This is a genomic window from Acetobacter garciniae (genome assembly GCF_017377735.1).
Lineage (GTDB): Bacteria > Pseudomonadota > Alphaproteobacteria > Acetobacterales > Acetobacteraceae > Acetobacter > Acetobacter garciniae.
In genome coordinates this window covers 56,562-112,550 of sequence record NZ_JAFVMH010000008.1, presented here as the reverse complement: position 1 = coordinate 112,550, position 55,989 = coordinate 56,562, and the positions used below count along the sequence as shown (strand labels likewise).

The window sequence follows — 55,989 nt, the reverse complement described above, 5'->3', positions numbered from 1 at the left end:
GGCGTCATTGGCAGCACATAGGCCAGTGTCACACCAGCCGACAGCACGACCAGACACGCGGTAATGATGAAGGGCATCATGGTTTTGATGACTCCTCCGATCAGAGAAGATGTGACGGTAGTGGCGGCCGCGGCCCCGGCCGCGCCCCACTGGCCTGTCATCACGCTTGCAATTGTCCCCAGCGCCGATGCGACCGGACTGGTCGCCATACTGCCCAGCGCGATTGTCATGAGCGCCAGATGGATCAGGAAATGCCCGAGCCCGATCATGTTGCTCAGGGGATCGGTCCACCCAGATCCAGCACTGGGCATCACGAAATACTGCATGATCTGGTCCAGCAGGCTTTCGTTGATCTGCAGGTAACTCATGACCGCGCCCCACGCGCCATGCGCATCGGTCGGGGTGCGGGCATCATTGTAAAGTCTGGGAGAATTCGTATCGGGCCAGGGCTGGTCGGCCGTCTGGAGAACCTGGTCCTCCCGGGTCATGTAATCGGACACCTCCTTGAGCAAGGGGGCCAGATCCTGTGAGAGAAATGTGCCTGTCCCCTGCCAGGATGGCGGGGTGACAGTTGGCGTGACGGATGTCATCGCCATCACCTCGCCATTGAGACGGCCGATCTCGAGATAATAGGCTCCCAGGCCACTCCAACCGAGATTGGACAGCAAGGTCATCCCGCCCCCACTCCGGCCTGTGTCGCCGGCTGTGGCACGCACCTTGGAGACGACGGATGACGCCACCGAAGAAAACTGTCCGTTGAGGAAGGCAGCCTGCGCCACGAATAGGGCATCAAACGCCTTGATAGCCGTCACGTCACGTGTCGCCCAGAGCGTCTGGACCGTGTTTTGCAGCCCCGAACGCACATTCGTGATCAAATCACGAACCGCCTGCTCCTGCATGGTCGCTTCGGCACTGAAATCGATCGTCGGGTATTCGGTCGACGTTGCCGCGCGTACTGGTGTTGTCAGAGTGATCCGCCCGCAGGTGGGCTCCACGGTCTGGTTCCCCGAAGCCATATTGTAATAGACAGACATGGTGCCGTTGCCATCGTTCATGATGGTCGGTTCTGGCACGAGGCTGGGATTATTTGACGCCAGATTGATAAGCATCCGACAGGCCTCACTCTCCATGACGCCCAGAACAATCTGCCGGGAGCCTGGGATCGTTGGTGTGGCCAGAGGAAGAGCCTGAGGGCCTACGGCGTTCAGGACAACAGCTTCAAGATTACGCGCCATGCCGATCGAGGCCTTCGCACCCGTCACGATCATATTCATGCCGAGCCCGAAGCCACCATCCACCGGCAGCATCATGATAATGGCGCTAATGACGCGGATGGGTACCCAGCCACTGAAACTTGCTGAGAAAACCTTGCCCGTTTCGGCTGTCTTGTGGATCTGGATCAGCGTTGAATACATCATCCATGACGCGGCAATGAGCCCGACATAAGCTGTGAACCATGCCACCATGGTTCCTGTTGCCGTCTGGGCGACGCCATTCATCGGGAACAGACTGTCCAGAACGGTTGCTGTCCAGTCGTCCCCTGGAGAAAGATCGGTCCACGACACGGTAGTTGGCGCATCTGCCGCCCTTGCCGCTGCCGGAAGCAGCACCGCCAGGATTCCCGCAGTCACGCTCCGGATCAGACCTGTTTTACGAATGGCGTCGCGCATGGCTCAGGGCCCCCGTGACGGTTCGGTTTCGCGCTTTTGCTCCTTCTGGCGGTCAAGACCCAAAAAAGAGCGCATTTTCTCCATCAGCTTTTCGACAATGCCACCGATGCTCTGGATCAGGGTCTTGCCCGGCTCCATACCGGGAACACCTTCCATTTCCAGCGCGAGCTTCCCGGCTTTGTCCTGCGTCTGCACGACTGCCTGGTTCTGGGTTGCACCCCGCTGTTCAGCTTCCCCCTGGAGCGAGGTGAGGTTCCGGCGCATGTCTGACATAGACGCCGTCAGTGCTTCATAGGCGAACTGGACACCGGGATCGTTCATCCGAAGTCGTGTGAATTCCTGCCAGAGACCGAAATTCTTGCTGCCCTCGGTCATGCCTTTGAGCAACTGCGGCACCTTAACGCCTTCCTGGGCGGCCGTGGCTTCGAGTTTCTGAAAGAACGGACCAGCCGCACGCTTGAGTGCGTGGAAGTTCTCACTTGCCTGCGCGGCATTGCGATCGATGTCCGCCGTCAGCTTGTCGATGCGCCTGCGATCGGATTCAGCCTGATTGTTTGCACTCCACGACGCGAAACCGTTTGCCATCTTGGAGATCACATGCCCGGCGATACTGCCGGACTGTTTGGGAGCAGACTGAGCCGGTGTAGCCTGCTGTGCTGACTGACTGGCTTGCGCCGCCAGGTTCTTCTCGCGCTGTTCCTTTTCCTTGCTTGCCCATCCGTTTTCCGTCGCTTGAGAAGCGCCTTCTCCCTGGTCACGCGCCTTCACCTTTTCAGCGGCTGGAGACGGAGAGTTCTGACCCGTCTGGTTAGCTTCAGGCGGCGTATTTTCGGCGGTGTTGTTTATCTGGGCAGCTTCATTGCGGAGCTGCTCCTCATACTCCTTTGTTAGGTGACGAGGTCCGGCCGCCTCTTCGCTGGCTACCGTCTGTTCTGCGGCCTGTTGCTCGACGGGAGCCGCATCCTGCGCCGTCACAGCCTGCTCAGGCACAGCGTCAACGGCTTGAACCGGTGCGACTTCTGCGACCGGCGCGGCAGCGGGCTGTGTCGCTGATATTTCTTCTTGAGCCGGGTCTGCCGCTGAAGCGGGCGCCACGTCAGCAACTGGTGCTACCGGGGTAGCCGCAGGCGTCGCCTGCACAGGAACAGGCTGCGCTATGGCCCCGTTGTCCAGGGAGAGTGTGCCCTGGTTGGGATCCGCTGCCACGCCGGGGGCCGCAGCCGCCAGCACCATCCCCGCATCAGTCGCGCGCGCGGCGAGGTTCTCCACCGCCGTGCGGACCAGCAGGAAAGATTGCTGCTCAGGCGGCATTGTGGACATTTCCACGGCCGAACGTCGGATATCGTTCAGGAGCGCCCGATCCTGAATAGCCTCGGTCTGCCCAAGCATGGCTTCGAGTGTGGGATTCTGGAGGCCAGGATACTGACTGGCAAACGCCTGCAGGCCACCGGCCAGAAGCGGGGAGACAACAGGAGCCTGCCCCGTTCCGCTGAATTTCTGCCAGTCCTGGATGAGCCAGGCGACCTGCGTGCAATATTGCGCGTCGTTTTCAAGAGAGGGGTCTTTTTCAAGACGCTGGCGCAACTCCTCAAGCTCGCGCGTGAGACCACGCTGTTCTTCCGGCACGGCTTTCTGCTGCCGATCGAGTTCGGTCAGCAAAGCTGAAATAGGGGACGACGCAGTGGATGCGCCGGTCAAACTTCCCGACATTGCGAATAATCCTTCGGTTCAGTTGGGGCTGGGCACAGGAAGTGCCCCGGTGCGGCCAAGCGTGTGCTCGGCCTCGATCGCGAGGCGTTTTGCAGTCGCCAGCGCGGTCATCTGTTGAAGCTTGTATTGCTGCCAGAGCAGCCAGTTGCGCTGCGCATCCAGCATGGCGATCTGGATCAGCACGGACTTGTCCGACGACATAGCCTGCAGGTCGGCCTGCCAGTCGGTTCCCGAATATTTCCGGTTGATCTCAAGCTCGGTGGCTTCGAACGAGCTGCCGGTATTCGTGACCGTGATGCCCTCACGTTGCGCTTCGGCCTTCTGGGCTGTCGTCAGCGTCGTCGTGCCGGCGCGCATGCTGAGGACCTCGTGACCGATCATATGGGCCAGCGAAATCGCCGCGTTGTAGGACCGGCGCCCAGGCATCGCCTGTTGACCTTCCGAGGACGTTATAGCGCTCCCGCGCTGCGCTGCTGGTGCGACCGGCTGGATCAGGGTTGTTTCGAAGTCATTGGCACGGTCAATCGCATTCTGATCGGTATAGACTGGTGGAGCAAAAAGGCTGGTCGCGTCCTGGTCAGCGCCCTTCATGGTGTCATCAGCCAGTGAACACAGCCCGGCATCGGCTTCTGCGTCGTCGCAGTATTTGGAGAGGTGATGGGTGTTATTGGCCTGAGCCCCCTGACCGATACCGGCCCAGGACGGCGTGCCCTTGTCGGCGCGCGTCCGTTTATCCTTGGCGACATCGAGAGCGAGTGCGACATCCGCAGCCTGGCGGGCTGCAACCACCTGTGCCTGGCCGTCCTCGAGATTCAGGCAGTCCTGACGGTTGACGGAATGCAGATCCGCGATCTGGGCGTTCCGCACATCCCGGGCGAGCCGGGCTTGCACCATATTACTGGCGTCGGCGATCTGCTCCTGCGCACCGACCTGGGCCTTGAGATTGTTGCTGATCTGCTGTGCGGCAGTCGTCAGCTTGTCGTCGATCAGGCCCAGAGTGCTGTTGAGAACGGTCTTCGTGGTGGTGATCACCGAGTTCATCGCACTCTGCAGCGTGGTGATAGCCGCGACAATCGGGGCGACATCAATGCCAAACGCCTGCGCCGGTCGCGGTGCGACAAAACTCCCGGCAAGAAAGGATGTCGCCAATAGCAGCCCGATAGCTGTCTTTCGGAATGATCGGTCCATCAGAGGCTTCCTCCGGAAAGGCCGAAGGCAGACGCTGCGTTACCCAGCGAATACCCGTCGGGAAGCTGCATCTGCCCATTGATGTCCCAGCTTCCCTGCCCACTGGTATTCATGCCGCTGTTGATGAGCGTGTCGCCGCCGCCCCCGAAATTCAGGTTCGGGCACACATTCCCAAGACCAAGCCCGAGATTGAAATTATTGTCAGGCCCGGTCACGGTCAGGCCGCACTGGGCTGCGCCTTCGAGGCTGTTCCAGACAACGTTGACCTCGGAGCAGACCTTGCCCATCAGGTTCTTGGCTATGGAGGCGACATCCAGCCCGTTGGTAAGCAAATCGATCCCGACGCCATTAAAAAAGCCGTCCAGACAGGTGAACTTGGTAACGGACTCAGGCTGCTTGATGATCTGGTCGTCCGACTTCATCTGCGCCGCAGCCCCGGTGGCGGCTGCCTGAACAAGAGCCTCGCATCCCTGTGTCGCGGCGTTTGCAGGTAGCGCGACAAAAACTGCGGATGTCGCCCCCGCCATGAGCACGCAGAGAAGCCATGACTTCATGCGCCCTGCTCCTGCTGTTCGGGAGACTGAGGCAGTGCCGTATCTTTAGCCGCAGAGCCGTCGATCGCTGCAAAAACCTCCCGCGCGTATTCAGGTGTCAGCCAATGCCCGCGATCTATGGAGCGTGCTGGCGGTGTGGTGTCCTGTGTCACGTGTGATCCTCCGCGATCTGCTACAGAGGATTATTGTGGCAGCGTCGTTTGTGACTGCGGGCCTTTCGCCCTTTTCAGGGCAACACGCGTTGCAACGCACTTCGTTCCGTCGCACTCACCTCTCTCTTGAGAACCAAAGCAACAGCGACGCATAGAAAATACGTGTGCATACCTAGCAGAACCATCAGTGTACTGACGAGATGGCGCAACATGAAGCGGAAGAACTCTGTCTCACGCATGAATCCCATCACTGTTATGCAAAAACCAAATGGGACGGCATCGTAACGATTTAAATTTTAACCATTATTACTTATGCGCCACGTACTGGCCTGCTATGCGCCCAGCAGAAGTGAGGCACAAACTGGTAATATAACTGGAAACTTGGAAAGCTGCTGATTGTCCCGAGATCTTTCGTAGCACTGAAAAACTTAATGCAAATTGTGTCGGCAATATGTTAGCCCTGAAAAGGTATTCAAGCCGCGCATTGCAGGAGCCCACATGTTCGATAGCACATTGGCAGGTCTCAGCTCATTTCATCACATTGGCACTGACGCAGTCGTCAGGCCGTGGTTTTCATTTTACAGGCCATTCACGTTTGCAAAGACCCCGCAAAGCCGCTGGTCGCTGGATGAAATCAATTACCTGAGCGCGTCTTATCCGACCAATACAGACGCGCCATTCATATCGAAACTGATCGGGCGTCCGCTCGCGGCGGTGCGCCGTAAGGCGCAGCGCCTCGGGCTGCGCAGGCCGCTTCGCGGCCGGGCGGCTGACGCCGCCTTTGCAATGACCCCCCCCCCCCGCACGTTTCGGTAAAGATCGCAAGCCAGTACAATAATTTTTTTAATAGTTCTTTCGCATTTACGTTCTCGAAAAACGGGCACGTCAAATGGAATAACGCGACCATCGAAGTTCTTGCCGAACTCTGGAAGCGCCTTTACAGCCCGACCTGCATCGCCAGATTTTTTGGCGTCAACAAATCCACTCTTTCCGAAGCTGCCCGTCGCGCCGGTCTTCCCGACCGCTCCGGTCTGAGCCTCATTCGAGAGTCCACCTACGACAATCCGTTCCATGCCCCCGTCAACGACATGGTCGCGGCCCAGATGGTCCGCAAACACTGCCTGATTACAAGGCGGCTGTTCTTTGTCAGGGCGCGCGAGGCACGCACGGTCCATTTCAGCTTTCTTGGCAGGCTTAGCCATTTAAAACGTAGTGCAGGCGTGAGCGATCACGGTCTTGCGGAATCCTCTTCCTTTTTCGGCAACCTGCGCTTTTCCTGACAATGCGCAATACGTATGCGGCTGTTACACGCCGCCTCAATGACCCTGCGTTCGCACGCCAGGTCATCCGCTATGCCTTTGCCACTCTCGCAGGCACCGTCTATCTGTGCTGCGCCCTCACAACAGGCCTGGTCTACGAACTGACACACAGACCACGACCTCAGCACATCTATCATGATTCCATGGGAAAGCCGCGCGAACTGATCGTGACGGATACACCGTATTTTACGGACTCCCAGGTTATGAACTGGGTGACGGACAAGGTCACGAACCTCTACACCCTCAATTATCTCGACTATGGAAAGCATCTCGACGGCTGCGCAGGCGATTTTACGGCTGATGCGTGGAATAGCTGGGCTACGGCCTTCCAGGGCCGAGGCAATCTCGATTTCATCAAATCGAAAATGGTCCTGCTCACCGCTGCCCTGAAGTCAGCGGCGAGTGTAGACGCCCAGGGCACCAACCGTCGTGGCGACTACGAATGGCACGTGTCTTTCCCGATGTACCTCAAATGGACAAACGCGGGCGGCGCGAAAACCGATGTTCTGGAAGTCCGCGTAACCATCCGACGTACGAACGACCCCCTGCACCCTGCGGGCCTCGTGATCGCGCAACTCAATGCCCATAAGATCGCTGGAGGCGAAAACTGAATGCGCAGACTGCGTATCCACGTTTTTGCGACCGTGATCCTGTGTCTGGCCTGCCACGGATACGCCATGGCGCAGCGTCAGGCCGACAACGAACACGATCATCTTGACCCGGTCTATGCCGGTTCGCTCCCGCCACCCCCGGAAGCCCGGCAAAGCCTCTATGATCGCTATGATGAGGGACAGAAGGGGCTGGATGCAGAGGACGATCCCCATCGTCTCGCAAGCCCGACGTCACGCTCGGTAAGCCTCTCTTTTGCGCCAGGTGCGGTGATCCCGATCGTGCGCCTGGCTCAGGACTATCCCGCTTCCATAACCTTTCTCGATGCGACCGGGCAGCCCTGGCCCATTTCATGGGATATCACCACGAACAAGAACGGATCCTGCGACGAAAAAGGTCAGGGGAAAAACGCCTCGGTGCGGGCCGTCGGCATCAATGCCTGTGTGCCTGAGCCGGGGTCGAACGTCCTTCAGCTCACACCCACCTCGCGCTACCCGCATGGCGGCCTGCTTGTCAGCCTCAAGGACGCTCCCAAACCCCTGAGTTTCATCATTTTTTCCGGCACAGGCAGCTATGACGCCGATCTGACGGTCAGGATCAACAAGCGCGGACCGAACGCCAGGGACATGCCCAACGCCGGGCCGGACGCGCCGGAAACCGCTGAGCCGGTCCTGAGCAGTATTCTCGACGGGGTGCCGCCTGCAGACGCCGTGCCTCTCGTGGTTTCCGGGGTGAGTGCAGACAAACTCCGCGCATGGAAGCTGGGACAAACCCTTTATCTGCGCACAAGCCTGCAGCTCATCTCCCCTGCACCCCAGGGCCAGGTCCGGGAATTCGATGTCACGGCCTACGCGGCCCCTGCCACAACGCGCGCTCTCGTGTCCGCCGGAGATCGGATGATCCCTATTTCCCTTCAGGAGGATGCGCCGTGAACGCTGAAACCCAAAGCCCTGAACGCCAATCCGGCGTGATTGAACGGCTGGGAGAGACCCGCTGGCTGACTGTCGCATTCATCATAATGGTCTGCTTGTTTGTTGGCGGTTGCTACTGGCTTCTTCACGATCGGCACGATGCACCGGTCTCAGAACCACTGATCACGCCCCAGATGAAAGCGCCCGCGGGTGGTGCGAAACATTCCAAGGCAATGGATGCCCTGGCAGCAACCGACGACCAGAAATCCTCGGCTGCCGCCTCAAAACAGGGACTGTCGTACACATCGCCACTTGGCGGGCAGGATATGCCGGAACCGACCGGCGCTCCAGAACTTGGCGACACGCCAAAGGACAGCACAGGCTCACCCCAACCGGCATCCCCCAGGCCGCCAGCGCCGCCAAAGCCATCAACGCCGCCTCAGTCTCCAGCCGCACCACCGGCCGCAGACAAGGACGCCGTAGCGTTCACCGCGGACCCTGCGCCCGCTCCACGGCCACCCAAACCTCGCCCCCATCTGTCCGAACGCGCAGAGATGGAAATGATCGAGGCATGGTCGGGTCACAGGCCTTCGCTCGAACGTGTCGCAACAGAGGAGGCGAGTGGCCTTGATCTGGACGGCCGAGGGGCAGGACACCTTGTCGCATCTGCCACGCAGGAGGGAGATGCCCGTGCTGCGTCGTCCGGGCAAAAAAGTAGTGCGACAACAGCCGCCGCCACCGCAGCAGCCCGTGGTCGCCTGCTCCTGGCAGCAGGGAGAGGGGTTTACGGTCACTCGGTCCTGACGACAAACAGCGATCTGGGCAATCAGGTTCTGATCGAGATCGATAGCGGCCCACTCCGCAAGGCCCGCATCAGCGGCACCTTCCAGATGAAAAGCGACAGGCTGATCGTCAAGTTTAACAAGCTGATGATTGGCGACAGAGATCCCATCGCCGTATCCGCCTATGCCGTCTCTCCCCAGACCGCCGAGACCGGTGTCGCCTCGGATGTCAGAGAGCATCTCGCCACCCGTATCATCCTGCCAGCGGCCGCGGCCTTCGTGCAGGGCCTGGGCAACGCAATGATGAGTGCGAACACCACCAGCTATACGGGTGGATACGGCATGACGGCCTTCACCCATCTCAACCTCGCCCAGCAGATGGGAGCCGCCGCTGGCTCCATGGGCCAGGAGGTCGGGCAACTTCTGCAAAAGCAGACCCCCCAGCAAGCCACCGTTTACCTGCGTCAGAACGACGAGGTCGGCGTGCTGTTCGATGAGCCTGTCTACGGCTCGTAACCGCAGTCACAAACCGGCCCGCCCATACTGGCCAAAGACCCAACAGGAGCACCCATGAGCGCCACGATGACAAATGATACTCCCCCACCCAGCGGATCCGTGACGATGCTCCGCTCGCCGAGCAGGCAGACCGCGACGCAGCCTCCGGCCGACGCTCCTGTCCAGGCGGCATCGGCTGGCCCCGCAGTGCCCCCAGGCATGACATCTCCTCCTTCGGCTCAGAACCGCACAGAGCCTGCCCCACGGCGGCTTCTGAGCAGGCGCAACCTGTTCCGCGCAGGTGCAGGTGCAACCGTGATTCTGGTCGGTGTCGCAGCCTACCAGAATGGGGTTGCCACCCACCTCATTGGGCTCATTCATGCTCCGGTCTCACCCACGGCCACGTCCTCGGGCTCCAACTCATCGGGCGTGACGCCACCGCAGCTCGACGCACCAGGCGGGACATCGAATACGCCCGTCACTGCAGCGGCTACAACGTCGGCGCAACCGCCAGCGGCACCCCTAATGCCTCCCGCTGCACCAGCACAGGAGACGCCTGCCCCGCCTGTAGACGCAGCTTCGCTGTCCGGTCAGCATGCAACAGCCGTGTCGGCCACTGCCAATGTCTCGGACAGTGATGCCAGCGACAGGCTTTTCGTGGAGATGAGCCATAAGCTGGAAGCCCTGACCGCCTCCGTCAATGATCTGCAAAAGCGCCTGGACGCATCACAGCAGGCCATCAATGACCGGCTGGCCACCGGGCTCGGTAAAATTGACGGTCGCCTGGACGAACTTCGCCATCGCACGGACGTGCTCGATGCCGACAGGGCTGCCCGAACGCCCGTGCAGACGGCGGCGGCACCCCCCAAAGCCACGCCCGCCACGCCCCCGTCCACCGCCAAAGACACCGGGGTCGACAAGCCGCACGCCCTCACCAAAGCGACAAGCCAGGAAGCACCGCCGCCCCCGCGCCCGCACTACACGGTCCAGGCGGGAGCACCCGACATCGCCATTCTCACGGACGCTCAGGGGCGGCCGACACGGGTGCTTCCCGGGTCGTCTCTCGAAGGCTGGGGGACAGTGCTGTCCGTCGTCCAGACCGGCAGTGGCTGGGCGGTCAAGACCGAACACGGCACAATTCGCTGAGGTAGCTGACGCCAATGCTGCAAGGCCTCATTGATTTCGCACAATCGCTCGGCGCAGCCCTCGCCACGCTGCTACCGACCCTGTGCTACGTGAGCGGCAGCTTCATGCTGCTCGGCAGCGTCTGGGGCTACTACAGTCGTTCCAAGGGTGAGAACGGTCCTGCAAACTCACCCTTCGTCTGCGCGGCCCTGTTTTTTGCCGGCGCGACTTTCCTGTCGTTTCCAACTTTCCTGAACGTAGGCAACCAGACGCTCGGTTTTTCTGGAACAGCAGGCCTTTCGTCGTCCGCGACCGCCGTGAAGTTTTCGGCCAGTGACCTGACCGCAGCCGTATCCCAGGGTCCAATCGCGACACTGACAGCCATCCTCAACATCTTTCAATACTACTTCATGTGCTACGGCGCCTTCTGGATCTACGTCTCGATCATGCGCCAGATCGGCAGCATGAAGGGACGCAACAACACCTCCACCAGCGTGAATCTCTGCATGATCGTTGGAGGTTTCCTCGTCATGAACGCGGACACGGTTGCTCCCGCCCTGGTGAAGCAACTGCATCTCCTCTCGTCGTGACAGCCCCCGCAAAAGCCCGAACTGGAGCAATATCCATGAAATCCAATGCCAAAACCGTCCTGGCCGTCTCTGCTGTCGCAGTGGCGAGCTTTGCCCTGCCTCTGATTCCTGTAAGCGCACATGCTCAGGCAATCGACACCATTACCCAGCAGGCCACGTCGCACGTCAATAACGCCTGGGGCTATCTGCTCAACAGCGTGTGCTGGATCGTTGGCGGTGGCCTTCTTCTGAGTTCGATCTGGGGGCTGTATCAGAAGCATCGCAACAACTCCGGCATGAATGCCAGCATGGGCAAAATCGTGGCCGGCGCACTCTGCGGTGCGATCCTCGTAGGCTTTCCGTTCTACGTCAAAACAGCGAGCTTCACGATCTGGGACGCAACGTCCACGGTCACGGGCGAGCAGAAAATGATGACGTTCGACAAGTAATGCTCGACCTGATCAGCCATTGCCGTGCGCTGCGGGGCACTCTGAAGCCCACGGCAGAGGCCACGGTCGCAACGGAGTGTGCCTGCTGCGGGCTGCCCGGGGCATCAATTCGGGTCGGCGACGACCTCCTGTGCATGATCTGTGTTCCGGCCTTCGCTCTGGATACGCCAGATATCGACACAATGGCGGGCGTCATCTGGATGCCCCAGATGGATCAGGGCGTCCTCTCCCGCCTCGTCTGCGCGGCCCATGCCGCGCTCAGGCCACAGAATACGGCCGAGGTTCAGGAAAGAGCGCGGAATGCGCTTGATAGCCTGGCGGACCTGCGGTCCGCCAGCAGGCGACGGGTCGGGACCTATCAGCCTTCGGTCCTTCGCGAAACCGCCCTGACCGTGCCTGCGCATTCCCTCATCAAACGCCGCGATCGTCTCTCGGGGCTGCGTATCCTCGTCCTGGACGCATGGTTCCAGACCGAGGCCCGCGACTTTGCCGCACTGCTTACATTGCGAGGCAACGCATGAAACTTTTCCGCGCACGCCGCAACCAGAACACGGCACACCCGGCGAAGGCCGCCTCAAAAGTCACAAGCAACCATTTCCGCCCGCTGGATGTCCTGCTGCGTGCCTGCGCCTGGATTTCAGAAATGTCCTCGCGCGACCTCGCCTCCTATTGCGACCTCGCAACCTGCGACGAGACAGGCCTGATTACCTTCGGGAACGACTATGTCACCATCGTACAGGTCCATGGGCTCCGTCGCATGGCCGGGATCAGCAGTGTCCAGGCCAGTGCTGCCCGCCTGCGCCAGGCCCTGAGCGGCCTGTTCGACGAACCCGGTCACGCGATGCAGTTCTGCTACGCGACAGATCCGGACGCATCGCGCTTCATTCGCAAGAATCTTGGCGAGAGACGCACGATCGCCCGCGCGCTGCACGCCGATTTCGAGGATATCCTGAGCGAACGTGAGCGCGTGCTGACCCCCTTCATGCGACACGAACGGGTCTGGCTGGCCCTGTGGAGCCGACCGGGCAGAATGTCCAAGCCGGAGGCTGCTGCGAGCAAGTCACGGCGCGAAAGACTGCTCGCAAGCCTCCCCGACCTGGGTGACGGCCAGAACCCCCTTCTGGGCTCGGCCGAACTGGCAACCATCCACGGGGCCTTCGTGGCCCATGTCGTGCAGGCTTTCCGGAGCGAAGACGTGATTGTCGAGCCCCTGTCGCCAGACGCCGGGCTGCGCGCGATCCGTGAAGAAATCTACCCCGAGACGCTCGGATCGGGGTGGACACCCGTGACACCCAAGGATGCACCACCTTCCACCATCCCCGATGACGACATGCCTGATGACGTCAGCGACGCCCTGTGGCCACCACTGCGCGAACAGCTCTTCACACAGGACGCCATCACCCCGGATTTCACGACGGTCAGGCTGGGTTGTGCCGACTGGTCCCCCGTTGACCTGACCCGCGTGTCTGAAAATGTCCGGCCGTTCATTGAACTGTCATCGTCTTTGGCTGCCTACCGGATGCCCTGGCGGATGTGCGCCACGATTGAAGGTGTGCCCTCGCACTACATGAGCTGGAAAAAGGAAGTCGCGACCCTTCTGCGTTTTGGAACCAATCTCGCGGTCCACGACGCATTCGAGGAACTCGCCGCCCGCAGGGCGAAGCGCGAGGCCATCGTCAAGCTCAGGGTATCCTTTGCGACATCCGCTCCGGCCGAGGATCGCGAGAAGCTGCGCGCCCGGGCTTCGCGCCTCGAACAGGGCATCAATGGCTGGGGCCGGGCAAAGGCCTCGCGCATGTGCGGCGACCCGCTGTCAGGGACCCTATCCTCGGTCCCCGGCCTTGCCCTCGCGTCGACTGCCCCGCCCACGGCCGCTCCCCTGGATGAGGCGCTGGTCATGACCCCATGGGCGCGTCCAGCCACACCCTGGGCGGATGGCGCGGCCCTGCTGCGCGCCAATGACGGCACGATCGTGCCCTATGATCCTGCCGGCAGCGGCCGTGTCGCCACACTTGACCTGTTTGTCGCCCCGTCCCGACGCGGCAAATCCATGCTCGCCAACGCCCTGCTTCTGGCGACCGTCCTGAGTTCGGCATCCATGACCGATCTCGGTCCGAGGCTGCCTCTCATCGGCAAGCTCGACATCGGCGACGCGGCCAGCGGGTTCATCGACATGGTCCGCAACGGTCTGCGCCCCGAAGACCGCCACCAGGCCCTTTACCTGCCTTTCCAGTTCATCGCCGAGCACGCCTACAACATCTTCGACACAGAAGCCTGCTGCCGCACCCCACTGAGCTATCACCTCGCCTTCCTGCGAAATTTTCTTGGCCAGATCTGCCAGCCTTCCGCCAACGACGCATTCGAGGGCATGGACCAGATCATCGACGCCGCCATCAGCGGTGTCTACGCCCTCTTCAGCGACAAAGGGCCGACGGTCCGGCCAAAAATGTATCGTGCGACAGACAATCTCTCTGTCGATGCCGCACTCGCGGCGTACGGGATTGACGCGGACGATCAGACCACCTGGTGGGAGGTCGCGGACGCTTTTGCGGCCCGGGGCGACATGCGCCTTGCACGTATGGCGACACAACATGCCGTGCCCATCCTGGAGGATGTACTCGACGCCATTCTCGAAGGCTTCGTCGCAGACAACTTCCGCTCACACACCCCCACAACCGGTGGCGAAACCGGGCTTGAAATCTTCCGTCGCTATATCACGGCTTTCATCGGCCGCTTTCCGACCCTGAACGCGCCAACACGGCTTGATCTGGGGGACGCACGTATTGTCGCACTCGACATCAACCGTGTCGCGCCCGAAGGGAAAGGGGCCAACGAAGACCAGACAAGCCTCATGTACCTGCTGGGCTTTCATATTGTCGCACGCAACTTCTTCCTCGATCCGGAAGAAGCAGAAAAAGTGCCCGAACATGTCCGGGCCATTCACCGCGAGCGCTTCAGGGAATTCCGGGAGTCCTTCAAGCGCCTCGAATGCGACGAATTCCAGCGCACGATCCGCGCCCCTTTCATCCGCCAGATGTTCGAAGAAGCCGCCCGTCGCGCCGCCAAGCTCGGCGTAAGGCTGGGCCTGACCAGCCAGAAAATCACCGACTTCGGCGAATATCTCACGCAGCACTCCACGGCCCGGTTCATTCTGGGTGCGGCGAACCCGGAAGAAGCGGACGAACTCGCGGAAATCTGCGGCCTCAGCCCGGCCGCGCACGAAATTGTCCGTGCCGCTCTCAACGGGCCAAGACCCGACGGTACCGGCGCTCCCCTCATCCTGCAGATCAAGGTCGGCGACGAGCTGTTCGAGATGTTCGTCCTCAACATGCTGGGTCCGGTGGAACTGTGGGCATTGTCCACCCATCCTGATGATGCCGCCCTGCGCCGGCGCCTCTATGACGCCCTCGGATCCACTGAAGGGCGCAGGCGACTGTCGCTCGTCTTCCCCAAGGGAAGTGCGGCCCCCGAGATCGAGCGTCGCAAGGATGCACGCATCCGCCAGGGCCTGGACGCGCAGATCGCCCTGGGTGGCGTCATTACCGAAATCGCGAACGAGATCCGCGACGCGACAGGTCTGGGTGCCGTCGTGCGCGCCGCAGCCTGACGTGCGCGCGGTCACAATTGCTCAGGTCATGATGATCATATGAAACGCGCCCTCCTTCTTTGCATCACCTCGACCATGCTCACGGCCTGTGCGTCTGGCGACGATACCGGCCCGGTGCTGGTCGCGACACCCGGCATGCCGTCCCCCGAGCTTGCCCTGCAGCAGAGCATCGACCGGGTTCATGCCTTCATGGCGAGCATGCGCGAGCGGCTCGACACGCCGGTCGTCGCAAGCCGCCCTCTGGAGACCACCCGGCCGACGGATATCACAGGCCCCCGCACTCCCGCGCAACCCGCACCGCTCCCGGCAGCCACGAATGCGACACCGGTCGTCAGGCGACATGAAGCAGCCCCGCTCTTCGGCAAGGGTGGGGGCGTCTGGTTCGCGTTCGGAGATGGCACACCGACGATCGACTGCGCCCCGGGCGACATCTGCATCATGCGTCTCGCTCCTGGTGAGACGGCAGAGACCTCGGCTCTCACACTGAGCGACACCACGAACTGGCACGCCGACCTGGTGCGGGGCACCAGAGGCATCCATGCCGGATGGGCTGTCGCCTTCGCCCCCGGGAAGGACGCCCACGACGCGTGGGTGAGCCTTGCGACCAACGCCCGCACGTACCGCGTTGCACTGTCGGCGAGATCTCCAAGCATGCGACTTGTCGCCTTCACCCACAGCGCGGGTGAACCTGACGCACAGCCCAATCTGACACCACACAACGGACAGAGCGGCTTTGCGACATCCGCACCGGACTTCCGGTTTGTCCTTTCGGGCGACAGTCCGGCCTGGAAGCCGCTGCGGGTCTACCGCGACGCCAACCGCACCTTCATCCAGTTCCCCAAAACTCAGGTCGCGGCCTCCCCGCGCCTGGCCATCCTCGCGCCGGCAGGGGCCGCCGCCCGCGGATATCAGGCCGTGGGCGATTCCTATGTCGTCGACGCCCCGATCACCGAGGCGGTGCTCACCGGCGACGAGCCAGGCAGCCCGACCGTCCGGATCACCTATGGAGAACCTCGATAATGCGCGTTCCTCTCAACGCCGCATCGCTGGCCTGCCTCGCACTGCTTTGCGGCTGCGTGGCGCAGGATCCCGCCACCCTGTCACAGGTGAGCGGAGTTGACCCCCAGGACGCCATGGACCTCAGCGTCTTCGCTGGCGACATTCTGGCCAACAGCTTCGATCCGCACAGCACGACGCTGCGTGTCATGCCTTTTGCTGAACCTGTCGCACCATCCGTCAAGGCGACATTCGAAGCCGTGCTGCGTGAGCGCGGCTTCGCACTCTCCCCGGATGGCATGGACTACCCGGGCGCGGTATCTGTCCGTCTTGCCATCATGTCCTCGGCCGGACAGCCGCTGATGAGCGTGTTCGCCGACGATGCCGTCGCGACCTGCCCCTATAGCCGGCCTGCCGACGGCGCGATCGTGCGTGCGGCATCCTGCACGCTGCGTCCGGGCACAACACTCGCACTCCGTGTCCCCGAGACACTCGCTCCCCTTCCCAGCCGCAGCACACCGGTTGTCGCGACACAACTTGCATCCGCCAGCACCAGCACTGCGCCTGCGGCCTCCACACCCCCGATACAGGCTACCACGACGGTCGCATCGACACCCGCATCGACACCCGCGACGCCTCAGGCCCCTATCGTGGCGGTCGCGCCGCCCGCCCCGCAATGGGTCCTCAGTGGGGGCACCCCGATCCGCGAGCAGATCATCTCATGGGGTGCCAGGGCCGGATGGACCGTTGAGTGGCCCCTGAAAGTCAACTGGTCCGTCCCGGCAACAGCCTCGTTCGCGGGCGAGTTCGACGATCGGGATCACGGTCCTGTCGCCCAGGTCGTGCAAGCCCTCGCAAGTGAGGGCCGCGAGATCAGGGCTCGCTTCTTCCCGGCCAACCGGATGCTGATCATCAATCCAGGAGACGCACGATAATGCGGATGCGCCGCCTCTTCCTCTCATCCGCCCTGAGCCTCGCGCTAAGCGGATGCACGGAATTCCAGAATGCCCAGAAGCAGGAAAAGGATTTCCTGCACAAGAGCGACACGATGGACGTGCCGGGCCGTGACCTGATCACCGTCAGCGACAAACCCTATCTCGTGGGTGAGCCCATCCACGTCGCTGACGCCGTGCCGGCCATCCTGCTCGAGCGCGCCGAGATGTCAGTCGCCCGACCGGTCTCGCTGCGCGAGGCCGCAACCATGGTGAGCATCAAGACCGGCATTCCGATCCACGTGACCCAGGACGCCGACGACGATACCGAACAGAGCGCCATGCCTTCCATGGTCAGCGCCCCGGTCTTCAACGGTGTCAGCCTCCCCGCCCCACCTTCATCGCAATCAGCGGCCGCAGGCAGAACCATCCGCCATCACGCAGCGTCCGCAAGCTGGAACGGTCGCGGCCAGTGGCTCGATTATACCGGCACACGCTACGGCCTCTTTACCGCTCTGGCCGCACGCTTTGGCGTCAGCCAACGCTGGGTGGAAGAAACCGGCACTGAAGAGTTCTTCCGCAATATCACCAGGACCTACGTGATCCCGGCTTTCGAGGGAGAAACGACCAATACGACCGCGATTACCGCAGTCGCGGGCGGTGGTGGATCCGGCTCCGGTTCGGGTAGCGGTATGAATGGCATGTCGGGCATGAGTACTGGCAGCACCGGTGGAATGGGCGGGACCAACGGAAGCTCCGGCCAGAACCAGTCCCAGGGCATGACGGGTGTTTACGAGCAGATCAAGACAAACCGCTGGAAGCATCTCGAAGAGGCGGCACGGCTTGCCGGTAACGGCGCTGACGTCCTCGCTGATCCCGGCATTGGCACACTGACCGCCGCAGGCACCCCCGACCAGATCGCGGGCATCGACACCTGGTATGCCGGCCTGAAATCCATGCTCATGAAGCAGGTCGCAGTCACGGTGCGCGTCTACTCTCTCAAATTCAGCCGCGAGAGCAATTACGGCTTCTCCCCGACCGTCGCCGCAAAGGAATTCGGCAAGTATTTCGCCGCCAGCGCAACACCTGCCGCCATCCCCACGATCCAGTCCCAGGACGTGCCGTTCAGCTTCGGTGCAAGCATCGTCAAAGGCAAGATGTCGGGCACCAACCTCGCGGCCCAGGCCCTGCAGTCGCTGGACAACGCCACCGAGATTGACGAACGCGGTGTCGTCACGACCAACGGTGTGCCGGCCCCGTTCCAGCACGGCACGAACACCACCTACGTGCAATACGCCGCGTCCTATCTCGCGACCAATGCCGGGTCATCCTCATCCCTCTCCCCAGGCGTCGTCATGGCCGGATTTGAAGGCGCGGTCACGCCTCGCGTCATCGACGACCAGATCGTCCTCAACCTGCACTTCCTGATCCAGACCCTGCTTTCCATGGGCACCGCCTCAGGAAGCACCGGCATGCAGCTTCCCAAGACCGCCAACACGACGGTCACGGACAGTGTCGTTCTCAAAAGCGGAGAGATGCTCGTGCTCAGCGGCTACGTGGGCGACAGCACCAGCCGTGCGCAGAACGGGGTCGGATCACCCTGGAATTTCATCTTCGGCGGCGGCGGCGACGCCCAGAACCTCAAGGATCGCATCCTGATCACGGTGGAGGCCCACACGCTGTGAAAACCGCACTCCCCTTTCTCTGCCTCTCCACCCTGCTCGCAACCGTCCCGCATGCGGCCTTCGCGGCCACCAGCGACTGCGCCGACAGGCTCATCGCGCCATTGCCTGGAAAAACGCTGCCCCCAGACGTCCTCGACAGCAACAACGCCTGCATTGCCTTCCTGCATCAGGCGGCCGATGCCGCCGAGCTGAAGGCGAAAATCGCCGAGGACGACAAGCGCGCGACAGGGGGCAAACCAAAAACCCAGGGTGGCGACGCCTCCGCCCCATGGTTTGACAGCGCCAAGTGGGAAGCTGCGATGACCAGGCTACAGCAGGCCCAGGATCAGGCCCGGCAGTCCGCACGCAACGACTCCCTGCCCCGCTGGGATTCCATATTTGTCGATCGCGGCAGTGCGAGCGCTATCCTCGTATTCCCGGACGGCACCACCCAGACCGTCTCGAAAGGAACGGTGCTGCCCGACGGCTCAACGGTCAGCAGTATCCGAAAGTCGACCGTTACCATCCACGCGGCGTCCGGAGAGACCAAAACCCTGTTGCCCGCAACAGGAGATTTTGGCGAGACCAAGGCTATCACGACATCCCGTCAGGCACCCGCACCCATCCTGCCATACGGAATGCCGGGACAGACTCAGTCGCCGTATCCCACTTCGCCCCCGCTATTGCCGAACCTGCCGGCCCTAGCCAACAGCGGTCGCGCGCAATGACGTTCGCAATCGAAGCGGGCGGACTGACCTGGTGCGGCGAGATGATCTGGCGGCAGTATCGTACCGTCCCGGCCCGGTTCCGCCTGCGCGCCGAAGGCCGCCGCCTTGGGACCGAATACGTCGCCCGTTGCCGCATAGTCCCGCGGGCCGTGGCCTTCGTGTCGTTGGACGGCATTCCAGCTCGTCGCGGGCTCAACAGCCTCGCGATAGCCATGGCGCAGCTACTTGGGCCTTCCGTCTACGCCGAATTCGACCTCGGAGCGAGCCAGACATGGCTTGTCGCGACCGGCAAGGACGGGTGCCTTCTGCCAGGATCGGACAAGATCTACACCAGCGAAGACATGGCCACCGAGCGCGAAACGCTCTCGGGCGTGCCGTTCGACCAGCGTCTGGCCATCCCCGAAGAAAATCTAAGCGCTTACCTCGCTCAACTACAGCCCGCACCACTTCGTCTGTCGCCAGTCTCGCTGGCCGGGTTCTACCGGCGTGCCGCACTCGTGCTGGGAGGGGCGGGAGCAGTCTATGCGGGGGTATCGCTCTATCATCACCATCTCGCCGAACTGACACGCCTCGCGGCACTGGAAGCCGCCAGGCGCAACGCCAAGCCTCGCATAGAGGAGAGCGGGCCGGCCGAATGGCTGGATGCCTGCCTGGATGCGGCCGCGCTACCATCGCTCAGCAATGGATGGGCGATGGCTTCGTGGGCCTGCGAAGGAACGGCACTAAGGGTCAACTGGCGACGCGCAGGCGGCCAGATTTCAGACGCACCGCCAGGCAGCCTTGCCGACAATGGCAACGGCGACATCCAGACCGTAGCGTTCAGCCCCCGCCCCGGCCGACATGAGCTGCCTGAGCAGGGAGATCCGGTACGGAGCTTCATCTCCATGCTCCAGCGCGCGGGCATCCGTGCCACCGTCGGCAGTTCGCGTGTTGCCGCCCCCGGCCAGGACTCACGCCAGGGTGTCACGGTCATTTCCGTCCAGTTCACGTGGCCTGCCGATCCGCGCGACATTACGTGGGACCGTTATGCACGCCTGCAGATCGCGCGGGTTGCGCGGACCGTAATCGCGACCGACCTCTCTTCGCACGACCTCTCATATTCCATCCGCGTGGCTTTCGCTGCGGCGGACCTCCCGAAAGGCGTCCACTGATGGGTATTTTCTCGCGAATTCTGCATCCGTTCTCCAGTGGCCCGAATGCCGGCGGCTCATCTCTCCCACCCGCGCCCCGCGAGCTGCTGGGCCAGTACTCGCTCGACGTGAACAACGAGGTCATCACCGTCAGCGACGCCCTCAAGAGCGATGTAGGCGTGCTTCAGTGGATCGAGGAGCTGCGCGAAACCGGCGACCTGAAATACCTGCGGGTCGATTGGGCACCGCTGAGCGCCGTTGGTGAAAAGCTCGCACACGCTCATCACTCCGCGACCGTGATCCACACCGAAAACGATCGCGATATGCGAGGCGCCGCCCTCGACCTGCTCAAATGGGGCAACGACCTCGGCGCGTCGGATATCCATATCCGGGTTCTCTCACGGTTCGCGGTGATCGAAGTCCGTCTGGACAACCAGATCCTCGAAGCGCGCGAGATTACCACCGGCTACGCCGACAAGCTCATGCGCGGCCTGTACAACCTCTCACCCAACCGAGGCGCTACCTACTCGGAAACATCGAGCCAGGACGCAGCAATCGGCGGCCCCGTTCTGCGCGGAACCGGCCTCGTCAACGTCCGCATCGTCCACGGGCCCTGCGCACCGATCTCGGATGCCGGCCATTTCATGATCCTTCGGCTGCAGTCGTCCGACAACGGACGCGTACGCAATGCCGTGGAGATTTCAAAACTCCGCCCGGTCAAGATTCCGGACGGCGCGCTCGATCTTGAAAGTCAGGGCTGGACAGCCGAGCAGTCGGAACTTCTCCAGGAATTCATTCTCGCACCGACCGGCAGTATCGTCCTCACCGGCCCGCCCGGCTCGGGGAAAACACACGTCATGCACGCCCTGAGCGCACACCGCCAGCGGGTCATGCCAGGCCAGCGGCAGGTGTTTGTCGAACAGCCCGTCGAACTGATCGCTCCCTGGGCCATCCAGCTCGACATCGCCAATACCCTCGACGCCAAAGCTACTGGAGAAGCCTACGCAGCCCGCACCCGCCAGGCTCTGCGCATGGACACCAACTTTCTCGGCCTGGGCGAGATCCGGGATGCCTATATCGCCCGGATCTGGCTCGAAGCCGCCAATGGCGGGATGTCGATGATGACCACCATGCACACCTCCAGCCCTTTCGAGGTGCCCTCGCGCCTGCGCGACATGGACCCTGACGGGCTGAATTTCTCAGTGATCTGCAACACTGCCATTATCAGCGGCCTTGTCGCCATGCGTCTGGTGCCCCTGGTCTGCCCCCATTGTGCAGTGCCATGGACGGTCGACGACAGCCGCTTCCCGCCCCGCGTGCGTCAGGCGATCGTGAGCTGGAGCCGGGGCAGGTCGACCGACCATCTTCGCCGCGTCGGGCCGGGCTGCGATCATTGCTCTCGGACAGGCTATGCCGGCCGCCGTGTCGTCGCCGAAGTCGTCGATGCCGATGAAGAACTCATGGGAGACTTCATCGAATTCGGCGCAACGGTTGCCCGCCATCGCTACCACGCACGCCCGAGCGCCGACACCACCATGCTCGAAAAAGCAATGGTCCTGGTCTCCCAGGGCGCCCTCGATCCGTTTGATGCCCGCATGACAGGCCGTATCCGCTCCTACGATGACCTCATGCACGAGCGCGAACTCGGTCAGCGCCCCCCGGGAGCGCATCACTGATGGCGCTGCATATCGACTGGTCCGGAACGCACGCCCACGACACGCCGACTGGCAGCAAATTCAGCCAGTGGATCGATCGTAACGTGGGGTTTTCCCAGCGGACCCGCCTGAAGGTCTACGCCAAGCTGGCGGTCAAGATCGAGCAGGGTGAGCCGATTGAGCGCACTCTGCTGCGCGAAGCCGCCCGTCGCGCCAAACGCCGCCAACCCGCCACAGCCCGCGTCCTGCGCCAGATTGAGGAACGCATCCGCGCCGAGGCCCTGGCACTGCCGTTCGCGATCCGGCCTTTCGTGCCAGCCGATGAATTTCTGATGCTGCGCGCAGGAGACCAGGCCTCAGACCTGCCGGGCGCACTCCGCCGCATCTGCGACACGAAGGAGAGAACCCAGCGCATCATGGCGGCTGTGCGGAAAATCAGCGGCGCACCTCTGGGCTATATCGCGATCAATATCGGCTTCATCGCCTATCTGGCCGCGAAAGTCTTTCCCTCGCTCCAGACGCTCTCAGAGCAGAACCACACCCAGAGTGTTTCGCTGAGAACGATGATCCTGATCAGCCATTACGCCACAGTGCCCGTCGCGATCCTCGGCCTGGTGCTGCTCGTGCTGATGATCGCGCTGGTGATCTACAGCCTCCCCAGGCTGACAGGCCGCGCGCGGCTCTACCTCGAATACCTGCCGCCCTGGTCCACATACCGAGACGTGCAGGCTTATCTCTGGATCACAGGTTTCATTTCCTACCTGATGATCGGGACACCCGATACCGAAGCGCTCAAGATCCAGATGTACGAAGCGTCGCCGTGGCTGCGTGAGCGTCTTTCCAAATTCGAGAGCTTGATGATCCGTGAGTCGCTGCCACTTCCGGCAGCGATGGAGGAAGCCGGGTTCAGGTTTCCGTCCGCGGATATCATTGACGACATCGACGAATCCTGGGGTGGGGAGGCTGATTACGAGCGGATCCTCTCCCTCAGCAAAAGCTGGATCGTCGATATCGAGGAGCGGGCCGTCGAACAGGCGACGGCGATCAAGATCCTCGCCACAACCATCACAATTCTGATCTCGGGCTACATCCTGGTGCTGGGCACGTCCATCGGCACCGAAATGCAGCCCCGCTAGGAGAATATAAGATATGGACCAGATTACATCACGGTTTGTCGTTATCGGCTCGGTGCTCTTCTCACTCGTCGCGATCCTGTGGGGTGCATGGGAAGTCAATCACATGGACAACGAGAGCTATGCGGCGGGCTACGAAAGCCAGATGTCGCAGAAGATCCTACCGTATTACAAAATCGGATCGTCCGGGAATTTCTCGAATATTTCCAATGCCACGGCCATCAATGGCGGCCTCATTCCACAAGCGATGCTCAACGGCGACGGAACAACGATCAGTGGCCCATGGGGTGGTTCGCGCGTCACCATCACGTCGACGAGTGGCGGCACCGGATATCAGTCCGCGTGGACCGGAGTGGAAGCCAAAGATTGCGCAACATTTGCCAGGAGCCAGACGCCAAATGGAGGGATTGAGGTCAACGGCACATTCATCAGCGTGACCAGTACGGGCACCGATAACGGGTCCGCCATCGCCAATGCGTGCGCGGGCAATTCCGGCGGCACCGCAACCGTCACGTTTGTCTATACGACCTGAGGGCGGACGATCATGGCACTCATCATCCTCGCCTTTGCGATCATAGGGCTCATGGACCTCTCGGAAGTCAGCTTCCGCGCGCTGGATGGAATGATGACTGTCCAGATCGACCAGCTCGATAGCGCGGTCTCCACCTCAAACGCATTCCTGAAATACCGCTCTTCACTCATTACCTATGTCGAAAACCATCCGACAGTTTCAGGCACGGTCGCGCTCGGGCTTCTCGGTCTCAGCCCAGGCGAAATCACGAGCCTTTCGGGGGCAGACAACACCGTCATTCGAAATGGCAGCACGGTGACGGTCGAAGCCTGGTCTCCGATGTCATCATCGGAGATCGCAAAAACCGTGACGGCCGCGCAGGGAGATCTAAGCATTGGAGCAGCCGCCGGCTCCTCCTGGTCCTCTCCACTTCTGGGAAGCATGGGGTCGCTGCCAGTCCCCGTCGATCAGGGCAATATCGTAACATTGGTTACACTTGCGGGGAGTATTTACTGATGGGTGAGATTCTTGCCGCACTGGTGGCGATGTTCGCCGGACTGTCGATCATACCGCATTACAATGCCCTGGTTGCCAATAACACGCAGGAAACCATCGACGCCAACGCCGCGACCCAGTTCCAGACCATGATCACCGGCGCCAACAAGTATGTCAGCGCCAACCTCCAGTCCCTGACAGCCTCGGTCCCCGTTGGCGGCGCCACAACCGAAGTGCCCTTCGCCACCATCGCCACAGCCGGTGACGTCCCCACAGGATTCAGCGCGACAAACGTGCTGGGCCAGGCGTGGCACGTCTACGTCCGCCAGCCCGTCTCCGGTGAAATCCAGGCGCTCGTCGAAGGCGAGGGCGGCCAGCAGCTCGAACCGGCCGACATGGTCAAGATCGCAGGCCTCACAGGCGCACTGGGCGGGTACGTCCCCTACAACGGAATGCTCGGCAACCTCTCCTCGACCGAGGCGGTCGGCACCAACTGGTCCCTCCCCCTCTCCGGCCTGCCCTCGCCCGGGGCCGGACGCCTGGTGGGCAACCTGGTCTTCGGCGGCGCGGACAGCACCGCCATCGACACCAACTCCTTCCTCTACCGCGTCGGCGTTCCAGGACATGGAGAACTCAACACCATGAATGTCGCACTCAACATGGGAGACAACGACATCAACTCCGTGGGCACCCTCAACGCGACAACCGTGAACGCCCCGACCGTCAACGCGTCAACCGTCAATGCGTCGGCCGTCAATGCCTCACAGGGAAATTTCAGCTCGACCGTCTACGCGGCCGGGCAGATCGGAACAGGAGGATATCATCCCGGCCAGGCGATCCCGGGCGGCTGGAGCGGCCTGTCCACGATGGACATGATCGCCCATGGAACGATAGCAGCCGGCACCGACAATAACGGGGTCTACAACGTCCAGGTCGGCTCATACGGCAATGGGGTCCATCACGGCGATATCTGGGCGTCGGAAGCGGTGTCAGCAAACGTGTTCCGCCCGAGCTTCGTGGCGACCGCAGGGAATGCCTGCAACGGCGTGACGATCTACGGATCAGGCGGGAACCACAATGCCATGGTCACCTACACGGGTGACCAGGCCAGAGACACCGATGGAAACCCGCTGTCGTGCGTTGACGGAACCTGGAAAGCCTCAACAGGCGGCGGCGATATCTCATTTTACGAGATACTCATCCCGACATCCGTACCGTCGGACGCGTCGGTGCTCATCTCCAATCCGTACACGGGCGGCGGATCATGCCCGTCCGGCACTGTCGATCGGGTTGTTTCCTACGAATATGACAGCGGCAGCGACGCTACCATGGGCAACGACAACCTGGGCTATTTCCTTCACGCCTGCACCGCAAACTAAACGGTTCGCCATACTGACGAGGACTATTTGCTGATGGGTGAGATCCTTGCCGCACTGGTGGCGATGTTCGCCGGACTGTCGATCATGCCGCATTACAATGCCCTGGTTGCCAACAACACACAGGAAACCATCGACGCCAACGCCGCGACCCAGTTCCAGACCATGATCACCGGCGCCAACAAGTATGTCAGCGCCAACCTCCAGTCCCTGACAGCCTCGGTCCCCGTTGGCGGTGCCACAACCGAAGTGCCCTTCGCCACCATCGCCACAGCCGGTGACGTCCCCACGGGCTTCAGCGCGACAAACGTGCTGGGCCAGGCGTGGCACGTCTACGTCCGCCAGCCCGTCTCCGGTGAAATCCAGGCCCTCGTCGAAGGCGAGGGCGGCCAGCAGCTCGAACCGGCCGACATGGTCAAGATCGCAGGCCTCACAGGCGCACTGGGCGGGTACGTCCCCTACAACGGAATGCTCGGCAACCTCTCCTCGACCGAGGCGGTCGGCACCAACTGGTCCCTCCCCCTCTCCGGCCTGCCCTCGCCCGGGGCCGGACGCCTGGTGGGCAACCTGGTCTTCGGCGGCGCGGACAGCACCGCCATCGACACCAACTCCTTCCTCTACCGCGTCGGCGTTCCAGGACATGGAGAACTCAACACCATGAATGTCGCACTCAACGTGGGAGGCAACGACATCAACTCCGTGGGCACCCTCAACGCGACAACCGTGAACGCCCCGACCGTCAACGCGTCAACCGTCAATGCGTCGGCCGTCAATGCCTCACAGGGAAATTTCAGCTCGACCGTCTACGCGGCCGGGCAGATCGGAACAGGAGGATATCAGCCCGGCCAGGCGATCCCGGGCGGCTGGAGCGGCCTGTCCACGATGGACATGATCGCCCATGGAACGATAGCAGCCGGCACCGACAATAACGGGGTCTACAACGTCCAGGTCGGCTCATACGGCAATGGGATCCATCACGGCGATATCTGGGCGTCGGAAGCGGTGTCAGCAAACGTGTTCCGCCCGAGCTTCGTGGCGACCGCAGGGAATGCCTGCAACGGCGTGACGATCTACGGATCAGGCGGGAACCACAATGCCATGGTCACCTACACGGGTGACCAGGCCAGAGACACCGATGGAAACCCGCTGTCGTGCGTTGACGGTATCTGGAAACTGGCCACAGGCGGCGGACAAGTCACGTTTTACGAGCTGGGTGGAGCGACACTTGGCCGCACGTATTCCGAAGCGGGGTACACGCCTGCCCAGCTCGCTGCCGGTGCTCTCGCCGTCCAGGTTGCCAATCCCATTACGGGCGCAGGAAGTTGCCCCAGTGGAACCGTTGATCGATTTGTCGGCTATGCGGCGGCCCAGCACGGCACGGCCTACAAAGACGGCATACTGAACGAGTATTTTATAAATTACTACCTCCATGCGTGCACGGCCCATTGACCATGCCAGTCCTGCCCGCCTGTGCCTCCGTAGCAGCAAATTTCTACCATGTTCCTCTCACCACAATCGAGAAGGTCAGCGCTCACGCCAACGACGTGAATACCATCGGAGCGATGGGCATCCATCCGGGATGGATCCCCGTGCTGGAGAGAGCCGGCTTTGATGCGGCAGCCGTTGCGTCCGATGTCTGCATGAACATCGCGGCCGGTGCGTGGATTCTGGCGTGGAGCGGTGCCGGGTCGGACCGCGCGACATCCCAGGCACACACCCGTCCCCCGCTCTCCAGGCCTATCGGTTCGGAAACGCGAAGCTGTGCGATTGAGGCCGCGCGCCACTATCACATTCCTGAACAGCTTTACCTCGCCCTGCTGGCCACTGAGGGCGGCCAGGTCGGTCAGACACACGCCAACAGCAATGGCAGCTACGACATGGGGCCGGCCCAGATCAATTCCATCAATCTCCCCGATCTCGCCCGAATGGGCATCACCCGCGAGCAGGTCATCAATGATGGCTGCCTGAACGTGCATGTCGGCGCATGGATCCTCGCAGGCAAACTTGGCGGACAGGGTCCGGACGATCCGGCCGAATTCTGGCGACGCGTCGGCAACTACAACTCCGCCACCCCGGTCCATAACCATGCCTATCAACTCAAGGTCTGGAACAATCTGGTGGCCCTCGCGCGGTCACAAAAGGATGGCGGATCATGATGCCATGAACAGCCTATCATCCTTCCTTCGACCCACGCTCATGCTGCTCGCACCCCTGCTTGCGTGCAGCGCGCCACCCCGCCCCCAAGCACCACCTCTGTCCCAGCAGATGGCGACGCTTCTGGGTAGCATGAACCGCATCGGCCTGGTGCGCTTCCCCCTGGTCCGCCCCGGATCGGTGCTTCCCGCTGAATTCAACCGGCCGGTGAGCTGGCACTGGAGCGGCACCCTCGAACAGGGTGTCTCCGAGATCGCACGCCAGGTCGGTTACAGGGCTGATGTCGCCAATACGACATCAGGGCCGATCATCGCCATCAGCGAGGACAATGCCACCGAGGCGACACTTCTCGACGAACTGTCGGCCGCCTCGAACCCCACGGCCGAAGTGGATGTCGACATTCCCGCACACGTGATCAGGATTACCCCGCATGGCTAGAAAATTCGTATTGTCGCTGACAGCCACTCTCTGTCTCGGCGTGGCGGCCGCGCACGCCCAGTCAGCTCCCGTATCACTCCCTGTGCCGGCAGATCCCGTAGAAGAACCGGACGCGGCCAGCGCCATCGACAACCCGATCAGTGGGGCGGCCATCGCCCCCACGGTCACGGACAGCGACCGCCCGGCCTCTCTCGAAGCGCTGATGGCGATCCGGCCAGGATATTCTCCGCGCCCGGACACAAGCGCCGGACGCGACGATGCCATCCGCCAGAACGCCTGGGCTTATGGGGCTCAGGGCGGCACCGCCGCAAAGTCGTTCGCCATCAACGACATGCTGCGCCATTACGAGCACACGCTCGATCAGGAATTTAACTTCCGCCCCCTCGTCCTGCCGGTCAATGGAGGCCAGACCCTCCTGCGTCCACCCGTGGTGACGGAAGGACAGATGGCCATGGCGCTCGATCCGAATGGCCAGACAGCGCGCGAAACCGGCAGGGTCTGGCGGATTACCCGCCAGGCACAACTCGTCTCGGCCCCCCCACAGTGGCGCACCTGGCTTGTCAGGACCATCACCCAGCCTGAACCTCCTGCCGACGCCTTGCGACCCCGCACCCGTGAGGAGGTCGAGATCTGGCGCGAAGGTGTCGCGCGTGGCTGGGCGGCCGGAGAGCGGCTGGCCGTCGAGACGTTTCTTGACGACCTTGCGCGGCTTGAACGCGACATGATCGGGATGGGACGCTACCGCGTGCTGCTGAAGGCCGGGAAGGTCGAAGCCCCGGAAGTCGTCTTCTACCATCGCGACACGCAGGGTGGTCACGACGTCCTGCGCGAAAACGATACCGAGATCAGGATCCGCGCCCAGCACGGTCTCGATGCAAACCGTGCCCACTGGCATCTCGGAGCCACTGGCAATGAGTGAGCATCTGACGACCGGGACAGGACGCGACATCGACCCCCAGCACCTGATCCTGACGATTTTTGGGGCTCTCATCCTGACAGCCCTGATCGCCTATGGGCTGTGGAGGTCATTTCATACCCAGATCACCATCGGTGTCCTCGCACTCCAGACTGTCGCCCTGCGCATCCTCTGTGTGTTTTCGCACAACTACGACCAGATTCTGGCCAATGTCGGCCGGGCGCAGCCGCAGAAGGTCTCTGCCCAGACACTCTGGCATCTCTGCACGATCACAGGCACTGCGTTCCTACTGCCAACCCTGATCTGCCTCCTGTGCCTGATCGTACTGTGCGCGGCCCGCGCGCCCAAAACGCTTTTCCGGGAGCGCTATGGCCTTGAAGGGATGACCCGCGACCTCGCCCGCATCCATCCGATCGGTAAAGCCTGGGTCGGCGGCAATCCCAAACTCAGCGAGCCCGCCCCCGTAGGCCAGGCCCTGCGTCCTATGGACCCTGCCCTGCGGCCCGAGGAATGGCTCGCACGCTATGCCCCGGGCACAGGAGAGACGACCGAACGCGCCGCACAGGTCTTTGCAGCACTTGAAGCTCAGCTTGGCGCGCGCTGGACAGACCCACTCTCACTCAGCGCCGTTGAACTCGCCCTGTTCATGGCCTTCGCTGAATATGGCGCACGCCGCAAGGCCGAAGGGCTGAAGCTGCTTGAAGGGCTTTCCGAAGCCCTTGCCGGCAACTGGAAAAAAGGTGCCATTGATCACCCGCTGACCCTTGGCCCGGCCTATATCCGCCGTCTCAAAAGCGCCTATTCCGCGGGTCACTGGGATGATGCGCTGGCGCTCGCGGGCCGCCACGCCTTTGTCCGGCCCGCCCTGATGTCTCTGCTGCAGAATGCCAGACGGAAATCAGGTGTCGCCAATCCCAGCCTTTTCGCGGTCGTGCAGCTCGTCGACCGCGATCTCTGGCTGATCCTTTCAGCCCTCGCCTACCCCATGCCCGGACGGCCCGTCCACGCGATCGTCACGACGACATGTACCGAAGCGAGTGCTGCGATGGAACACTGGCGGGCGGAATGCATCGCAGGCAGCCCACAGACCGCCCCGCAGGTCTCCCGAACCCTCACGACACTTTTTCTGACCGAGGACGCCTCCCGTGAAAACTGACGACCACCAGCTCAGCACACTCTATCTCGCAGCAAGAAGTGCCGCCGGTCCTCTGCGAAGCTGGGTGCTCAAAGCCTACATGCTGCCTGAAAACCAGCTCGACGCCAGCATGACGACATCGCTCGCCCAGATGGATCAGGTTGCGCGGTTTGGCACGTATTTCGGATATGACGTCTCCCGCGCCCCCGCGGCCCTCATCGAGCCTCTGCGCACGTACACGATGACCTTGCGCCAGGGCAGCAAAGCCCGCTCCGGCGAGGAAATCCCCCGCCACCTGTTCACCGTGCATCGCCGGATCGAAGCGCTGGTCACGGGCCCTGCCCGCGCCCCTGAGCCCGGAGACCTGGATGCTGCCGATGAATGAAACCCAGGAGCGCATTTTCGAAATCGGCGATACAGCGGATCTCGATACCCTGCTCATGCACTTCGCGGAAATGGGCGCGTCACGCATTCATTTCCAGACCGACAAACCGGTCTGGGTGCGCATTCACGGCCGCAATTACCAGGGCACCCGGTCCCGCTGGACGCCCGCCGTGGTTCAGGCCGCGATCAGCAAGGTCTATCGCAGCGAGACGGCCACCGTTTTCCTCAAGGACGCAACCGCACTCGACGGCTCCTACGTCCTGTGGCCAGACCGCCGCAAGCGGCGCTACGCCTTCCGCTACAACACCGTGGCCGCAACGATCGGCGCGAGCCAGGGCTTTGGCATGGTCCTGCGTCCCCTTCCTGAAATCCCAACACCGCTGGAAGAACAGAATGTCGAGCCGCGCCTGCTCGAAGCTCTTGAAGGCGAGGACGGCGGCTACTGGATCTGCGGCAAGACCGGCAGCGGCAAGACAACTCTCATGGGTGGGATCAATCGTCGCCGCCTCGAAGATCCCGACTGCCATTGCGACCTGATCGAGGGCTCCGCACCGCTCGAACTGTTCTACGACCTCGTGAAGGCGCAACACTCCACGGTGCAGCAGGTTGAAATTCCCCGCCAGCTCAAAAGCTTCCCGAAATTCATTGAAGCCGCGATGCGTCAGGAGCCGACCGACATCACCGTCGGCGAGTGCCGAAACGAAGAGACGATGGAAAGTGCGATCCAGGCGATGCTGTCCGGCCACCGCACCATGTCATCGCTCCATACGTCCAATTGCGCCGCAAGCATGGCGCGGGCGGAAGCCCTCTGCCCGGCCGAGCGACGCGACAGCCTGAGCATCGCTTTTGTCGAGAGCCTTCGCCTGATCGTCAACCAGCGCCTGCTGCGCTCGACCGACGGCAAACGGACGACGATCCGTGAATTCCTGCCGGTCACACGTAAGGTCCGCGAGGGCCTTCTGAGCGCACCCCGGGGGAAATGGTCCGAGCTGACGCGGCTGTACGTCGAGGAATTCGGCCAGAGCTACGCCCAGTCGATCGAGCAGGTCTTCAGAGAGGGGCGCATCTCCGAGAAGATCGCCGCCGCAGCCATGAGGGATACTGAATAGATGTGGAGATACTCGGCCGACCCCGTTTACATCTTCGTGCTCGATTGTCGCGCCCTGCTGCCGATGGTGGTCTTTTTCGCGCATATGCGGGAATGGACGCTGATTGTCGCCGTTGCCGGCACGCTGATCTTCGGCTTCCTGGCATGGATGGGCCTGACCCTGCCCGTGGCTGGCCGCATGCTGCGCGTGCTCATCATCGGCGCACGCCGGCCAGCGCTCCCCGCCTGGAAAAAGCGGGCCTACGCATGATCGACATCGAGCGCCTGATCGATGCGCTGAGCGATCTCATGGCGGGCCGGGGCTACACGATAAGCGCAGACGGCACCGAACCCATGATGCCACGCCAGGCGCTGGCGCCTGACTGCCTCCTGCCTGTTCTGGTGCGGCTTGCCGAAGAAAAATGGCGGACCGATGCGGGAGCCGTCAGCTTCGGCCTCGCTATCGATCCGGATGACAGGGCGTTCTGCGGCCATACGCTCAGGGCCGTACATCACGCGCCTGTCGCCATCCTCGTGCTGTGTGTCGACCAGGTGCTCAGGACAGTCGCGGACGAAGAAGGCGTCGTCACCCTGGACGCCCTGCAGGCCCACGCCGCAGCACCCTGAGCCCGGTCACAAACCTTCCCCGCATACTGTCTGGAAACAGACAAGGACATTGAGACAATGCTGATTGTTCTTTCCCAAACCGACAGGCCCGTCACCGTCTATCCCGCAGGTCAACGTGTGCTGATCGTCTGCGCCGATACGAATTCCAGCGGGCATCCATTGCCCCCGCCTGCAACGGATGTGGATGCCACTGGAGCGAGCCGATTTCAGGAAAAAGCCAGATGGCGCCAGCGTGTCCTCCCCTGCACAAAACTGGGGATCACCCTCATTGCGACATTTATGGTCATCGCCGGTTTCTGGCACCTGTTCCACGCATCAGGGAGCCCCACAGCCCTGACACCTGAGCCAGACGCGCAGGCCATGCAGATGCCAACGACAATACCGCAGCGACAGGCCGGGATTCCGTTCCGGCCGACACCTCCCAAAACCCCCTCCATCGACCCCAATCAGGCTTTCGGGCTGAGGTAAGAGACCATGGCTGTCATCCGCCGCCGCATTGACGGCCCGCAGGACTTTCACGAACAACGCGACGGGATCGCCTATCGCGACACCCGCACGCTGTCAGCCCGCCTCATTGAAGCACTCCGGACAGAGGCCTCCGCACTCCCGTTGATCGCGGCGGCTGGCATTGCCCTGGCGGTCCCGGCCGTAACCACGGCCCTCGTGCCTGTCGCACTGGCCTATACCGGCTACGTCCTGAGCCGTCCGCTGGACCTGCCGTTGCGTCTGCCCGGGTTCGCGCGACGCAAGGATTACGGCAATCCGGTACCAGACCCGAAACGCCCGGGGGTGGAGATTCCCGGGCGGGCACAAGGTGACTGGCTCCTGGGGTGGGATGAAGTCACCGGACAGCAGGTCTGGGTGTCCGGCAACGACCTGACCATGCACGGCATCCTGCCTGGCGCCACCGGGTCAGGCAAAACACAGTTTATCTACAGCCTCCTGTGCAGCGCGCTTGCCCAGGGAACAGGCTTTACGATTGTCGACGGTAAGGCATCGAACAACCTCCCGTTCTCACTTGAGGCGCTCCAACGCAAATGGGGTGCTGCCGCGAACATGCGGGTCATCAACTTCCTTGTCGCCAATGGCGATCGGAAGAGCCATACATGGAGCCCGTTCGCCAGCGTCAACGCCGAAGGCATGGCCGAGCTGCTCAGGACACTGTTCCTGCCCGACGACAAGGGAGGGGGTAATTCCGCGCATTTCAGGAGCCGGGCTGACTCGCTGATTGGCAGTATGTCACATGTTTTCGCGTGGATGCGCGATCATATGGGCATCCCGGTTACAGCCGCCACCCTGCGGGTCAATTTCTCGGATATCCAGACCCTGATCGACCTTGTTAGGCGACAGGACGACAGCAATGCTGACCGGCACTTCGCCTATTACAGCATGGAAACCCGGAAAACTGTTCGGATCCCGCTGCCGGCGGAATTTCCGGAAGAACTGCTCCACCCGGTACGGTTCTACGTGCAGGAAACCGGCGGCTACTCGGAAGCAAAAGGCACGGCCGAAGGCCAGGACAAGGTCCGCGAACAGCACTCCTACGTCATCGGCGGTTTTGCAAAAACCTTCACGATGATGACGACGACGTATGGCCATATCTTCAATTGCGACATACCCGACGTCGATCTGCAGGACGTCATCTTCAACCGTCGCAATCTGATCGTTCTCCTCCCCTCGCTGGAAAACGACCCGGATACGAACGCCGCGATCGGGAAGACCTTTATCACGGCACAGCGTTACGCCCTCTCAGCGGCCTTGGGGGCGTCCATTGAAGGTGATTACGAGGACCTGGTCATCAACCGGCCTTCCGCGGCCGACACGCCGTATCTGATGCTTTACGATGAGGTCAATTATTTCGCGACCCGTGGCATCGACGTGATGATGGCCCAGGCCCGAGAACTGAACATGTCGATCTTCCTGTCGTTCCAGGAGGTCGGCTCCCTCTATGCAACACTCGGCCGAGACTGGGCGACACCGCTGCTGGGCAATCCAAAGCTCAAAATTTTCGAGAATATCGAAGACGCCACCGTTACCCGGGAATGGGTCGAGCAGACGGGCGGGACGATGCAGGTCGGTGTCCTCTCTGGTTATGATAATTCGCCCCTGGTGGGAGCTTATTCCGATCAGCTCCGTGCCGACATCCGCGAGGTGAAACGGATATCCTGGAGCGACATCCAGGCCCTCAGGCAGGGGCAGGCGATCGTTCTATTTCGAGGAAAACGGATCTACACGCGCCTGTTCTATGCCGGCATCAAACCCGATGGCCGCAACCGCCTTTATTCGCCCCTTCGGATCCGCAATCAGCGGGCAACAGCGCCAGCGGGCATCACGACAGCGGCCCCAGGCGCTTCACGTGTATCAGAGGCGCTTGCAGCAGGAGCCGACCTGGTTGAAGACAGCGATTTCCAGCACCCCGGTGGAGTGCTGGGCGAAGTCTATAACCGGCTGGCCGCCATTATCAGTAACGATACCGCCACACGAGACGACGTGTCGAACCTGTTTGGATTGCCTCTGCCAGAAGCGCCATTCAGGCCTTTCGAAGCCCTTTTCCGGGATCTACCGGCACCGCACCCCTTGGCCACCCAGTCTCGCGCCACTCTGGTTGATCGGCGGGTTAATCGCGAGCTGTATGAAACACTGGTCGCGTTTGAAATGAAGATGGGAGCACCGGAGGCAAACGCCAGGAACCAAATCGCACGGATGCTAAATCAGACGTTACATGCTGAGACATAAGGCCTTAATGCAGACCGGCGGTTAAGGGGGGGAAAGCGGAATGTCCGCAATGGAATTGAACGAGGTGAACAGCGGACATAATGGCAGCCCTAGAGGAAAGACCAACCCCTTCCCTGGTCGTATGTCATCACTTTTCCAGCGGATGTCATCGGAAAATGCGATGTGAATACTGCTGCGGTGTGTTCGGCAGCATAATTCAAAGCCCATTTTCGCGATATGATGGCTATCTGAGGATCTGCATCAAAAACGGCACTCCACTCCGGAATACATACCTGAATGGGGTGATGCATGACATCACCCGTGAAGAGCGCACGCTCCATACCTGATTTCAGCACGAGAGACGCGTGATGGGGCGTATGCCCAGGTGTGGGGTGAAAGGAGATTCCTTCAAGAACTTCGGATCCGTCTACGTCAATCTGATCCGCAAGATCCGCCGAGATAATCGGATCAACGCTATCAATGCGTGTCATGAAACTGGTTTTATTGCGGACGCTATCATGAGCCGGATTACTGAAAAAATCATATTCGGCTCTAGAAAAGACATATCGGGCATTCGGGAAGGTCGGAACCCAGATGCCATTTTGCAGGCGTGTGTTCCACCCCACGTGATCAACATGCAGATGGGTGAGAAGAACAAAATCGATATCTTCTGGTCGGACGCCAGCGCGCATCAGATTTTCAAGCCACACGGTCTGCAAGTGATCGAAAAACAGAGCAGCAGGTCGAGCCTTGCTATTCCCGGCCCCCGTATCCACAAGAATGTTCCGACCGCGATCCTTGATGAGCCAGCTATGAACGCTCAAAAGGACTTTCGTTTCTGAAGCATCCAGCGTTTCAGACAGATCAGGATAAGCCTGAAGTGCCGTTGCATCATCCCAGTCAGGAAGCAAGAGTTCTGGAGTGAGTGCTGCTAGCGTCAGATCCTGTATTTTTAGTATGCGGGCATCCCCTACAGTATACCACTGAAGATCGTTCATAATCCCAAGGCCCTCTTTTCGTTTTTATTTCTCAAAAGACACAGCGCTGTTGTCATGAAGGGAAAAGAGACTTCAATTCTTGCGGGAGTTTGCCAGTTGCATGGTTTGACAGGCACCCGAATAGCGGGTCCCATTCTTCAATGCGCAGATCACAAATCAAACCTTCTGATGCAAAGGGATCACCGGCAATCATCGCGTCAATCTCCTGCCGATTGGCACCTTTCATAATCAGAAAGCCGGAGCGCAGTGGGGTGCCTTTCAACGGACCGGAGGCCAGCAGACTACCTTCCTGAATAAGGCGCCTGAGATACAATACGTGTGCTGCGACATGCTGTCCCCATCCCTCGCCGTCAGGGTGGTCCATGCGCACAAGATAAACAGGCATTTCGAAAGACTCCATCAGAACTGGACTTGCCAATCGCTCGAAGCCTTCAGCATATTCCTCTTTTTCGCTGGATAAATTGTCGATACAAGACATCAGTCACAACTGAGGATGGTGAATGCTTGACCGGTTAACCAGCATGAAGATTTTTATCAAGGTTGTGGAATTGGGATCTTTTGCTGCGGCCTCCCAGCATCTGACTTTGTCGCCGCAGATGGTGGCCAAGCATATAGAGGCTCTGGAGCATCACCTTGGTGCTCGCCTGTTGCATCGAACGACACGTCGGCAAAGTCTGACTGAAACAGGACGGCTCTATTGCGAGCAATGTCGGCTTGTTCTGCAGGCTGCTGAACGAGCTGACAGTCTGGCAGCCAATACGCTTGGCACACCCCGCGGTACATTATCTGTCAGTGTACCCGTCACTTTCGGGCGAACAGTATTGCTGCCATTTGTTCACAATTTTCAGAAAAGATATCCAGAAATTCAAGTCCATTTGTCACTGACAGACCAACTGATTCACCCCACAATGGACGGTCATGAGGCTGTGATCCGAATTGGTGAACTTGAGACGGACCTTACAGTGGTCAGTCGCCCTTTGACGGCCTATCGTCGGGTCATCTGTGCAGCTCAAACCTATCTGGAAAAACACGGTTTTCCAGAGCAGCCCGAAGATCTGATGCGCCACGAGTGTCTCGTGTATGAAAATTCCGGCGGCCCTGTAACGACCTGGCACTTTTCTCAAGGAAGCGTTACGCGGCCTGTCACCGTCTCCGGGCGGATAATCAGTAATGATTCAAGTGTTCTGCATTCTGCAGCACTCGCTGGCGATGGCATTCTACTGGGTTATGAGCAGGCCCTGCTTCCAGATGTTAAAAGCAAACGGCTTGTCCGGCTTATGCCGAGGTGGACAGTTCCGGACAGGCCCATGCACCTGCTTTATAACGCAAGTCCGGTTATGACACCCAAACTGCGGGTCTTTGTGACTGAGCTTCAAGAGGCTTTCCAGCCTTAAGCCTCTTGTCGACGGTAGGATGTCTGTCTCCTAAGCTCGGTTAGCAATCAGTTTCTGTTCACCATCCCTGTTCAGTCGGAAGAACAAACAATTCTGCAACATCCATACGTGCAGGTGATTTCAGAGCAAAAAGAATACTGTCTGCTATGTCCTCGCCTTCGAGAAAGGTCATGGACGCTGCAAGGTCATCCATCTGTTTGCGGGAATCAGCATCTGTAATGTGGTCGTAAAGCTCCGATTTTACGGCTCCCGGCTGAATGCAGGTAACGCGGATATTATGCTTTGGTCCGATCTCCATTCTGAGGCCGTCTGAAAACGCTGTTACCGCAGCCTTGGTGGCGCAATAAACGGAGAGACCCGTAAAGACTTTCCGGCCTGCAATTGAGGACATGTTGAAAATATGGCCCGAATGCTGTGCGATCATCTGCGGAAGAACGGCTGCCGTTGCATTAAGAACACCGGATATATTGACGTCCACCATCTGCTGCCATTCGTCCACTTTCAGGCTGTCAACGCTGGATAGGGGCATCAGGCCTGCATTGTTGACCAGAACATCAATCCTTCCAAATTGGGCGATCAAGCTCTTTGCCGCTTCTTGACACGAGACAAGATCAGTAACGTCCGTCACCAGAGGAATGGCTCGACCGCCAGCCTTGGTAATTTCACTAACAAGCGTCTCCAGGCGATCATGACGACGTGCCGCCAGGCCGACTGTCATTCCTTCTGCTGCAAGTTTGCGCGCTGTTGCCGCACCAATGCCACTGGATGCTCCGGTCACCAGAGCAATTCTTCCTGCAATATTCATAATCTTCTCCACACGACGAGCCTTCAATCGGCCTTAATTGTCGAAGGAGGTGTAAATTATGCCAGAAGATATCTCGCTTGGCTTCTTGCTGAAACTATTGCGATTTTGCGCTATAGATAGTCGCGCATGGAAATGAGAGAGTGTAGCAGATGGTTTTGTCCCGCCTTCCTTCTCGGCGTGCTGCCAGTTTGACACTGGAGCAACTTCTCCCCGGGAAGAAAGTCGCGCAAAGTAAAGGGGATGTCTGGAAGGATGTTGACGTCCAGATATTCACTCGCCCGGTACAAAAAGACGAAATTCTTGTACCTGCCGTCGCAGAACCCCTGCTTGTTTGGGTTATCCGCGGAGAAGCAAATGTCGAAGAGCGTGAACTGACAGGGACTTGGCAGCAGAGCAAGGCAAGAGCAGGAACATTTTACCTCACGCAGACGGACACACCCTATCTGATGCGTTGGCAGGGCAAGGAAGACACTTGTTTTGAGGTGTTGCATCTCTATCTTGGACTTGAGCTTGTCGATCGAGCTGCCATGTCATTAAATCTGAATTCATCCCGTATTCGAATGTGGGATGTTTCGGGCGGGGAAGATGCTTTCATATCAGGAATTTTGAGTGGTCTGATAGCTGAAATGCAATCTTCCGTTATTGCAAATCCCTTATTTGTAAATGGCCTTCTGGAAAGTCTGACAGTTCATCTTTTAAGACAGTATGCTGATACCAAGGCTAAGATAAAGCGACGATCCACTCTCTTGCCCACATGGAAACTGCGTAAAGTTCTTGATCATATGGAAGCACATCTGGCTGAACCATTTGATTTGGATTGTCTCGCTGCTTTGTGTGGCATGAGCCGTTTTCACTTCAGTCGCTTATTCCGCACAACCACGGGACAAACCCCCTCTGGTTGGTTCATGCAGCGCCGCGTCCAGAAAGCATCAGAAATGCTTCGTAAGACCAATCTTTCCATTATCGAGATTGCCTTGAGGATCGGATACGACAGTCCAAGTCACTTTGCTCAGGTCTTCCGCAGAGTGACAGGTGTCAGTCCTCGTAATTATAGAAAACTGTAATCACTCTATGAATAAGGTTTCAGAAAACACCTTGGTAAAAAAGTTCACCTAAATACAGTCCCATTCCAAAGACAGCATGAGCGCTTATGCTGAGAAATAGTCCTTTTCCAGGATTGGGAGCCCTAAGCCCGAAAAAACCGCCGCCCAGAGCAGGTTTCATAAACAGAAAAGGCGCTAAAAGGGTAACAAGTCCGAAGAGCAAACCATTTAACAATGTGGGGACTGTCTTTGCTATGACCGCCACAAAACTGAGGTACAGTGCGGCATAAACAGCACCAATTAGGTAATGAAATACCCAGCCGACAGGCGCCTCTCCTTTCAGGGAGGGTCTTTTTCCAATCATTGGGTCATAGATCCTGCCGTCACGCCACCCTATGACCCAGCGGCCGGTGACAGGCCAGTTGGCTGCAGGAATTCCAGTCAATGGTTTCTGGGCCTGTTGCCAGATATCGGATGCAGCAGTCGCCACGACGCCGACTGTCAGAATTTCGAGCAAATTCATACAGCATGTCCTCGAAGTAAGAGTGTTCGCACACACTTTCATGTCACTTTTCGAGTTTCATGATATACTGACGAAATCGCACTCTAGCAACACATGAAGTTACATGAGACAAGATAACAGATTATCCTGTGCGCTCCACGTACTCCTGCACATGGCAGAAGCAGGTGGCCCCATGACGTCAGAAGCCCTGGCTCGCGCCCTTAACACCAACCCCGTGGTTGTGCGACGTCTTATGGGCGGTCTGCGTGAGCATGGATATGTACACTCCGAAAAAGGACATGGCGGCGGGTGGACGCTTTCATGCCAGTTGGATCAGGTAACGCTGCGAGATATTTACGAGGCTCTTGATGCCCCAAGATTATTCGCCATAGGGAACCGGAGTGTGGAGACTGAGTGCCTTGTCGAAGAAGCTGTTAACCACGCCATGAGTGGCGTCCTGGCCGATGTTAAGGCCCAACTTCTCGCGCGTTTTGGCCAGATTACACTTGCAGCACTTCATGCTGACTTCCATCAGAGGCTAGCAGAACGGCATGCTCCGGCCACGCTCTGCAAGTAAACCAAGGGGCGAATGGCTAGGATTGATGCAGAGCTTGTGTCTCCCGGAATTCAGATGTCGCAAACAGTGAGTGGTTTAAGCTACATGACGTTGCTGGCGTTTTAGCCAGGTCATGACGTCGGTTACTTCAATGCCCTGTAAAGCGTTGAAAGTCTGTTTCTTGTCCCATGCCACGCCAGTATCGCGTGCGAACGCAAGACGATATTTCCGTATTCCGTCATCAGGGTGTGCGGCGACTTCTGCGCGTAGCCTATCCATATCCCACAGTTCCCGAATGACAGGGCGGCCAAGGTAGTGCTCCATCTTTTCGGCGAGTTGAGCGTAGGAGAATGTATCCCCGGCAACGTAAACCACCTCGTTCTGGATCGGCGGTTTATGGGCGAGGATGCTCGCTGTAAGTCGTCCTATATCTTCGGAAGTGGTCACCGTCAGACGGTTATCCCAACTGCCGAGTGCGCGAATCTTGGCGCCTTGAAGATCCACCAAACCGAAAGCTGGCTCAAACAGAAAGCTGGTGAAGATTCCTGTCGAAATGATTATCCATTGGGTCGCAGATTGACCGCGCAGCAGGACCCTTACGTCTGATTGCTCATCAAATACTGGCTGCCCGCTACCACGTCCAACAACATCGTAATCGACACCAAACTGCCACGGCACATAACGGCCCACCCCAGCCTTCAGGACAGCACTGGTAATTTTACGCTGTGTACCGGGGCCACCAACAAACCCGGTACAACATATAATTGTATTGAACTTGGCGAAGAGGGCGGAGAGGTCCTCTACCGTTTCCGTCGAAAGATCAGCATAAACGATCTGCAGGCCTTTTTGCTTTAATTGTCGCGCAATATCCGTTCTGGTGCTTGCGCTTGATGGTCTGAGAAGAACGCTGATTGACCGAGTGCATTCCGCGTTCTGTTCAAGCAGGCCGGTGATGACAGCAAGCCCAAGCTCTCCGGCGCCGATGACAAGGGTTTCAGCGACAGGGGTCTTCATCTCTGGCATCAGGAATTCCTTATAATTATGAAGTTAAAATAAGACATGATGTAGCAATGAGAAGAAGGTACACGAGTGATACCGTTCGATAATCTGGACTTCGATGCCGTGATGGCTCAGTCGCAGGCAGCCTGTGCTGCTCTCAGTGACAACGATGGCGGGTTGAAGCGAGAAGTGCTTGCGCATGCCGGCAACAGATGGTCACTCGGTATTGTCCATATTCTTGGTGTTGCTGGTACTCTGCGGCACGCAGAGCTGGCGCGGCGGCTTGAGGGAGTTACCCAGCGTATGTTGACGCGTTCTCTTCGTCAGTTAGAACGCGACGGTCTTATTATTCGCCATGATTACGGTGAGGTCCCGCCACGGGTGGATTATACTCTCACTCCGTTGGGAAAGGGGCTGCTCGTAGGAATGATGCCTCTTTGGCGGTGGATTATTGACAACGCTGCGGCATTCAGAACGGCACGCGATCGGTTCGACAGTGAGAGGAATAGCACTTTCGTTGAGCCTCGTGACGGTCTGAATTAGCAACAGTGTTTAAGCGGCGGAGCTAATGCGCCATGGCACTCCGCTTTTGAGGATAGCGTTGGTGATTGTGACGAGAGGCCGCTCAAACACAGTTGCTAGCCGCCCCGGACGCCATCGCCCTGGAAAGCCATCTGGTCGAGTGCCCTGGCAACGCCGACATCCAGTTGGACCTGACCTCTTGCTGAACTACGCCTCCAACGTGGTCATGTACCCGCAATTCCAAGCCTACTTGCACCGGTGGCGCGGACCTCCGTCGAATGGCGCAGCAAAGCACCCAGCAAGTGCGGTGCTACGACTGCCCCAGTCCTCCGGCGATACTCGCCAGAATTTCGGCTAGGGAACACGGCGTGCCTCCGGTCAAACGCACGATGTCACCGCTGACGATGTCGTAGGCGCCACGCGCCTGCCGCGCCTTCATCGATACCACGGCATCGGCAACCACGTCAGGCAGACCCGTTTTGAGCAACCCGGCTCGCAACACCTCGGCGGGCATAACGTTCAAGGCAAAGGGCCGCTGGATCTGCTGTGCGACCAGTCTGCAGACCGCTTCACCACGCAGGGCTTCAGAGCCTGTCAGCTGATATATGGCGCCCTCGTGGCCCTCGCTGGTCAATGCGGCGGCGGCAGCTTTGGCCACGTCGCCGCGCGAAACGAAACTGACGCGGCTGTCCTCAAGCATCGCAAGCCCGCCTGCCGTCAAAGACATCCGCACCTCTTCGACCAGCGTCTCGGAAAAATAGCTCATACGCAGTATCGTCCATGCGGGGATCGCGCTCTTGATCAACGCCTGCTCACTGTGCCAATACGCCGCCCCAACGGCGGACTCCCCCTCACGCTGCGTCCCGGTTGCCGACAACAGGAAGACGTGACCGACCTCGGCCTGTGCAGCGGCATCCACGGCCGCCAACATCTGGCGCGAACGAATCCCCGGCCGCAGATCAGCCCCCGGAATCAACAACAGGCGATCTAGGCCCTGATAGGCCGCCACCAATGTCTCGGATTGGTCGTAGTCGCCTAAGCGACCTGCGTAGGTTCGATCGGTCTTGGGGGTGCGCGAAATCGCCACCAAGTTTTCGGCCGCAACCGTTTCCGCCAACGCCTGAACAACTGCGCTACCGAGCTGGCCGCTGGCACCGCTCACACCTATTTTCATCATCAGATTCCATGGTTATTTATGGTTCTTTAGGATAAATTTGTTCCTATAAGCTAACAAGTACGCATGAATTCATGCGTCAAGAACACCCAGGTTCCTGTCGCCCCAAGGAGTAGCAATGGAAAATGTAGAAGCTGAATGTCGCGGCCTAGCAGAGGTGATTGCACGCATTGGCGACAAGTGGACGGTCATGGTCTGTGGCCATCTCTCAGAAGGCACCCATCGTTTCAATGCGTTGAAGCACCGCATCCCCGGCATCTCGCACCGGATGCTGACCATCACTCTGCGCGGGCTCGAACGCGATGGACTGGTGGCTCGCAAAGCCTATGCTACCGTCCCGCCGAAGGTTGAGTACTGTCTGACCCCATTGGGGCAAAGCCTGACAGGACCTCTGGCAGCCCTGGCAAGTTGGGCACGCGAGAACCGTCCCGCCCTTGAACAGGCCCGCGCCGCATTTGATCGTCGTGCCGCGCAGGACTGAACTGGCGTTGAGGTGTGATGAAGCGCGCCGTCAATCAGCGGCGCATGCGGGGCATCATTCCATCAAGTTGAACCACTTAACCATGCGCTCGCTCAGGTGTTTGTCCAGAGATGTAGGTTCATTTTGCTACAGTATAATTACCAATATGCGCAGCATCGTGAGGCACATGAGCGGAAATTACTGGCAGACGGGAACAACGGTGACGGCATACGCGAGTATGTCGGACTTGCCACGCGCACATGTCCGGTTTTGGAAATCTTTATCGCGCCTTGTATGTCGAGGATGAAGGCGGCTACAGGCTGTCTGCTGCCATTCATTGAGCAGACAGGCAGATCGGGGGGGTACGCGGACAGTCCGCTGTCAGGTGAGTTGGGCAAAAAAAGCGGACGTTTCGCGAAAATCCGATTGGTTCAGAAACTGTTACTAGGCTGGATGAGGATTGAACCGTCGGGCTGAATAAAATGGATGCGACGAAAACGATACATATCCCATCCTGCCATCAAGCCGGTGCCCTCTCCTTTTGCTCCGACTATTATCATACCAACCGGACAATAGTGATGAGTCATATTGCGTTCATAATGCACAATTACCGGACCACCGCTGCAACCACTAAGATTGGCCCCGACATCTGGTAAGCGTTCATCAATTATAACTCGACTATCTCGGTTCGAGTCATAGGTCGCAATAATTTCGCGCTGGGTTATATCTTGCACATAGGTAAGTGATACAAATCCGGCAAACACAGCGTTGGTTGGCAGTGACGGTATTGCACATTCTTCCGGAAAGCCGCCAAAGCTGATAGGGGCGCTCTCAAGAGGCTTTGGGGGCGGCCAGTTCGCGCCACGACAATCCAGCGCCTGCGCTTCACTTTCAGCCAATTCATTTTCGGTGACCGAAAATGTTGCAATATCGAGATCTGTATTCCGGTCAATAATCTTGTTCAGAAGATCGAAACGAACAGTCCTGAGCAGGCATGTGTTGCTTACGTTTTCTTCTCTATCTGCCTCAAATACCTCAACAACATGATTCGCAGTCACGCCAATTAACCCGCAATCAAAGCGTAAGATAAAACACGATCCTCCTGATAGCAGTTTTGGCCAGGATTTTTTGTCATTATATCGAATTAGAGGACGTGCAATTTTCAACGTAAGATTACTGATTGCTTGATGCAGAGCACGTTCTTCCGATGTTGCAATGTAAGGAACACTCATTATCTTAATCTTACTATCTCAATTTATATCTGCGTAACGCAAAGTTGGCCTGCACACACGACTTTGCATCACATGCGGGTTTCTTGGTATTTGTATCATACACGACCGCGTAATTCCTGTGGACACAAGGATTAATTTTGGTTCCCCAAAATCAACCTTGTAATAAAGTCCGTTTTCAGGCGAACAACCTTAACGGCTGTATAGCCGGCATGGAGGCATAAGCTGCCATGACATCTCGCTCTCCGGGACAGCGCCAAGGCTCTTAGGTCGTGGGGCGAATACTGCACCAATCCGCGAAATTATGGCTCCGCCTCCGTTATACTGTCTAAAGTGCGCCGAAACGGCTCCAGCCGGTCCGCGAGATAAAGACGGTGCATCCGCCGCAATTCGTCAGGCGCACCTGGCATCGTGGGCGCGTCCTTCGAGAGCATACCGCGCAACACTTTCATAGTGTTCAGAACGACCGCAGAAATGTCTTTCGCCAGCATCTCACCCAACCCTGGTGCACAGACACGCAACGCAGCCGCAATTCCAACTATCGCATGTCCTCGTGCACGTTCGCGAATCTCCATCCTGTCGGTCCGGGCCTCCATCAGCGCGGACAGGGATTTCACGCGAGGATAAAGCGTGACAAGCAACTCGATCAGGACGTCCGCCAATGCTTCGGGCGACAGCGTGGCGGCACGTTTGGCGAGTGCCGCGTATTCGTCTTCCAGAACGGCGATATGCCGCTGCACCAAAGCGTCCGCGACCGCCTCCTTGTTTGGAAAGAAACGATAGAGCGAGCCGATCTTCGCCCCGGCGCGCGCGGCGATCTCCGCCATGGTCGTGGCCTCGTACCCTCGTTCCGCCATGAGATCAGACGCGGCCTCCAGCAATTCCTCAACGCGCTGACGCCCAGCCGCACGCAGCGGCTGAAGAGACGTTCTTTTACCCCTTGACGAATTTGAGTCCATCCTCAAATAATTCTCCTGCTTGAGTGTCTACTCAACTTACTAACGTTACCGCGTGTTCCGGACAATGGTTCGGGATGGCGGTTCTAACGCCGACAGGGATGTTTCTCCATGATTTCGCTTCAAGCCACCAAGACGGCTCTTGTCCTGATCGATCTCCAGAAGGGCATTACGGGGCTTCCCCTGGCTCCGACACCGGGTGCTTTGATTGTTGAGCGATCGAAAGAACTCACGGCGCGTTTCCGAACTGCCGGCGCTCCGGTCATTCTGGTCAACGTCGCGTTCGCGCTGGACTTTGCGGACGCGGTGCATACGGTCGTCGATCGCTCCTTTTCGCCGCCAGGCGGTTTTGCACCCGACTGGATTGAACTGGTCGACGGGCTTGCCGAACCAACCGATCTGCGCATCACGAAACGGCAGTGGGGTGCCTTCTACGGCACGGATCTTGACCTCCAACTGCGGCGACGCGGGATCACGACCATCGTGGTCGGTGGAATCGCCACCAATCTGGGTGTGGAATCTACCGCCAGAGCGGCGCATGAGCACGGATATAACGTCGTGCTCGTCGAGGATGTCATGTCCACATTCACCGAAGAGATGCAGCGCTTTGCCTGCGAAGAGATTTTTCCCCGTCTTGGCCGGGTGACGACGAGCGACGCGATCGCGCTGGATGCGTAAACGCATGGCTCATGTCTGCGCGTCTCACGGTTTCCCGCGAGATCATTCATGAACGCCAGAACGTCGTTGCCAGCCTTAGACCCGGATCAACTGCCTCCGGGCACCTGGAAAATCGTGAGCGTCGCGGCGGTCGGATCTTTCATGGCGCAACTGGACGCCACGATCGTCAATGTGTCGCTACCAGATCTCGTCGCGACCCTGCACGCTCCGTTTTCACACATTCAATGGGTGGTCAGCGGCTATCTGCTGGCGCTCGCCCTGACGTTGCCACTGAATGGATGGCTCGTAAGCCGCCTCGGGGGGCGAGCGGTCTATTTATGGTGCTTCGGTGCCTTCACGCTGACATCAGGCCTGTGCGCACTAGCGTGGTCTGCGCCGTCCCTGATCGTATTCCGTCTGCTGCAAGGCATGGCGGGCGGACTGCTCGCCCCTATGGCTCAGATGACGGTAGCTCGTGTGGCGGGCCGACAGATGCCGAGGGTCGCGAGCGCGATGACGGCACTTGTTCTGCTCGCGCCGCTTCTTGGACCCGTCGTCGCGGGCGCCATTCTCTCCATCGCGTCCTGGCGATGGATCTTTCTTCTCAATGTGCCGGTCGGGCTTGCGGCTTTTGCCCTTGCCGTTCTGTTTCTCCCTGACGATCGGCATGACGAGCGCCCCCGTCCACTTGACCTGACAGGGCTAGGATTTCTCGCGCCCGCTCTCGTCTCGTTTCTTTACGGCATGGATCATGTCGCCCGGCCTTATGGACAGGCGACCTTAGGCGCCTCCCTCGTGCTGTTCGTCCTGTATGTCCGATCCGCGCGACGCAAGGGTGATGACGCGCTGATCGACCTGCGCCTGCTGCGTGCGCCTGCCTTTTCGGTGTCGGCGATCATCATGTTTCTGACGAACGGGGTATCGTTCGCTGGTCAGATGCTTCTACCCATATGGCTGATCCACTCCTGCGGTGTCTCGCCCGAGCGGACGGGCCTGTTCATGGCACCCCTGGGTCTGGGGATGATGTGCGTCTATCCGCTCATTGGGCGTCTGAGTGACCGGTTTGACGCGCGCGATCTGACCGGTTGCGGGGCTCTTATCTCGTTGGTCGGAACAGTGATTTTGGTGGTGCTTGCCTATAGCGGTCTGAACGTTGCCCTGCTGAGCATAGCATTGTTGCTGCGTGGCGGCGGCGGGGGTGCCGTCGGCATTCCGGCGATGAGCGCGGGATACGCTTCGATCGCCCGCGCGGATATTCCGATGGCGACAACTGCGCTGAACATCATGCAAAGGATCGGAGGGCCGACATTGATTACAGCGTGCGCCACATTCCTTGGGTGGCGGCTTGCGACAGTCGCTCCGTCTCATGTCGTGTCAGAGGCTTATGCCGAAACATTTGGATTGCTCGCGTTATTTCATGGTACTCTGTTGCTCGCCACGCGCTTCATCAGGCCTTCGGAAAAGAAACGCCAGTTCGGATCGAACTGAATCTGGCGGGCATTGATACTCGCCTGAGAGAATAAAAATCACCCAGGCAAGATGGGCCTGCATCGTCCGCTTTGCGGTCATTCGTTTGTGTTTCGGATTGTCCGACATGTAGGCGACTGCCGCCTGTCTGCTTTGTTTTTTCTGAGTCGACAGACGGTCAATTATGTCGAGTAAAAACCCATTCATGAACGCGTCTCTCATCCGGACAGCACAGGCCTGATCCCTCCATGTGCACAGCAGATCCACACTGAAGAAGTGGAGGCGTCTGGACTGTGAGCGTGCCTCCAAAGGAACGTCCGCTAACATGACTAAGCTGAAGGCCTTTCTGGGCCGATAACCGAACATGTCTCAAGGACATCCCCTCAATCGCTGCCTCGGGCAAACCTAACCCAACGCCGGCTGTCTTGGCATTTATCGCAGTCAGATCTGTTATGGTCACATCATGAATATGCGGGGTCGTTGATGTTACTGGAGCAACGGGATCGGTCATCGAGACAGTCTGCTGCACGAGGCCGGGTTGCGGATCGTGAGATGATCGATCCTGATCTGGCTGGACTCCCTGACAACGACCATCCACATTGGAGAATTGGTCGCCGTAATACCTGAGATCCGTCCATGCTGCACATGCGAAAACTCAATCAGCCAAGGACGTGGCAGACCAAAACGTTACTGACATTGCCACTGCACGATCGCGCATATCGTCTCTATCCGCGCTTCGGTGGTGCGGCTTCCCCAGGTTCACGAGAGGGCAAAGCAGGGGCTCATCACACCGCTGATCGAGATTTTTCGTGCAAATGGGACCTGCGCCTATGTGGGAGATGGGAGCAATTTCTGGCCTGCAGCGCATGTGCTCGACGTTGCCCGTCTTTATAGGCTGGCCATCGAGAAGAGGGCGACGGGTGCTGCGTGCGGCGATCCGGAGTGGTGTGGAGCGCGCGGTGATGACGTCGTCTGTGGCGGCCGCAAGCCGAAGGGTCGGTAGCCCGGACTGCGCATGCGACGAGACGGTGTGGACCGATCCGGATCCCTCTGGTGTGGACGCCTATACACGCTCATATCCGGATCAGACGATCAATGTAGTCTTCCTCCACCTCTTGCTGGCGCTATTTACCCAGCCCATATTCCTGCCGTCGTCCGACACTGCTTAACAGACACGGAGGATTCCAAAATGCATTTTTCTCGTATGTTTCAGGCTGGCGTCTTTGTTGCTACACTGGCCTGCGGCGCGGCTGCCCTGCCTGCGCAGGCTCAGGATACGTTGCGCGTCGTTGATGCACGGGGACATCAGGTCGGTATCCTGGTCCCGGTCCAGGGCATCGCGACGACAGCGGCATTGCCTGATATCGACATGTTCGACGCCGTTAATCGCATGATGGCACGCAATATGGCTCTCATGGAGGCGGTCGATCGGACATTGGGCTCGCGGCTGGGCGGTGCCCTGCGCGCCGTTCCGGCTGTTAGTCATGATCTCCCGAAACAGAGCATGTCCTGGCAGCGTTTCGAGGCGGTCAGCACCGGTGGACCCATCGCCTGTACGCAGACGATCACGATCACATCAGACGGTCAGGCGGCGCCAATCGTTCATGTGTCACGCACCGGAAGCAACGCCTGTGCGGCGCTAGCCGCGCCGATAGCAGTTGACAATCTCGGAGATCAAAAGGCTGGTTCGACGGCTCTCACCCCCGCCGTCGAGACGCTGACGGAAGTCCCGACGAACGGACACGCTGGAAGCGCTCTATAAGACAGGTGGTGGCCGGAAAACCCCGGGCCACCATCATAGAAGGAAAATATATTGATTTTCTGCGATCATCGCCATGATGTTCAACGAATATCAACAAGCCCCCTGTAATTTCCGTCCGCAACATAACCACAAAAAATAAATACAAATATAAATAATAAAATTATTCATGAAAAACAATCTGGATTTCGTACCCCTTGACGAGGCAAGCATCTCTTCCAATCTTGCTTTCGCCGGACGCCATAGGGTCCGGCATAGGCTCTGTGAGCCAGACAACTGAAGTCCATGTTGCTTTCGGAGGATGTGGATGTCGACACTGAAAGGACTTTATTCCCGCTATCGCCGCTCCTTGCGCACAGCCGCCCGGAGATGGCGCAACCGACTTGAGGGAGGCGTATCATGGTAACGCGCCCCCTTTTCGGAGACGATCCGCTAGCTCCGCGTGTCCTCTCCATGCTTCGTCGCCTCAGTCATGACGGACGTGGCGTGACGCTGACGTCTCTGGTGGCCCATACCGGTATACCGGGGATCAGACTTCGCGCCACGCTGGAACGTCTGGTCCAGACGGGCGCGGTCGCCCCTGCCGGGTGTGATCCCCTGGCTTCTGATCTCGCGTTCCGTCTCCCCGTGCGGGCAAGAGCCGCACCGCCAGTTTCGGTCGCCGCGTAAGGCACTGACCGCGTCGGGTAGATCAGAAACGCCTTCTCCGAGCGGAAACGCCGTCTTTTCTGGAACGACCGCAGGAATGAGAGGGTGGAGCGGGGCCTTGCATCGGAGGCCCCGCGTCTCTGAAGATGAAATCAAAAGCAGCAAGAACAGGGAGATGTCGAGCTTTATCCATTTTCTCAACCTGAAGGCGCTTCAGCACTATTGGAATAACCATCCCCCCGTGCCCCGTTCACTGGGGACAATGAGGCCAGTTTGGTCGCATTCCGCCGGAGAGACGGAGCGAGCGGAACAGACGGCCAAACAACCTCGGCGCCTTCGGCAGAGGGAGAGACCACACGTCGCTGTGGGTCTCGTCCTCATGCTGCTGGTCGGAATGGCCTCGCAGGCATCGGCTCATGCGCCGCATGATGTGCTGTCGTGCGAGACAGAAAAGCAGCCGGTGAACATTCCATCCATGCCACTGGCCCGCGCCATCGAGATATTGGGCCGGCAGACCGGGTGCCCGGTCCTTGTCGACCCAATCCTTATGGACGGCCGGACCTCGGCAGCCGTCAAGGGCGCCTATACGCCTCAGGCCGCCCTCCTGCATCTGTTCGGGTCCGTGCATGTCGACGTCACCGCCACTGTTTCGGGCTTGAGCGTCAGCCCTCTGGATGCGACGGCTCTGATATCGCGCGACACGCGGGCCGGCCTGAGGACTGCATCATGACTCTTCGCGCGGGCAGGCCGAACAGAATTATGTCGCTTTCGAGCGTTCAGATCGACACAGAACTGGCGGTCCTGCTGGCCGACTATCTCGGTGACCAGGAAAAAGACCAGGGATATGACGTCCTCATGCGTCGGGCGGCTGACCACCGGATTTATGATCGGATTTCTCGCTGGAGAACCGCGTCTTATCCGGAAGTGACGACCGTCGCCGTGGTCCGAAAACTCCTGCCTGTCGCTGACCGCATGCACATGGCTAAGACCCTGGGTATGTCGTTGGGAGACCTCGAAAACCAGCTGACATTAGCCTTGCCAAAAGGCGTGCGAGACCATGCCAGAACATTGTCCTGTCGCCTGCCACGCTGGCAGCGGCTTTGAACCGGATGTGCGCCGGAAGGGCCACGACGTAGGAACTATAACTCAATTCATAGATGGGAAAACGGCTATGGAAGACCTCTCCATGAAACGTTCCTGGCAGAGCAGGGACTGGTCCCACTTCATCAAGCTGTTCAGGGGCCTGACATTCTACGAGCGTTTTGAACAGGCGATCATTCTGACCCTGATTGCGCTCATCATGCTGGTCACCGCCATCGCGACGATTCATCTGATCGGCGCGGTATGGCATCTGGTCGTCGATGTCGGAATCGATCCGATCAACCAGACGATCTTCCAGGCGATTTTTGGCGCGATCTTTACTGTTATCATTGCCCTTGAATTCAAACACTCCCTGCTGGTCGTTCTTGCCCAGCATGAGAACGTCATCCGAGTACGGACCATCGTCCTGATCGCCCTCCTGGCGATTGCCCGCAAATTCATCCTGCTGGATATGCATGATGTGACTGCCATGGAACTGTTCGCTCTCTCGGCGGCTGTTCTGGCGCTGGGCGTCGTCTACTGGCTGGTCCGCGAGCAGGATGCGCGTGTCGCGCGCGATGCCAGGGAACAGGCGCATCTCGAAGATAATCCTGCGCCCCGCTGTGAGCCTGAACGGTCTTCATCCTGAAGAATCGAGGTAAAGGCGGTCTATAACGCCGCCTTTACTCAATCCCCACTACGTCCCGTGCGATGAGGACGTCTTCTCCGGCGTCTCTGGCCCTGACGGTGCCAGATGATCTGTGTCGATGGGCCGGAACGGCGGAATGGGTTGTCCGGGATAATAGACCGGCCCCTTGTAGTTCTGATCCAACTGGCTTGCGTTCAAGCTGTCGACCAGCATATCACCCGTGCCGTCTTCGTAATGAGTGCGAGCCCCGGTTTTGGGGATTGTGGACGTGCCCTCAGTCGCCCTCGCATTGAACGATGTTGCAGCCGTCCGGACAATATCACCAGCATGTGCGCCCGACTGGCTCAGTAGAGACAAGCCCAGAGCAGCGCACGACAGAGATATTTTCATCCTCTTCATGCTCATGACCTTTCGAGATTCTTCCCCGGCCGGATGAATGGCCGGGGGAGAGTTTTCGTCACGCCATCAGGCTGCCTCTTTCCGCGCCTCGATCTGGGGTACGGCTTCCTCCGCACGTGTTGTAGAGGACGTAATCGCGATACGACGCGGCTTCATCGCTTCGGGTATCTCACGTTTCAGAGTAATAGACAGAAGTCCGTTCTCGAAGTGCGCATCGGTGACTTTCATATGCTCGGCCAGATCGAAGCGGCGTTCGAATTCTCTGCCCGCAATACCCCGATGAAGATATTCGGCGGCGCTTCGCGGCTCCGGCGCCTTTCGTCCTGTCACGACAAGAGTATTGCGCTCCTGTGTGATCGTAAGGTCGGCCTCGGCAAGTCCGGCAACCGCCATGTCGATCCGGTAATCATCCTCACCGGTCTTGACGATATCGTAAGGCGGCCAGTTATCGACCGTCGGAATCCGGCTGGCGAGATCAAGGGCATTGAGCATTCTGTCAAAACCCACGCTCGAACGGAACAGGGGAGCAAAATCAACGGTGGCTCTCATAGCCATATCCTCCTTTGAGCAACATGGACACAAGATCAAAACTGATAGTTCTGTCTGCCGACCCCTTCGGCGGCCGGCAAATTCAATCTGGGAACTCCGTGCATGGTGTCAAGAGGTATCAAAAATGCAGAAAGGCAGGTTTGGGCGTCCTCAATCGTTCGCGTGTTCAGAGTGGACCAGAACAATGCCTGATAGCATCGGATGGAAGTTGCTAGCCGCGGCATTCGCCGCGACCATGCTGAGTGCCGCTCCGGCGGAGGTCTGGCCGTGGATTTATGCTGGACCACCAATTGTCGTTCCACCACCAGTCGTGGTCGCGCCGCTAGCTGTCAGTTGGGGTGGGCGGTCTCCTTCAGAAGGTTTATCAACCGCCGGTATGGCACATCAATGCCGCAAGGAGGCCTTCCACCCCATCTGACATGTCTTGTTCTATGATACGTTCTCAGAAGGGGCTGCTTTTATGCAGCCGAGCGGAGAATGCACTCGGGTGGGAGGAAACTCCATCAGCTCATGGTGATTGCGGACTGTCCGCTTAGGAGCTTGGCGAATGGGGGCTTGTATGTCCGGGATGAGGCGAAACACGTCACCTTGACCACCCTCTGAGCCCCAGCCATGCCTCATTCAGAATGGCTTTGCCCACAGCGCAGTCTGAGGCGGTCCCTCTTGCAGCCAGGTTTCGCATCGCAGCATCGAAAACTTCCTGCATATCCTGCAGCGTAGCATCGTCACGAATAAACCCGGCCTGGCGCACGCGAGCCAGGACGCGGCTGTTTTCACTCGCGTGCCGCTCACGGAAGGCCTCATACTCTTCCTGTGAATCAAGACGCTCCGCCTGTCGCTCAAGCACGATGAGCGGCATCATGAGGTCGACGATTTCGGCCCCGATCAATTCAACCATGCCTACATCCCCCTGCCATTATCACGATCCTGCGCCCTCTCACGCGGCGCAGGAGCCACGTCTGGCGTTTTCCGTTCTGGCTCCTGGTGACGGGTCTTTACGATCGCCGCGGCCGCCCGAGCCGTAGCCTGCGCCAGATTTTGCATCTCATAACCGTTGCGACGCAAGGTGCGGCTGATGTCGTCCCACTGCTCCTGCGGAATGGCACGCAATTCGCGCGTCGCAATCCGATTGCGGGCCTTCTCGCCTGGTGAGCGCCCTTCCTGTCGCATGGCCTCGATCTCATGGCTCAGCCGGATCCACCTCTCCGTGTTCTTCTCAAAGGCGAGTTTGGTGCCGGTCAGATCAATGGCCAGCGACTTGTACGGATGTCGCCCCATGTCGCCCGCAATCCTGTTCAGGATGTCCTCATAGGTCACAGGGGCCTTGTCGCCCAGCGGTCGGGAAAAGGTCTCCGCTTCACGGACGGGCGCTTCCGCAACCCGGGTCCAACACCGATGAACATGCCGACTTTCAGCCACATAGCTCGTAAAGCCCGTCACCGCCATCGTGCCTCGTGGCATCGCATTGATATGTTCGTCCGAGGTAATACCCTGAGCCGCATCAATCGTCATGGCATGGCCAAATCCGAGACGAACCCGACCGGTTGCCGGATCTGCCAGGCTCTCCCAGGGAACCATACCCGTGACACCCCGCTGGTTCTTCAGGACCAGTCCGTGGTCATCCCAGCCCTGCACATCCACAAAATCACCGTTCGAGCCCAGCTCGCGCCAGCGCGCCCCGTGGGGCGTCTTCACCCTGCACCGCGTTTTGGCAAAAAGACGCACCCGGTCGCCAACCGACATGGGCAGATCATACTTTTCGCCGCGCTGATCGATTGCGGCACGGACGATCTCCTCCTTGCCAATCTCACCACGCACACGGAGCCGATCCCTGACCGCCGCACTCAGCGCCATCACGTCCTCATTGGTCGGGGCAGACATGGTAATGCCCCGCTTCGCGCCCGCTACAGTCAGCATGTCACGCCGACGCAGATAGAAGTCCGCCGTATCCGCCACGACCTGCGCGTGGTCGCCACCTACCAGCGTGAACGTCCCGTCCCGACGCTTCATGTCGATCGCGGCCCTTGCCCGTCCTGTATCCTTGTCGCGCTGCTCTATCTCGCTCAGCCTCAGATCACGCCCGGGACTGCGGAACATCCCCGCAATCTCGCGATCACGCGCAGTCTTCTGGCGAATGGTGGTCAGGATCTCGGGACGCGCCTCCTGGGGCATCACGCGGTTCAGGATCTCCACACTGTCACCCGCCTCGATGGCCTGCGCCTGTTCACGGTCCGCAAGAATACGCACGACAAAGCCCATTTGCTCCTGCAGGCGAAGAATCTGCAAAATCTGGCGCGGGGCGATCTGGCTGGCCTCGTCAATGACGAGCACCGCGTTCCGCTCGATCTTCAGCCGCCCGGCTTCGATCTCCCTCAGCAGCGGCGAGAGAGCGATGGTCCGCTCGATCCCGGCATCCTTGAGCGCGTCCGCCTGCCGCCAGGCAAGGGCGGTGCCCAGCACCTGCCTTCCATCCTCCTTCCAGGCCGCCACAAGCGGGGACAGCAGTGCTGTCTTGCCTGCGCCAGCAACACCGGTCAGAAACCCCAACTGGCCCGCCTGCCCCAGGGCGTAGATCGCAGCGAGCTGTGTGCGCCCGTGATCGGGCTCGCGTTCGAAATCGAGAGACGAGGCCGCAATGGCCTTTGCGATATCCTCTGGTGTGAGTGCCCCTTCCTGGTTCCGGGCCGCAGCACCGGCCAGCCTCCCCAGTTCCTTCTCGATGGCCAACTGCGCGGTCGTCGTGATCCGCACCCGGCCGTCCTGCTCCTGCTCGATAAAGGCGACCCGCTTGCCTTCGATATCGATGCCCCGCTCCGAAATCATCGTGGCGACAGTCTCTACATCGCCCGGCCCCTTGAGCCCCGTAGCGATCAGGCCATGAGCCGCGTGGAGGCGGAATGCGTCACGATCGAGAACCGCTGAGGTAT

At 59.6% G+C, this 55,989-nt stretch carries 59 protein-coding genes (2 of these 59 running past the window's edge); 42 read left to right on the top strand and 17 right to left on the bottom strand.

Annotated features, from left to right (window positions below):
• The 6 genes from J2D77_RS14135 to J2D77_RS14110 form a co-directional block, all read right to left on the bottom strand.
• Positions 1 to 1,670: the 5' portion of a DotA/TraY family protein gene (locus J2D77_RS14135; protein ID WP_207846956.1), read on the bottom strand. Its footprint begins 634 nt before the window's first position; only the first 1,670 of its 2,304 coding nucleotides appear in the window; the start codon lies at positions 1,668 to 1,670; its stop codon lies off the left edge, out of view.
• A gap of 3 nt (positions 1,671 to 1,673) precedes the next feature.
• On the bottom strand, positions 1,674 to 3,380 hold the full coding sequence (locus J2D77_RS14130; RefSeq protein ID WP_207846955.1) for a hypothetical protein: 1,707 nt from the start codon (positions 3,378 to 3,380) through the stop codon (positions 1,674 to 1,676).
• A gap of 18 nt (positions 3,381 to 3,398) precedes the next feature.
• Positions 3,399 to 4,568, bottom strand: a complete 1,170-nt coding sequence (locus J2D77_RS14125) for a hypothetical protein (protein WP_207846954.1) — start codon at positions 4,566 to 4,568, stop codon at positions 3,399 to 3,401.
• A complete protein-coding gene (locus J2D77_RS14120; protein ID WP_207846953.1) occupies positions 4,568 to 5,122 on the bottom strand; it encodes a hypothetical protein in 555 nt (184 codons plus the stop codon). The genes J2D77_RS14125 and J2D77_RS14120 overlap by 1 nt, the downstream gene beginning before the upstream one ends.
• Positions 5,119 to 5,274: a hypothetical protein gene (locus J2D77_RS14115; RefSeq protein WP_207846952.1), complete on the bottom strand. Its 156-nt coding sequence runs from the start codon at positions 5,272 to 5,274 to the stop codon at positions 5,119 to 5,121. Before J2D77_RS14115 ends, J2D77_RS14120 begins: the two co-directional genes overlap by 4 nt.
• Before the next feature lie 653 nt (positions 5,275 to 5,927).
• Positions 5,928 to 6,476, bottom strand: a complete 549-nt coding sequence (locus J2D77_RS14110) for a hypothetical protein (protein WP_207846951.1) — start codon at positions 6,474 to 6,476, stop codon at positions 5,928 to 5,930.
• 80 nt (positions 6,477 to 6,556) lie between these two features.
• Between J2D77_RS14110 and J2D77_RS14105 the strand changes: the two genes are divergently transcribed.
• The 29 genes from J2D77_RS14105 (at position 6,557) to J2D77_RS13965 (ending at position 35,237) form a co-directional block, all read left to right on the top strand.
• Positions 6,557 to 7,204: a DotI/IcmL/TraM family protein gene (locus J2D77_RS14105; RefSeq protein ID WP_207846950.1), complete on the top strand. Its 648-nt coding sequence runs from the start codon at positions 6,557 to 6,559 to the stop codon at positions 7,202 to 7,204.
• Positions 7,205 to 8,134 carry a DotH/IcmK family type IV secretion protein gene (locus J2D77_RS14100; RefSeq protein ID WP_207846949.1) on the top strand — a complete coding sequence of 310 codons (930 nt, stop codon included), beginning with the start codon at positions 7,205 to 7,207 and terminating at the stop codon, positions 8,132 to 8,134.
• Positions 8,135 to 8,673: 539 nt separating this feature from the next.
• Entirely contained in the window at positions 8,674 to 9,411 is a 738-nt protein-coding gene (locus J2D77_RS14095; RefSeq protein WP_207846948.1) for a DotG/IcmE/VirB10 family protein, read from the top strand.
• A gap of 585 nt (positions 9,412 to 9,996) precedes the next feature.
• A complete protein-coding gene (locus J2D77_RS14090; RefSeq protein WP_207846947.1) occupies positions 9,997 to 10,536 on the top strand; it encodes a hypothetical protein in 540 nt (179 codons plus the stop codon).
• A 14-nt stretch (positions 10,537 to 10,550) separates the two neighbouring features.
• Positions 10,551 to 11,105, top strand: a complete 555-nt coding sequence (locus J2D77_RS14085) for a hypothetical protein (protein ID WP_230975823.1) — start codon at positions 10,551 to 10,553, stop codon at positions 11,103 to 11,105.
• Between the two features lie 35 nt (positions 11,106 to 11,140).
• Positions 11,141 to 11,533: a hypothetical protein gene (locus tag J2D77_RS14080; protein WP_207846946.1), complete on the top strand. Its 393-nt coding sequence runs from the start codon at positions 11,141 to 11,143 to the stop codon at positions 11,531 to 11,533.
• Positions 11,533 to 12,054, top strand: coding sequence for a hypothetical protein (locus J2D77_RS14075; protein ID WP_207846945.1), 522 nt, complete (start codon positions 11,533 to 11,535; stop codon positions 12,052 to 12,054). Before J2D77_RS14080 ends, J2D77_RS14075 begins: the two co-directional genes overlap by 1 nt.
• Entirely contained in the window at positions 12,051 to 15,140 is a 3,090-nt protein-coding gene (locus J2D77_RS14070; RefSeq protein ID WP_207846944.1) for a type IV secretion protein DotO, read from the top strand. The genes J2D77_RS14075 and J2D77_RS14070 overlap by 4 nt, the downstream gene beginning before the upstream one ends.
• A gap of 39 nt (positions 15,141 to 15,179) precedes the next feature.
• Positions 15,180 to 16,160, top strand: a complete 981-nt coding sequence (locus J2D77_RS14065; protein ID WP_207846943.1) for a TrbG/VirB9 family P-type conjugative transfer protein — start codon at positions 15,180 to 15,182, stop codon at positions 16,158 to 16,160.
• A complete protein-coding gene (locus J2D77_RS14060; RefSeq protein ID WP_207846942.1) occupies positions 16,160 to 17,071 on the top strand; it encodes a toxin co-regulated pilus biosynthesis Q family protein in 912 nt (303 codons plus the stop codon). The genes J2D77_RS14065 and J2D77_RS14060 overlap by 1 nt, the downstream gene beginning before the upstream one ends.
• On the top strand, positions 17,071 to 18,753 hold the full coding sequence (locus J2D77_RS14055; RefSeq protein ID WP_207846941.1) for a pilus assembly protein PilN: 1,683 nt from the start codon (positions 17,071 to 17,073) through the stop codon (positions 18,751 to 18,753). Before J2D77_RS14060 ends, J2D77_RS14055 begins: the two co-directional genes overlap by 1 nt.
• The gene (gene pilP, locus J2D77_RS14050; RefSeq protein WP_207846940.1) at positions 18,750 to 19,460 is read left to right on the top strand and encodes a type IV pilus biogenesis protein PilP; all 711 of its coding nucleotides are present in this window, start codon (positions 18,750 to 18,752) and stop codon (positions 19,458 to 19,460) included. Before J2D77_RS14055 ends, pilP begins: the two co-directional genes overlap by 4 nt.
• Positions 19,457 to 20,611 carry a type 4b pilus protein PilO2 gene (locus J2D77_RS14045; protein ID WP_207846939.1) on the top strand — a complete coding sequence of 385 codons (1,155 nt, stop codon included), beginning with the start codon at positions 19,457 to 19,459 and terminating at the stop codon, positions 20,609 to 20,611. The genes pilP and J2D77_RS14045 overlap by 4 nt, the downstream gene beginning before the upstream one ends.
• A complete protein-coding gene (locus J2D77_RS14040; protein WP_207846938.1) occupies positions 20,611 to 22,266 on the top strand; it encodes an ATPase, T2SS/T4P/T4SS family in 1,656 nt (551 codons plus the stop codon). Before J2D77_RS14045 ends, J2D77_RS14040 begins: the two co-directional genes overlap by 1 nt.
• Complete coding sequence (locus J2D77_RS14035) at positions 22,266 to 23,381, top strand: type II secretion system F family protein (RefSeq protein WP_207846937.1); 1,116 nt, start codon at positions 22,266 to 22,268, stop codon at positions 23,379 to 23,381. Before J2D77_RS14040 ends, J2D77_RS14035 begins: the two co-directional genes overlap by 1 nt.
• Positions 23,382 to 23,394: 13 nt before the next feature.
• Positions 23,395 to 23,910, top strand: a complete 516-nt coding sequence (locus tag J2D77_RS14030; RefSeq protein WP_207846936.1) for a hypothetical protein — start codon at positions 23,395 to 23,397, stop codon at positions 23,908 to 23,910.
• Between the two features lie 12 nt (positions 23,911 to 23,922).
• Positions 23,923 to 24,405, top strand: coding sequence for a type IV pilus biogenesis protein PilM (gene pilM / locus J2D77_RS14025; protein ID WP_207846935.1), 483 nt, complete (start codon positions 23,923 to 23,925; stop codon positions 24,403 to 24,405).
• The gene (gene pilV / locus J2D77_RS14020) at positions 24,405 to 25,763 is read left to right on the top strand and encodes a shufflon system plasmid conjugative transfer pilus tip adhesin PilV (protein WP_207846934.1); all 1,359 of its coding nucleotides are present in this window, start codon (positions 24,405 to 24,407) and stop codon (positions 25,761 to 25,763) included. The genes pilM and pilV (J2D77_RS14020) overlap by 1 nt, the downstream gene beginning before the upstream one ends.
• Before the next feature lie 33 nt (positions 25,764 to 25,796).
• Positions 25,797 to 27,209, top strand: a complete 1,413-nt coding sequence (pilV, locus tag J2D77_RS14015; protein ID WP_207846933.1) for a shufflon system plasmid conjugative transfer pilus tip adhesin PilV — start codon at positions 25,797 to 25,799, stop codon at positions 27,207 to 27,209.
• Positions 27,210 to 27,211: 2 nt separating this feature from the next.
• On the top strand, positions 27,212 to 27,916 hold the full coding sequence (locus tag J2D77_RS14010) for a transglycosylase SLT domain-containing protein (protein WP_207846932.1): 705 nt from the start codon (positions 27,212 to 27,214) through the stop codon (positions 27,914 to 27,916).
• A gap of 4 nt (positions 27,917 to 27,920) precedes the next feature.
• A complete protein-coding gene (locus tag J2D77_RS14005; protein WP_207846931.1) occupies positions 27,921 to 28,352 on the top strand; it encodes a DotD/TraH family lipoprotein in 432 nt (143 codons plus the stop codon).
• Complete coding sequence (locus J2D77_RS14000; protein ID WP_207846930.1) at positions 28,345 to 29,271, top strand: type IV secretion system DotC family protein; 927 nt, start codon at positions 28,345 to 28,347, stop codon at positions 29,269 to 29,271. Before J2D77_RS14005 ends, J2D77_RS14000 begins: the two co-directional genes overlap by 8 nt.
• Positions 29,264 to 30,424: a secretion/conjugation apparatus DotM-related subunit gene (locus J2D77_RS13995; protein ID WP_207846929.1), complete on the top strand. Its 1,161-nt coding sequence runs from the start codon at positions 29,264 to 29,266 to the stop codon at positions 30,422 to 30,424. Before J2D77_RS14000 ends, J2D77_RS13995 begins: the two co-directional genes overlap by 8 nt.
• Positions 30,414 to 30,788 (top strand): hypothetical protein, encoded by a 375-nt coding sequence (locus tag J2D77_RS13990; protein ID WP_207846928.1) that lies wholly within the window; start codon positions 30,414 to 30,416, stop codon positions 30,786 to 30,788. Before J2D77_RS13995 ends, J2D77_RS13990 begins: the two co-directional genes overlap by 11 nt.
• A complete protein-coding gene (locus J2D77_RS13985; RefSeq protein WP_207846927.1) occupies positions 30,781 to 31,896 on the top strand; it encodes an ATPase, T2SS/T4P/T4SS family in 1,116 nt (371 codons plus the stop codon). The genes J2D77_RS13990 and J2D77_RS13985 overlap by 8 nt, the downstream gene beginning before the upstream one ends.
• On the top strand, positions 31,897 to 32,145 hold the full coding sequence (gene icmT / locus J2D77_RS13980) for an IcmT/TraK family protein (RefSeq protein WP_207846926.1): 249 nt from the start codon (positions 31,897 to 31,899) through the stop codon (positions 32,143 to 32,145).
• Positions 32,142 to 32,501, top strand: a complete 360-nt coding sequence (locus tag J2D77_RS13975) for a hypothetical protein (RefSeq protein ID WP_207846925.1) — start codon at positions 32,142 to 32,144, stop codon at positions 32,499 to 32,501. The genes icmT and J2D77_RS13975 overlap by 4 nt, the downstream gene beginning before the upstream one ends.
• 57 nt (positions 32,502 to 32,558) lie before the next feature.
• Positions 32,559 to 32,969, top strand: a complete 411-nt coding sequence (locus tag J2D77_RS13970) for a hypothetical protein (protein WP_207846924.1) — start codon at positions 32,559 to 32,561, stop codon at positions 32,967 to 32,969.
• Between the two features lie 6 nt (positions 32,970 to 32,975).
• Positions 32,976 to 35,237, top strand: coding sequence for a type IV secretory system conjugative DNA transfer family protein (locus J2D77_RS13965; RefSeq protein ID WP_207846923.1), 2,262 nt, complete (start codon positions 32,976 to 32,978; stop codon positions 35,235 to 35,237).
• Positions 35,238 to 35,326: 89 nt separating this feature from the next.
• On the opposite strand, the gene J2D77_RS13960 is transcribed toward J2D77_RS13965, so the two are convergent.
• Together J2D77_RS13960 and J2D77_RS13955 are read right to left on the bottom strand one after the other, a co-directional pair.
• Positions 35,327 to 36,214 carry an MBL fold metallo-hydrolase gene (locus tag J2D77_RS13960; RefSeq protein ID WP_061470488.1) on the bottom strand — a complete coding sequence of 296 codons (888 nt, stop codon included), beginning with the start codon at positions 36,212 to 36,214 and terminating at the stop codon, positions 35,327 to 35,329.
• Between the two features lie 52 nt (positions 36,215 to 36,266).
• A complete protein-coding gene (locus J2D77_RS13955; protein ID WP_035375192.1) occupies positions 36,267 to 36,614 on the bottom strand; it encodes a YciI family protein in 348 nt (115 codons plus the stop codon).
• A 100-nt stretch (positions 36,615 to 36,714) separates the two neighbouring features.
• On the opposite strand from J2D77_RS13955, the gene J2D77_RS13950 reads away from it, so the two are divergent.
• Positions 36,715 to 37,608, top strand: a complete 894-nt coding sequence (locus tag J2D77_RS13950) for a LysR family transcriptional regulator (protein ID WP_141262438.1) — start codon at positions 36,715 to 36,717, stop codon at positions 37,606 to 37,608.
• A gap of 58 nt (positions 37,609 to 37,666) precedes the next feature.
• Here J2D77_RS13950 and J2D77_RS13945 read toward each other — a convergent pair whose 3' ends face one another.
• Positions 37,667 to 38,425 (bottom strand): SDR family oxidoreductase, encoded by a 759-nt coding sequence (locus J2D77_RS13945; protein ID WP_227002534.1) that lies wholly within the window; start codon positions 38,423 to 38,425, stop codon positions 37,667 to 37,669.
• Positions 38,426 to 38,562: 137 nt separating this feature from the next.
• Here J2D77_RS13945 and J2D77_RS13940 point away from each other — a divergent pair, with 137 nt between their 5' ends.
• Positions 38,563 to 39,477 carry a helix-turn-helix domain-containing protein gene (locus J2D77_RS13940; RefSeq protein ID WP_141262437.1) on the top strand — a complete coding sequence of 305 codons (915 nt, stop codon included), beginning with the start codon at positions 38,563 to 38,565 and terminating at the stop codon, positions 39,475 to 39,477.
• 19 nt (positions 39,478 to 39,496) lie between these two features.
• Here J2D77_RS13940 and J2D77_RS13935 read toward each other — a convergent pair whose 3' ends face one another.
• Entirely contained in the window at positions 39,497 to 39,979 is a 483-nt protein-coding gene (locus J2D77_RS13935) for a DUF2938 family protein (RefSeq protein WP_061470491.1), read from the bottom strand.
• A 103-nt stretch (positions 39,980 to 40,082) separates the two neighbouring features.
• Here J2D77_RS13935 and J2D77_RS13930 point away from each other — a divergent pair, with 103 nt between their 5' ends.
• Positions 40,083 to 40,535, top strand: coding sequence for an Rrf2 family transcriptional regulator (locus J2D77_RS13930; RefSeq protein ID WP_082782260.1), 453 nt, complete (start codon positions 40,083 to 40,085; stop codon positions 40,533 to 40,535).
• A gap of 75 nt (positions 40,536 to 40,610) precedes the next feature.
• Here the strand turns inward: J2D77_RS13930 and J2D77_RS13925 are convergent, their stop codons facing one another.
• Positions 40,611 to 41,537 carry an aromatic alcohol reductase gene (locus J2D77_RS13925; protein WP_141262436.1) on the bottom strand — a complete coding sequence of 309 codons (927 nt, stop codon included), beginning with the start codon at positions 41,535 to 41,537 and terminating at the stop codon, positions 40,611 to 40,613.
• 102 nt (positions 41,538 to 41,639) lie between these two features.
• On the opposite strand from J2D77_RS13925, the gene J2D77_RS13920 reads away from it, so the two are divergent.
• On the top strand, positions 41,640 to 42,056 hold the full coding sequence (locus tag J2D77_RS13920; RefSeq protein ID WP_227001091.1) for a winged helix-turn-helix transcriptional regulator: 417 nt from the start codon (positions 41,640 to 41,642) through the stop codon (positions 42,054 to 42,056).
• 289 nt (positions 42,057 to 42,345) lie between these two features.
• On the opposite strand, the gene J2D77_RS13915 is transcribed toward J2D77_RS13920, so the two are convergent.
• Positions 42,346 to 43,212, bottom strand: a complete 867-nt coding sequence (locus J2D77_RS13915) for an NAD(P)H-binding protein (protein WP_061470493.1) — start codon at positions 43,210 to 43,212, stop codon at positions 42,346 to 42,348.
• Between the two features lie 115 nt (positions 43,213 to 43,327).
• On the opposite strand from J2D77_RS13915, the gene J2D77_RS13910 reads away from it, so the two are divergent.
• Entirely contained in the window at positions 43,328 to 43,690 is a 363-nt protein-coding gene (locus J2D77_RS13910) for a winged helix-turn-helix transcriptional regulator (protein ID WP_007284623.1), read from the top strand.
• A 410-nt stretch (positions 43,691 to 44,100) separates the two neighbouring features.
• On the opposite strand, the gene J2D77_RS13905 is transcribed toward J2D77_RS13910, so the two are convergent.
• Positions 44,101 to 44,901 (bottom strand): hypothetical protein, encoded by an 801-nt coding sequence (locus J2D77_RS13905; RefSeq protein ID WP_058988286.1) that lies wholly within the window; start codon positions 44,899 to 44,901, stop codon positions 44,101 to 44,103.
• A 299-nt stretch (positions 44,902 to 45,200) separates the two neighbouring features.
• On the bottom strand, positions 45,201 to 45,857 hold the full coding sequence (locus tag J2D77_RS13900; protein ID WP_141262435.1) for a TetR/AcrR family transcriptional regulator: 657 nt from the start codon (positions 45,855 to 45,857) through the stop codon (positions 45,201 to 45,203).
• 108 nt (positions 45,858 to 45,965) lie between these two features.
• Between J2D77_RS13900 and J2D77_RS13895 the strand changes: the two genes are divergently transcribed.
• From J2D77_RS13895 to J2D77_RS13865, 8 genes are all read left to right on the top strand, one after another.
• The gene (locus tag J2D77_RS13895; protein WP_141262434.1) at positions 45,966 to 46,532 is read left to right on the top strand and encodes a hydrolase; all 567 of its coding nucleotides are present in this window, start codon (positions 45,966 to 45,968) and stop codon (positions 46,530 to 46,532) included.
• Positions 46,533 to 46,580: 48 nt separating this feature from the next.
• Complete coding sequence (locus J2D77_RS13890) at positions 46,581 to 47,999, top strand: DHA2 family efflux MFS transporter permease subunit (RefSeq protein WP_141262433.1); 1,419 nt, start codon at positions 46,581 to 46,583, stop codon at positions 47,997 to 47,999.
• 688 nt (positions 48,000 to 48,687) lie between these two features.
• Positions 48,688 to 48,981 (top strand): NAD-dependent epimerase/dehydratase family protein, encoded by a 294-nt coding sequence (locus J2D77_RS17545; protein ID WP_331000171.1) that lies wholly within the window; start codon positions 48,688 to 48,690, stop codon positions 48,979 to 48,981.
• 186 nt (positions 48,982 to 49,167) lie between these two features.
• Positions 49,168 to 49,740, top strand: coding sequence for a hypothetical protein (locus tag J2D77_RS13885; RefSeq protein ID WP_141262432.1), 573 nt, complete (start codon positions 49,168 to 49,170; stop codon positions 49,738 to 49,740).
• 396 nt (positions 49,741 to 50,136) lie between these two features.
• Positions 50,137 to 50,406 (top strand): hypothetical protein, encoded by a 270-nt coding sequence (locus tag J2D77_RS13880; RefSeq protein WP_141262431.1) that lies wholly within the window; start codon positions 50,137 to 50,139, stop codon positions 50,404 to 50,406.
• Between the two features lie 358 nt (positions 50,407 to 50,764).
• Positions 50,765 to 51,115 carry a hypothetical protein gene (locus tag J2D77_RS17345; RefSeq protein ID WP_227001087.1) on the top strand — a complete coding sequence of 117 codons (351 nt, stop codon included), beginning with the start codon at positions 50,765 to 50,767 and terminating at the stop codon, positions 51,113 to 51,115.
• Positions 51,112 to 51,489, top strand: a complete 378-nt coding sequence (locus tag J2D77_RS13870; RefSeq protein ID WP_141262429.1) for a hypothetical protein — start codon at positions 51,112 to 51,114, stop codon at positions 51,487 to 51,489. Before J2D77_RS17345 ends, J2D77_RS13870 begins: the two co-directional genes overlap by 4 nt.
• A gap of 67 nt (positions 51,490 to 51,556) precedes the next feature.
• A complete protein-coding gene (locus tag J2D77_RS13865; protein ID WP_141262428.1) occupies positions 51,557 to 52,114 on the top strand; it encodes a phosphate-starvation-inducible PsiE family protein in 558 nt (185 codons plus the stop codon).
• A gap of 465 nt (positions 52,115 to 52,579) precedes the next feature.
• Here J2D77_RS13865 and J2D77_RS13860 read toward each other — a convergent pair whose 3' ends face one another.
• From J2D77_RS13860 to mobF, 3 genes are all read right to left on the bottom strand, one after another.
• Positions 52,580 to 53,062 (bottom strand): Hsp20 family protein, encoded by a 483-nt coding sequence (locus J2D77_RS13860; RefSeq protein ID WP_141262426.1) that lies wholly within the window; start codon positions 53,060 to 53,062, stop codon positions 52,580 to 52,582.
• A gap of 583 nt (positions 53,063 to 53,645) precedes the next feature.
• The gene (locus tag J2D77_RS13855; RefSeq protein WP_207846922.1) at positions 53,646 to 53,960 is read right to left on the bottom strand and encodes a hypothetical protein; all 315 of its coding nucleotides are present in this window, start codon (positions 53,958 to 53,960) and stop codon (positions 53,646 to 53,648) included.
• Between the two features lie 2 nt (positions 53,961 to 53,962).
• A protein-coding gene (mobF, locus tag J2D77_RS13850; RefSeq protein ID WP_207846921.1) for a MobF family relaxase crosses the window boundary here: on the bottom strand, positions 53,963 to 55,989 show its 3' portion. It continues 1,156 nt past the right edge of the window; only the last 2,027 of its 3,183 coding nucleotides appear in the window; its start codon lies off the right edge, out of view; it ends in the stop codon at positions 53,963 to 53,965.

Coding starts and splice junctions, on each gene's coding strand:
- J2D77_RS14130 (WP_207846955.1), bottom strand. CDS start 3,380: ATGTCGGGAAGTTTGACCGGCGCATCCACTGCGTCGTCCCCTATTTCA.
- J2D77_RS14125 (WP_207846954.1), bottom strand. CDS start 4,568: ATGGACCGATCATTCCGAAAGACAGCTATCGGGCTGCTATTGGCGACA.
- J2D77_RS14120 (WP_207846953.1), bottom strand. CDS start 5,122: ATGAAGTCATGGCTTCTCTGCGTGCTCATGGCGGGGGCGACATCCGCA.
- J2D77_RS14110 (WP_207846951.1), bottom strand. CDS start 6,476: ATGGCTAAGCCTGCCAAGAAAGCTGAAATGGACCGTGCGTGCCTCGCG.
- J2D77_RS14105 (WP_207846950.1), top strand. CDS start 6,557: ATGCGCAATACGTATGCGGCTGTTACACGCCGCCTCAATGACCCTGCG.
- J2D77_RS14100 (WP_207846949.1), top strand. CDS start 7,205: ATGCGCAGACTGCGTATCCACGTTTTTGCGACCGTGATCCTGTGTCTG.
- J2D77_RS14095 (WP_207846948.1), top strand. CDS start 8,674: ATGATCGAGGCATGGTCGGGTCACAGGCCTTCGCTCGAACGTGTCGCA.
- J2D77_RS14085 (WP_230975823.1), top strand. CDS start 10,551: ATGCTGCAAGGCCTCATTGATTTCGCACAATCGCTCGGCGCAGCCCTC.
- J2D77_RS14080 (WP_207846946.1), top strand. CDS start 11,141: ATGAAATCCAATGCCAAAACCGTCCTGGCCGTCTCTGCTGTCGCAGTG.
- J2D77_RS14075 (WP_207846945.1), top strand. CDS start 11,533: ATGCTCGACCTGATCAGCCATTGCCGTGCGCTGCGGGGCACTCTGAAG.
- J2D77_RS14070 (WP_207846944.1), top strand. CDS start 12,051: ATGAAACTTTTCCGCGCACGCCGCAACCAGAACACGGCACACCCGGCG.
- J2D77_RS14065 (WP_207846943.1), top strand. CDS start 15,180: ATGAAACGCGCCCTCCTTCTTTGCATCACCTCGACCATGCTCACGGCC.
- J2D77_RS14060 (WP_207846942.1), top strand. CDS start 16,160: ATGCGCGTTCCTCTCAACGCCGCATCGCTGGCCTGCCTCGCACTGCTT.
- J2D77_RS14055 (WP_207846941.1), top strand. CDS start 17,071: ATGCGGATGCGCCGCCTCTTCCTCTCATCCGCCCTGAGCCTCGCGCTA.
- J2D77_RS14045 (WP_207846939.1), top strand. CDS start 19,457: ATGACGTTCGCAATCGAAGCGGGCGGACTGACCTGGTGCGGCGAGATG.
- J2D77_RS14040 (WP_207846938.1), top strand. CDS start 20,611: ATGGGTATTTTCTCGCGAATTCTGCATCCGTTCTCCAGTGGCCCGAAT.
- J2D77_RS14035 (WP_207846937.1), top strand. CDS start 22,266: ATGGCGCTGCATATCGACTGGTCCGGAACGCACGCCCACGACACGCCG.
- J2D77_RS14030 (WP_207846936.1), top strand. CDS start 23,395: ATGGACCAGATTACATCACGGTTTGTCGTTATCGGCTCGGTGCTCTTC.
- pilM (WP_207846935.1), top strand. CDS start 23,923: ATGGCACTCATCATCCTCGCCTTTGCGATCATAGGGCTCATGGACCTC.
- pilV (WP_207846934.1), top strand. CDS start 24,405: ATGGGTGAGATTCTTGCCGCACTGGTGGCGATGTTCGCCGGACTGTCG.
- pilV (WP_207846933.1), top strand. CDS start 25,797: ATGGGTGAGATCCTTGCCGCACTGGTGGCGATGTTCGCCGGACTGTCG.
- J2D77_RS14010 (WP_207846932.1), top strand. CDS start 27,212: ATGCCAGTCCTGCCCGCCTGTGCCTCCGTAGCAGCAAATTTCTACCAT.
- J2D77_RS14005 (WP_207846931.1), top strand. CDS start 27,921: ATGAACAGCCTATCATCCTTCCTTCGACCCACGCTCATGCTGCTCGCA.
- J2D77_RS14000 (WP_207846930.1), top strand. CDS start 28,345: ATGGCTAGAAAATTCGTATTGTCGCTGACAGCCACTCTCTGTCTCGGC.
- J2D77_RS13995 (WP_207846929.1), top strand. CDS start 29,264: ATGAGTGAGCATCTGACGACCGGGACAGGACGCGACATCGACCCCCAG.
- J2D77_RS13985 (WP_207846927.1), top strand. CDS start 30,781: ATGAATGAAACCCAGGAGCGCATTTTCGAAATCGGCGATACAGCGGAT.
- icmT (WP_207846926.1), top strand. CDS start 31,897: ATGTGGAGATACTCGGCCGACCCCGTTTACATCTTCGTGCTCGATTGT.
- J2D77_RS13975 (WP_207846925.1), top strand. CDS start 32,142: ATGATCGACATCGAGCGCCTGATCGATGCGCTGAGCGATCTCATGGCG.
- J2D77_RS13970 (WP_207846924.1), top strand. CDS start 32,559: ATGCTGATTGTTCTTTCCCAAACCGACAGGCCCGTCACCGTCTATCCC.
- J2D77_RS13965 (WP_207846923.1), top strand. CDS start 32,976: ATGGCTGTCATCCGCCGCCGCATTGACGGCCCGCAGGACTTTCACGAA.
- J2D77_RS13960 (WP_061470488.1), bottom strand. CDS start 36,214: ATGAACGATCTTCAGTGGTATACTGTAGGGGATGCCCGCATACTAAAA.
- J2D77_RS13955 (WP_035375192.1), bottom strand. CDS start 36,614: ATGGAGTCTTTCGAAATGCCTGTTTATCTTGTGCGCATGGACCACCCT.
- J2D77_RS13950 (WP_141262438.1), top strand. CDS start 36,715: ATGCTTGACCGGTTAACCAGCATGAAGATTTTTATCAAGGTTGTGGAA.
- J2D77_RS13940 (WP_141262437.1), top strand. CDS start 38,563: ATGGTTTTGTCCCGCCTTCCTTCTCGGCGTGCTGCCAGTTTGACACTG.
- J2D77_RS13935 (WP_061470491.1), bottom strand. CDS start 39,979: ATGAATTTGCTCGAAATTCTGACAGTCGGCGTCGTGGCGACTGCTGCA.
- J2D77_RS13930 (WP_082782260.1), top strand. CDS start 40,083: ATGAGACAAGATAACAGATTATCCTGTGCGCTCCACGTACTCCTGCAC.
- J2D77_RS13925 (WP_141262436.1), bottom strand. CDS start 41,537: ATGCCAGAGATGAAGACCCCTGTCGCTGAAACCCTTGTCATCGGCGCC.
- J2D77_RS13920 (WP_227001091.1), top strand. CDS start 41,640: ATGGCTCAGTCGCAGGCAGCCTGTGCTGCTCTCAGTGACAACGATGGC.
- J2D77_RS13915 (WP_061470493.1), bottom strand. CDS start 43,212: ATGATGAAAATAGGTGTGAGCGGTGCCAGCGGCCAGCTCGGTAGCGCA.
- J2D77_RS13910 (WP_007284623.1), top strand. CDS start 43,328: ATGGAAAATGTAGAAGCTGAATGTCGCGGCCTAGCAGAGGTGATTGCA.
- J2D77_RS13905 (WP_058988286.1), bottom strand. CDS start 44,901: ATGAGTGTTCCTTACATTGCAACATCGGAAGAACGTGCTCTGCATCAA.
- J2D77_RS13900 (WP_141262435.1), bottom strand. CDS start 45,857: ATGGACTCAAATTCGTCAAGGGGTAAAAGAACGTCTCTTCAGCCGCTG.
- J2D77_RS13895 (WP_141262434.1), top strand. CDS start 45,966: ATGATTTCGCTTCAAGCCACCAAGACGGCTCTTGTCCTGATCGATCTC.
- J2D77_RS13890 (WP_141262433.1), top strand. CDS start 46,581: ATGAACGCCAGAACGTCGTTGCCAGCCTTAGACCCGGATCAACTGCCT.
- J2D77_RS13885 (WP_141262432.1), top strand. CDS start 49,168: ATGCATTTTTCTCGTATGTTTCAGGCTGGCGTCTTTGTTGCTACACTG.
- J2D77_RS13880 (WP_141262431.1), top strand. CDS start 50,137: ATGGTAACGCGCCCCCTTTTCGGAGACGATCCGCTAGCTCCGCGTGTC.
- J2D77_RS17345 (WP_227001087.1), top strand. CDS start 50,765: ATGCTGCTGGTCGGAATGGCCTCGCAGGCATCGGCTCATGCGCCGCAT.
- J2D77_RS13870 (WP_141262429.1), top strand. CDS start 51,112: ATGACTCTTCGCGCGGGCAGGCCGAACAGAATTATGTCGCTTTCGAGC.
- J2D77_RS13865 (WP_141262428.1), top strand. CDS start 51,557: ATGGAAGACCTCTCCATGAAACGTTCCTGGCAGAGCAGGGACTGGTCC.
- J2D77_RS13860 (WP_141262426.1), bottom strand. CDS start 53,062: ATGAGAGCCACCGTTGATTTTGCTCCCCTGTTCCGTTCGAGCGTGGGT.
- J2D77_RS13855 (WP_207846922.1), bottom strand. CDS start 53,960: ATGGTTGAATTGATCGGGGCCGAAATCGTCGACCTCATGATGCCGCTC.